Origin of the sequence: Streptomyces sp. NPDC059008 (assembly GCF_042749045.1) — a bacterium.
Classification (GTDB): Bacteria; Actinomycetota; Actinomycetes; order Streptomycetales; family Streptomycetaceae; genus Streptomyces.
On the sequence record NZ_JBHYJC010000007.1, the window covers coordinates 1 to 56,898 of the forward strand.

At 71.6% G+C, this 56,898-nt stretch carries 50 protein-coding genes and 1 riboswitch (1 of these 51 only partly in view); of the genes, 20 read left to right on the forward strand and 30 right to left on the reverse strand.

Translation table 11 applies throughout. The annotated features are described in order from the left end of the window. The coding region (locus tag ACFWZH_RS11605; RefSeq protein WP_384428211.1) for an Lrp/AsnC ligand binding domain-containing protein at positions 1-226 on the forward strand (226 nt) is incomplete at its 5' end. 107 nt (positions 227-333) lie between these two features. Here ACFWZH_RS11605 and ACFWZH_RS11610 read toward each other — a convergent pair. Then, positions 334-915, reverse strand: a complete 582-nt coding sequence (locus ACFWZH_RS11610; RefSeq protein WP_384428213.1) for an SMI1/KNR4 family protein — start codon at positions 913-915, stop codon at positions 334-336. A 183-nt stretch (positions 916-1,098) separates the two neighbouring features. Between ACFWZH_RS11610 and ACFWZH_RS11615 the strand changes: the two genes are divergently transcribed. The 3 genes from ACFWZH_RS11615 to ACFWZH_RS11625 all read left to right on the forward strand — a co-directional run bounded on the left by ACFWZH_RS11615 (position 1,099) and on the right by ACFWZH_RS11625 (position 4,898). Then, complete coding sequence (locus ACFWZH_RS11615) at positions 1,099-2,037, forward strand: LysR family transcriptional regulator (protein ID WP_384428215.1); 939 nt, start codon at positions 1,099-1,101, stop codon at positions 2,035-2,037. 208 nt (positions 2,038-2,245) lie between these two features. Beyond that, entirely contained in the window at positions 2,246-3,061 is an 816-nt protein-coding gene (locus ACFWZH_RS11620) for a carbon-nitrogen hydrolase family protein (RefSeq protein WP_384428217.1), read from the forward strand. A 136-nt stretch (positions 3,062-3,197) separates the two neighbouring features. After that, complete coding sequence (locus ACFWZH_RS11625) at positions 3,198-4,898, forward strand: flavin monoamine oxidase family protein (protein ID WP_384428219.1); 1,701 nt, start codon at positions 3,198-3,200, stop codon at positions 4,896-4,898. 59 nt (positions 4,899-4,957) lie between these two features. On the opposite strand, the gene ACFWZH_RS11630 is transcribed toward ACFWZH_RS11625, so the two are convergent. Together ACFWZH_RS11630 and ACFWZH_RS11635 are read right to left on the reverse strand one after the other, a co-directional pair. Further along, positions 4,958-5,887, reverse strand: coding sequence for an LLM class F420-dependent oxidoreductase (locus tag ACFWZH_RS11630; RefSeq protein ID WP_384428221.1), 930 nt, complete (start codon positions 5,885-5,887; stop codon positions 4,958-4,960). 155 nt (positions 5,888-6,042) lie between these two features. After that, complete coding sequence (locus ACFWZH_RS11635) at positions 6,043-6,762, reverse strand: DUF5995 family protein (RefSeq protein WP_384428223.1); 720 nt, start codon at positions 6,760-6,762, stop codon at positions 6,043-6,045. Positions 6,763-7,058: 296 nt separating this feature from the next. Between ACFWZH_RS11635 and ACFWZH_RS11640 the strand changes: the two genes are divergently transcribed. After that, the gene (locus ACFWZH_RS11640; protein WP_384428225.1) at positions 7,059-8,447 is read left to right on the forward strand and encodes a uracil-xanthine permease family protein; all 1,389 of its coding nucleotides are present in this window, start codon (positions 7,059-7,061) and stop codon (positions 8,445-8,447) included. 143 nt (positions 8,448-8,590) lie between these two features. Here the strand turns inward: ACFWZH_RS11640 and ACFWZH_RS11645 are convergent, their stop codons facing one another. After that, complete coding sequence (locus ACFWZH_RS11645; RefSeq protein ID WP_384428227.1) at positions 8,591-9,817, reverse strand: MFS transporter; 1,227 nt, start codon at positions 9,815-9,817, stop codon at positions 8,591-8,593. Between the two features lie 70 nt (positions 9,818-9,887). On the opposite strand from ACFWZH_RS11645, the gene ACFWZH_RS11650 reads away from it, so the two are divergent. Beyond that, complete coding sequence (locus ACFWZH_RS11650; RefSeq protein WP_384428229.1) at positions 9,888-11,126, forward strand: ROK family transcriptional regulator; 1,239 nt, start codon at positions 9,888-9,890, stop codon at positions 11,124-11,126. Positions 11,127-11,178: 52 nt separating this feature from the next. Here the strand turns inward: ACFWZH_RS11650 and ACFWZH_RS11655 are convergent, their stop codons facing one another. Further along, positions 11,179-11,943: an SDR family oxidoreductase gene (locus tag ACFWZH_RS11655; protein WP_384428231.1), complete on the reverse strand. Its 765-nt coding sequence runs from the start codon at positions 11,941-11,943 to the stop codon at positions 11,179-11,181. A gap of 195 nt (positions 11,944-12,138) precedes the next feature. After that, positions 12,139-12,269: riboswitch (FMN riboswitch) on the forward strand. 185 nt (positions 12,270-12,454) lie between these two features. Here ACFWZH_RS11655 and ribD point away from each other — a divergent pair. The 10 genes from ribD to ACFWZH_RS11705 all read left to right on the forward strand — a co-directional run bounded on the left by ribD (position 12,455) and on the right by ACFWZH_RS11705 (position 21,183). Then, on the forward strand, positions 12,455-13,549 hold the full coding sequence (gene ribD, locus ACFWZH_RS11660) for a bifunctional diaminohydroxyphosphoribosylaminopyrimidine deaminase/5-amino-6-(5-phosphoribosylamino)uracil reductase RibD (RefSeq protein ID WP_384428581.1): 1,095 nt from the start codon (positions 12,455-12,457) through the stop codon (positions 13,547-13,549). 1 nt (position 13,550) lies between these two features. Continuing rightward, positions 13,551-14,228, forward strand: a complete 678-nt coding sequence (locus ACFWZH_RS11665; protein WP_384428233.1) for a riboflavin synthase — start codon at positions 13,551-13,553, stop codon at positions 14,226-14,228. Beyond that, positions 14,225-14,878 (forward strand): nicotinamide riboside transporter PnuC, encoded by a 654-nt coding sequence (locus tag ACFWZH_RS11670; RefSeq protein WP_384428235.1) that lies wholly within the window; start codon positions 14,225-14,227, stop codon positions 14,876-14,878. The genes ACFWZH_RS11665 and ACFWZH_RS11670 overlap by 4 nt, the downstream gene beginning before the upstream one ends. Next, positions 14,875-16,206, forward strand: a complete 1,332-nt coding sequence (locus ACFWZH_RS11675; protein ID WP_384428237.1) for a bifunctional 3,4-dihydroxy-2-butanone-4-phosphate synthase/GTP cyclohydrolase II — start codon at positions 14,875-14,877, stop codon at positions 16,204-16,206. The genes ACFWZH_RS11670 and ACFWZH_RS11675 overlap by 4 nt, the downstream gene beginning before the upstream one ends. 75 nt (positions 16,207-16,281) lie before the next feature. Beyond that, positions 16,282-16,767 carry a 6,7-dimethyl-8-ribityllumazine synthase gene (gene ribH / locus ACFWZH_RS11680; protein ID WP_384428239.1) on the forward strand — a complete coding sequence of 162 codons (486 nt, stop codon included), beginning with the start codon at positions 16,282-16,284 and terminating at the stop codon, positions 16,765-16,767. Between the two features lie 34 nt (positions 16,768-16,801). Then, the gene (locus tag ACFWZH_RS11685) at positions 16,802-17,074 is read left to right on the forward strand and encodes a phosphoribosyl-ATP diphosphatase (protein WP_248867486.1); all 273 of its coding nucleotides are present in this window, start codon (positions 16,802-16,804) and stop codon (positions 17,072-17,074) included. Between the two features lie 54 nt (positions 17,075-17,128). Further along, a complete protein-coding gene (hisG, locus tag ACFWZH_RS11690) occupies positions 17,129-17,977 on the forward strand; it encodes an ATP phosphoribosyltransferase (protein ID WP_384428241.1) in 849 nt (282 codons plus the stop codon). A 57-nt stretch (positions 17,978-18,034) separates the two neighbouring features. Beyond that, complete coding sequence (locus ACFWZH_RS11695) at positions 18,035-18,499, forward strand: PH domain-containing protein (protein ID WP_384428243.1); 465 nt, start codon at positions 18,035-18,037, stop codon at positions 18,497-18,499. Between the two features lie 174 nt (positions 18,500-18,673). Continuing rightward, positions 18,674-20,041, forward strand: a complete 1,368-nt coding sequence (locus ACFWZH_RS11700; protein WP_384428244.1) for a hemolysin family protein — start codon at positions 18,674-18,676, stop codon at positions 20,039-20,041. After that, positions 20,038-21,183 (forward strand): hemolysin family protein, encoded by a 1,146-nt coding sequence (locus ACFWZH_RS11705; RefSeq protein WP_384428246.1) that lies wholly within the window; start codon positions 20,038-20,040, stop codon positions 21,181-21,183. Before ACFWZH_RS11700 ends, ACFWZH_RS11705 begins: the two co-directional genes overlap by 4 nt. 51 nt (positions 21,184-21,234) lie before the next feature. Here the strand turns inward: ACFWZH_RS11705 and ACFWZH_RS11710 are convergent, their stop codons facing one another. Both ACFWZH_RS11710 and ACFWZH_RS11715 read right to left on the reverse strand, forming a co-directional pair. After that, positions 21,235-23,121: an AAA family ATPase gene (locus ACFWZH_RS11710; protein WP_384428248.1), complete on the reverse strand. Its 1,887-nt coding sequence runs from the start codon at positions 23,119-23,121 to the stop codon at positions 21,235-21,237. 475 nt (positions 23,122-23,596) lie between these two features. Beyond that, on the reverse strand, positions 23,597-24,181 hold the full coding sequence (locus ACFWZH_RS11715) for a uridine kinase (protein ID WP_384428250.1): 585 nt from the start codon (positions 24,179-24,181) through the stop codon (positions 23,597-23,599). 239 nt (positions 24,182-24,420) lie between these two features. Here ACFWZH_RS11715 and ACFWZH_RS11720 point away from each other — a divergent pair, with 239 nt between their 5' ends. Then, positions 24,421-25,824 carry a peptidase C39 family protein gene (locus tag ACFWZH_RS11720; RefSeq protein ID WP_384428252.1) on the forward strand — a complete coding sequence of 468 codons (1,404 nt, stop codon included), beginning with the start codon at positions 24,421-24,423 and terminating at the stop codon, positions 25,822-25,824. Positions 25,825-25,881: 57 nt separating this feature from the next. On the opposite strand, the gene ACFWZH_RS11725 is transcribed toward ACFWZH_RS11720, so the two are convergent. The 13 genes from ACFWZH_RS11725 to ACFWZH_RS11785 are packed head-to-tail and all read right to left on the reverse strand — an operon-like array spanning position 25,882 to position 36,976. Continuing rightward, positions 25,882-26,031, reverse strand: a complete 150-nt coding sequence (locus ACFWZH_RS11725) for a hypothetical protein (RefSeq protein ID WP_384428253.1) — start codon at positions 26,029-26,031, stop codon at positions 25,882-25,884. Between the two features lie 21 nt (positions 26,032-26,052). After that, positions 26,053-27,168, reverse strand: coding sequence for an alcohol dehydrogenase catalytic domain-containing protein (locus ACFWZH_RS11730; protein ID WP_384428255.1), 1,116 nt, complete (start codon positions 27,166-27,168; stop codon positions 26,053-26,055). A 48-nt stretch (positions 27,169-27,216) separates the two neighbouring features. Further along, positions 27,217-28,230 carry an ROK family protein gene (locus ACFWZH_RS11735; protein WP_384428257.1) on the reverse strand — a complete coding sequence of 338 codons (1,014 nt, stop codon included), beginning with the start codon at positions 28,228-28,230 and terminating at the stop codon, positions 27,217-27,219. Continuing rightward, on the reverse strand, positions 28,227-28,922 hold the full coding sequence (locus tag ACFWZH_RS11740) for an HAD-IA family hydrolase (protein WP_384428259.1): 696 nt from the start codon (positions 28,920-28,922) through the stop codon (positions 28,227-28,229). Before ACFWZH_RS11740 ends, ACFWZH_RS11735 begins: the two co-directional genes overlap by 4 nt. Further along, the gene (locus tag ACFWZH_RS11745; protein WP_384428261.1) at positions 28,919-29,776 is read right to left on the reverse strand and encodes a TIGR03619 family F420-dependent LLM class oxidoreductase; all 858 of its coding nucleotides are present in this window, start codon (positions 29,774-29,776) and stop codon (positions 28,919-28,921) included. The genes ACFWZH_RS11740 and ACFWZH_RS11745 overlap by 4 nt, the downstream gene beginning before the upstream one ends. Next, positions 29,773-30,639 carry a VOC family protein gene (locus ACFWZH_RS11750; protein WP_384428263.1) on the reverse strand — a complete coding sequence of 289 codons (867 nt, stop codon included), beginning with the start codon at positions 30,637-30,639 and terminating at the stop codon, positions 29,773-29,775. Before ACFWZH_RS11750 ends, ACFWZH_RS11745 begins: the two co-directional genes overlap by 4 nt. Continuing rightward, entirely contained in the window at positions 30,636-30,827 is a 192-nt protein-coding gene (locus ACFWZH_RS11755) for a hypothetical protein (protein ID WP_384428265.1), read from the reverse strand. Before ACFWZH_RS11755 ends, ACFWZH_RS11750 begins: the two co-directional genes overlap by 4 nt. Continuing rightward, positions 30,824-31,723, reverse strand: a complete 900-nt coding sequence (locus ACFWZH_RS11760) for an NADP-dependent oxidoreductase (RefSeq protein ID WP_384428266.1) — start codon at positions 31,721-31,723, stop codon at positions 30,824-30,826. The genes ACFWZH_RS11755 and ACFWZH_RS11760 overlap by 4 nt, the downstream gene beginning before the upstream one ends. Beyond that, positions 31,720-32,535: an SDR family oxidoreductase gene (locus ACFWZH_RS11765; protein WP_384428268.1), complete on the reverse strand. Its 816-nt coding sequence runs from the start codon at positions 32,533-32,535 to the stop codon at positions 31,720-31,722. Before ACFWZH_RS11765 ends, ACFWZH_RS11760 begins: the two co-directional genes overlap by 4 nt. Continuing rightward, the gene (locus ACFWZH_RS11770; protein ID WP_384428270.1) at positions 32,528-33,520 is read right to left on the reverse strand and encodes a zinc-binding dehydrogenase; all 993 of its coding nucleotides are present in this window, start codon (positions 33,518-33,520) and stop codon (positions 32,528-32,530) included. The genes ACFWZH_RS11765 and ACFWZH_RS11770 overlap by 8 nt, the downstream gene beginning before the upstream one ends. Continuing rightward, positions 33,520-34,734 carry an MFS transporter gene (locus ACFWZH_RS11775; protein ID WP_384428272.1) on the reverse strand — a complete coding sequence of 405 codons (1,215 nt, stop codon included), beginning with the start codon at positions 34,732-34,734 and terminating at the stop codon, positions 33,520-33,522. The genes ACFWZH_RS11770 and ACFWZH_RS11775 overlap by 1 nt, the downstream gene beginning before the upstream one ends. Next, complete coding sequence (locus ACFWZH_RS11780; protein WP_384428274.1) at positions 34,731-35,795, reverse strand: 3-oxoacyl-ACP synthase III family protein; 1,065 nt, start codon at positions 35,793-35,795, stop codon at positions 34,731-34,733. Before ACFWZH_RS11780 ends, ACFWZH_RS11775 begins: the two co-directional genes overlap by 4 nt. Further along, entirely contained in the window at positions 35,792-36,976 is a 1,185-nt protein-coding gene (locus ACFWZH_RS11785; RefSeq protein ID WP_384428275.1) for a sedoheptulose 7-phosphate cyclase, read from the reverse strand. The genes ACFWZH_RS11780 and ACFWZH_RS11785 overlap by 4 nt, the downstream gene beginning before the upstream one ends. A gap of 311 nt (positions 36,977-37,287) precedes the next feature. On the opposite strand from ACFWZH_RS11785, the gene ACFWZH_RS11790 reads away from it, so the two are divergent. The 3 genes from ACFWZH_RS11790 (at position 37,288) to ACFWZH_RS11800 (ending at position 41,943) form a co-directional block, all read left to right on the forward strand. Then, a complete protein-coding gene (locus ACFWZH_RS11790) occupies positions 37,288-37,899 on the forward strand; it encodes a TetR/AcrR family transcriptional regulator (protein WP_384428277.1) in 612 nt (203 codons plus the stop codon). 413 nt (positions 37,900-38,312) lie between these two features. Next, positions 38,313-40,448: an ATP-binding protein gene (locus ACFWZH_RS11795; RefSeq protein WP_384428278.1), complete on the forward strand. Its 2,136-nt coding sequence runs from the start codon at positions 38,313-38,315 to the stop codon at positions 40,446-40,448. A 175-nt stretch (positions 40,449-40,623) separates the two neighbouring features. Further along, entirely contained in the window at positions 40,624-41,943 is a 1,320-nt protein-coding gene (locus tag ACFWZH_RS11800) for an SUKH-4 family immunity protein (protein WP_384428281.1), read from the forward strand. 201 nt (positions 41,944-42,144) lie between these two features. On the opposite strand, the gene ACFWZH_RS11805 is transcribed toward ACFWZH_RS11800, so the two are convergent. From ACFWZH_RS11805 to ACFWZH_RS11850, 10 genes are all read right to left on the reverse strand, one after another. Then, positions 42,145-44,370, reverse strand: a complete 2,226-nt coding sequence (locus tag ACFWZH_RS11805; RefSeq protein ID WP_384428283.1) for an SUKH-4 family immunity protein — start codon at positions 44,368-44,370, stop codon at positions 42,145-42,147. 58 nt (positions 44,371-44,428) lie between these two features. Continuing rightward, positions 44,429-44,698, reverse strand: coding sequence for a DUF6406 domain-containing protein (locus ACFWZH_RS11810; protein ID WP_384428285.1), 270 nt, complete (start codon positions 44,696-44,698; stop codon positions 44,429-44,431). After that, positions 44,695-52,407, reverse strand: coding sequence for a toxin glutamine deamidase domain-containing protein (locus ACFWZH_RS11815; protein WP_384428287.1), 7,713 nt, complete (start codon positions 52,405-52,407; stop codon positions 44,695-44,697). The genes ACFWZH_RS11810 and ACFWZH_RS11815 overlap by 4 nt, the downstream gene beginning before the upstream one ends. 387 nt (positions 52,408-52,794) lie before the next feature. Continuing rightward, positions 52,795-53,106 carry a hypothetical protein gene (locus tag ACFWZH_RS11820; protein ID WP_384428289.1) on the reverse strand — a complete coding sequence of 104 codons (312 nt, stop codon included), beginning with the start codon at positions 53,104-53,106 and terminating at the stop codon, positions 52,795-52,797. A 150-nt stretch (positions 53,107-53,256) separates the two neighbouring features. Beyond that, positions 53,257-53,724, reverse strand: a complete 468-nt coding sequence (locus tag ACFWZH_RS11825; protein ID WP_384428291.1) for a hypothetical protein — start codon at positions 53,722-53,724, stop codon at positions 53,257-53,259. 355 nt (positions 53,725-54,079) lie between these two features. Next, entirely contained in the window at positions 54,080-54,511 is a 432-nt protein-coding gene (locus ACFWZH_RS11830; RefSeq protein ID WP_384428293.1) for a hypothetical protein, read from the reverse strand. Positions 54,512-54,921: 410 nt separating this feature from the next. Beyond that, positions 54,922-55,530 carry a polyketide synthase gene (locus tag ACFWZH_RS11835; protein ID WP_384428295.1) on the reverse strand — a complete coding sequence of 203 codons (609 nt, stop codon included), beginning with the start codon at positions 55,528-55,530 and terminating at the stop codon, positions 54,922-54,924. A gap of 25 nt (positions 55,531-55,555) precedes the next feature. Then, positions 55,556-55,852 carry a beta-ketoacyl synthase N-terminal-like domain-containing protein gene (locus ACFWZH_RS11840; protein WP_384428297.1) on the reverse strand — a complete coding sequence of 99 codons (297 nt, stop codon included), beginning with the start codon at positions 55,850-55,852 and terminating at the stop codon, positions 55,556-55,558. A 124-nt stretch (positions 55,853-55,976) separates the two neighbouring features. Next, positions 55,977-56,273 (reverse strand): putative quinol monooxygenase, encoded by a 297-nt coding sequence (locus ACFWZH_RS11845; protein WP_384428299.1) that lies wholly within the window; start codon positions 56,271-56,273, stop codon positions 55,977-55,979. A gap of 29 nt (positions 56,274-56,302) precedes the next feature. Then, positions 56,303-56,898, reverse strand: partial view of an NAD-dependent epimerase/dehydratase family protein gene (locus ACFWZH_RS11850; RefSeq protein WP_384428301.1) — the 3' portion only. It continues 343 nt past the right edge of the window; the window shows 596 of its 939 coding nt (coding positions 344-939); its start codon lies off the right edge, out of view — the gene reads right to left on this strand; the stop codon is at positions 56,303-56,305.

A 56,898-nucleotide genomic window follows, 5' to 3' on the forward strand; every position in this document is an offset into this window, starting at 1 on the left:
CTCCCCCGTGTCTATCCACGGCGGCCTGTCGCGCTCCCCGTATGGGGCGTCCGCCTCCACCGTCACCGGTGAGGCGGACGCCATCGTCCAGGTCTTCGCCTCCGACATGCGCCACTTCGAGCGGGTGCTGGAACGGATCGCGGGCGAGCCGTTCGTGGAGCGGACGAAGTCGGTGCTGGTGCTGTCGCCGCTGCTGCGGCGCTACAGCTCGGGCGCGCCGGGCTGAACCGCGTCGCCGTACGCCACCGCCCGCCCGGCACGTGCGGCCGCCGCACCGGCTCCCTGACCGCCCTGCAGCACCGCTTGCACCGCCGCCCCGCCCCGCGCCCTCGCTCATGCCCCGTTGCCGCCCTCCGGCAGGCGGAGCCTGAGGAACGAGGTGTACTGGTCGTGCATCAGGTCGTGGAAGGAGTCGAAGCGCTTCGGGCCACTCCCCGACCACGAGGCGAGCCAGTATCCGGCCCACTCGCCGCGCTCGTCGACGTCCTCGGGGTCGAGGAGCATGATCGCGGCGTCTCCGTCGAGAGACAGCCGCAGACAACGGGCGAGGATCGCGCCCTCGGGCTCCTCGTCCTCGTCGGCGAACTCGGTGTCGCTGTAGGCGTCGATCCAGCCGGAGTCGTCGTCGGTGTCGGCCAGCCAGGCGAGCTCGGCGGCGCCCGCCAGCCGGTAGATGAAGGTCCCGGCGTCCCGCCACCCGTCGGTGGTCAGCAGGAACTCGCGGAGCGAGGGCGGCAGCGTCCGACCCAGACGGGCCTCGGCCGCCGCGACCTCGTCCGCACCGGCCGGGCCGAAACCGAGCCAGCCGTCGCGTACCACGTCGTCGTCCAAAGGGGCGTCCCGCTCGGGGTCGTGCCCGGCGATCCACTGCTCGCTCCAGCGTTTCAGGAACGGCCGCCACTGCTCGCGGTTCATGCGCTTCCCTCCCACGTCGACCGGCGTCGAACGTCACTGCGTCAACGACAGCACATGGGTCTGACATTCAGCTCCCGCGCCGCCCCGCACCGCCCGGCGCCCGGCGGGTCACTTCCACGACGACCGCGCCTCGCACCGCACTAAAGTCCGGTGGATTGACCCCCACCGCAAGGTATGGACTCCATGATTGCGCGAAACGCATCCGTCGATCTGAACCTGCTGACGGCACTGGACGCCCTGCTGGAGGAGGAGAGCGTGACCGCGGCCGCCGACCGGCTCGGGCTCTCCGGGCCCGCCATGAGCCGCACCCTCGGCCGGATCCGCCGTACGATCGGCGACCCCGTCCTCGTCCGCGCCGGGCGCACGATGGTGCCGACCCCGCGCGCCCTGGAGATCAGGGCCGAGGTACGCCGGCTGGTGGAGGCGGCACACGCCGTGCTCGTGCCGTCCGCGCCCGCCGACCCGGCCCAGCTCGCCCGGATCTTCACCATCAACGCCAACGACCTCCTCGTCACCGCCCTCGGCCCCCGCCTGGTCGCCCTCGCCGCCGAGGAGGCCCCGCAGGTCGTGCTGCGCTTCCTCGGGGAGAGCTACGTCGACCTGCCGCTGCTGCGCGACGGCGCCGCCGACCTGGAGGTGGGCGTCATCGACAGCCGCGAGCCGGAGATCCGTACGGAGGAGCTGTTCACCGATCGCGCGGTCGCCGTGGTGCGCGAGGGGCACCCGCTGACCACCGTCAAGCTCACCCCCCGCCGCTACGCCGACGCCCCGCACCTCAACGTCACCCGCCGCGGCCGGCTCACCGGCCCCGTCGACGCTGCACTCGCCGAACTCGGGCTGCGCCGCAAGGTGATCGCCACCGTGCCCACCTTCGCCGCCTCCCTGATGATGGTCCGCGACAGCGACGCGGTCGGCCTGACCGGCGAGCGCTCCGCGGCCTCGACGGCCCGCGGGCTGGGGCTGCGCGCCCTGCCCATCCCGCTCGACCTGCCGACGATGACCATGGAGATGGCCTGGCACCCGCGCCAGGAGGCCGACGCCGGGCACATCTGGCTGCGCGGTCTCGTGCGCCGCGCCGTCGCGCAGGCCATCAGCGCCGCACCCGCCCCGGCACGACGGTGACATCACCGCCCGGATGGCCCCGGCCGTCCCACGGCGCCCCGGGCCCGCCCGTCCGACCTGCGCGAACGCCGGGCGCAACGAATCGCCGGGGTCTCGCTTGAACGCGCAATGAATCGTCCGTCGGCACGCAACGGTGGCGCCTTGTCCGGAATCGTCGCCGCCCCGTACCGTCAATGCGTCCCGCCCGAACCGTCCGCCGAGGGGTCCCATGACGTCGCTGCACACCGCCCTGCTCCAGAGTTCGGGCCGGCCCGGCGATGTCGCGCACAATCTGCGGGTGCTCGGTGACGCGGCCCGCTCGGCGGCCGCGACCGGCGCCGGGCTGCTGGTCTGCCCCGAGCTGTTCCTGACCGGCTACGCGATCGGCGGCGACGTGCACCGCCTCGCCGAGCCCGCCGACGGCGACAGCGCCCGGGCCGTCGGCGAGATCGCCGCCGAGCACGGCATCGCGGTGCTCTACGGCTACCCCGAGCGCGCCGGCCACGACGACCCCGACAGCGCCGCGGTCTACAACTCCGCGCAGCTCATCGGCCCCGACGGCGCGCGCCTGGCGAACTACCGCAAGACCCACCTCTTCGGCTGCTTCGAGCGCGAGTGGTTCACCCCGGGCGAGCGGGCGGTCGTCCAGGCCGAGCTGTCCGGCGTCCGCATCGGCGTGCTGATCTGCTACGACGTGGAGTTCCCGGAGAACGTCCGGGCGCACGCGCTGGCCGGCACCGATCTGCTGCTGGTGCCCACCGCGCAGATGCACCCCTTCCAGTTCGTCGCCGAATCCGTCATCCCGGTCCGCGCCTTCGAAAGCCAGATGTACATCGCGTACGTCAACCGCGTCGGCCAGGAGGGCGAGTTCGAGTTCGTCGGCCTGAGCTGCCTGGCCGGCCCGGACGGGGTCGTACGCACCCGCGCCGGCCGCGGCGAGCAGCTGGTGCGGGCCGACGTGGACGCCGCCTTCCTCAAGGAGTCCCGGGCGGAGAACCCGTATCTGGACGACCGGCGGCCCGAGCTGTACGGCCCACTGACGTGACCTGACCCGCCCCCACCCCCGTCCCACCCCGTCCGCCGCAGGCCGGCCAGCGCCGCCCTGCCCGCTCGGCCCTGCCCGCGCCGGGCGTCCCGCCCTGCCTGCTCAACCCTGCCCTGCCTGCGAGGAGTCCGCCCCGATGACGTCCACGGTGCCCACCGCCGCCCACCACGCGGATGCCCAGCCGCCGATCACCATGTTCGGCCCGGACTTCCCGTACGCCTACGACGACTTCCTCGCCCACCCCGCGGGCCTGGGCCAGATCCCCGCGGTCGAGCACGGCAAGGAGGTCGCGGTCATCGGCGGCGGCCTCTCCGGCATCATCACCGCCTACGAGCTGATGAAGATGGGCCTCAAGCCCGTCGTCTACGAGGCCGACCAGATAGGCGGCCGGCTGCGCACCGTCGGCTTCGAGGGCACCGGGGCCGAGGGGGCGGGCCTGACCGCCGAGATGGGCGCCATGCGCTTCCCGCCGTCCTCGACGGCGCTGCAGTACTACATCGACCTGGTGGGTCTGCAGACCACGCCGTTCCCCAACCCGCTGGCGCCGGACACCCCCTCGACCGTCGTCGACCTCAAGGGCGAGTCGCACTACGCCGTCACGGTCGACGACCTCCCGCAGGTCTACCGCGACGTCATGAACGCCTGGAACGCCTGCCTGGAGGAGGGCGCCGACTTCTCCGACATGAACCAGGCGATGCGCGAGCGCGATGTGCCGCGCATCCGGGAGATCTGGGCGCAGCTCGTCGAGAAGCTCGACAACCAGACCTTCTACGGTTTCCTCTGCGAGTCGGAGGCGTTCAAGTCCTTCCGGCACCGCGAGATCTTCGGCCAGGTCGGTTTCGGCACCGGCGGCTGGGACACCGACTTCCCCAACTCCATCCTGGAGATCCTGCGGGTCGTCTACACCGAGGCCGACGACCACCACCGCGGCATCGTCGGCGGCAGCCAGCAGCTGCCGCTGCGCCTGTGGGAGCGCGAGCCGGCCAAGATCGTGCACTGGGCGCCCGGCACCTCGCTGTCGTCGCTGCACGACGGCACGCCGCGTCCCGCCGTGACCCGGCTGCACCGCACCGCCGGCAACGGCATCACGGTGACCGACGCCGACGGCGACATCCGCACCTACGAGGCCGCCGTCTTCACCGCGCAGTCCTGGATGCTGCTCAGCAAGATCGCGTGCGACGACTCGCTGTTCCCCATCGACCACTGGACGGCGATGGAACGCACCCACTACATGGAGTCGTCCAAGCTCTTCGTGCCCGTGGACCGGCCGTTCTGGCTGGACAAGGACGAGGAGACCGGGCGGGACGTGATGTCGATGACGCTCACCGACCGGATGACCCGCGGCACGTACCTCCTCGACGACGGGCCGGACAAGCCCGCCGTCATCTGCCTGTCGTACACCTGGTGCGACGACAGCCTGAAGTGGCTGCCGCTGGACGCGAACGAGCGGATGGAGGTCATGCTGAAGTCGCTGTCGGAGATCTATCCGAAGGTCGACATCCGCAAGCACATCATCGGCAACCCGGTCACCGTCTCCTGGGAGAACGAGCCCTACTTCATGGGCGCGTTCAAGGCCAACCTGCCCGGCCACTACCGCTACCAGCGGCGGCTGTTCACCCACTTCATGCAGGACCGCCTCCCCGAGGACAAGCGCGGCATCTTCCTCGCCGGTGACGACATCTCCTGGACGGCGGGCTGGGCCGAGGGCGCGGTGCAGACCGCGCTGAACGCCGTGTGGGGCGTGATGCACCACTTCGGTGGCAGCACCGACGCCACCAACCCCGGACCGGGCGACCTGTACGACGAGATCGCGCCGATCGAACTGCCGGAGGACTGAGGACAACCGGAGGTCCGAGGACGCGAGGGGCCCGGCACACCGCCGGGCCCCTTGCCTCCTCAGACCCCGGCCGCCCGCGCCGCCGCGTACACCTCCGCCGCGAGGTGCTTGAGCTCCTGCGCGTCCCGGGCGCCGCCCTGGAGGTCGATGAGGATCTCCTCCACGCCCACCGCGGCGTGTGCCACCAGATCCTCGGTGATCTGCTCGACGCTGCCCTGGAAGGGCTTGCGGTCCGGGCCCTCGTACGCCTTGGGGGTGTGCAGGGTGTTCACCCGCAGCACGCTGCGCACCGGCTCCCGGCGTTCCCGCTCGGCCGCGAGCTCGTGCACCCGCTGCCACTGCTCGGCCAGCTTCCGTGCGCCCATGCCGACGGGCATCCAGCCGTCCGCCCGGTCGACCAGCCGGCGCAGCGCGCGCGGGCTGTTGGCGGGCAGCAGGATCGGGATCGGCCGTTTCGGCTTGGGCCCGACGACCGACGGCGCGATGGTGGTCAGCGGCCCCTCGTACGCCACCGGGTCCGGGCCCCACACCGCGCGGCAGACGTCGATCAGCTCGTCGAGCACCTTGCCGCGCCGGTCGAACGGGGCGACGGCGGCGGCCGCGTACTCGTCCCGCGACCAGCCGGTGCCCAGGCCCGCGACCACCCGGCCGCCGCTCGCCGCGTCCAGCGACGCGAGGCCGCGGGCCAGCTGGAAGGGCACGTGGAGCGGGGCCACCAGCACGCTGGTGCCGAGCCGGGCCCGCTTGGTGGCGGCCGCCGCCAGCGTGAGCGTCACCAGCGGGTCGGCCACCGAGCGGTACTGGTCGGGCCAGGGCAGGCCCGGGATGCCGTACAGCCCCTGCGTGGCGGGCTCGGGGAACAGGATCCGCTCGAAGACCCACAGGCTCTCGTATCCGGTGTGCTCCGCCGCCCGCGCCACCTCGGGAACGTCGGCTCCGATGTCGTACTGCCGCATCTGCGGAAGGCCCAGACCGAGTCGGATGCCCATGCACGCACTCCTTCGTCTCAGGTGTTCCCCAGGGTCTGTCCCCGTGCCCTGCGGCCAACGTAGTGCCGGTCGAGGAGGGTTCAAGGGTGGAACACGTCGATGTGGCGGTCCGGGGAGGGCCGGGCGAGGAACGCGGACCGCGGACGCGGGGCGGGTCAGCCGGGCAGCGGGGTCAGCAGCATCCGCCCCACCAGCCCCACCCCGGCGTCCAGCCGCTCGGTGAACTCCGCCGCCACCTGGGGCAGTCCGCGGACGCCCCACAGCGCCCGGGCCGCGACCCAGGCGCCGTCCCTGGCCTTGTCCAGGCTCCACGACCCGATCAGATGCGTCAGCGGATCGGCGATGTCCAGCACGTCGGGGCCGGGCATCAGCCGCTCCCGGATCCGCTCCTCCAGGCTCGCCAGCACCCCGCCCACCCGGTCGAAGTCGCTCTCCAGCACCTGCGGTTCGCACTCCAGCGCCCGGCAGGTGTCCAGCACCGCGAGCGCCAGATCGTGGCCGATGTGGGCGTTGATACCGGCCAGCGCGAACTGCAGCGGGCGCACTCCCGGGTGGCGGCGCAGTTGGAGCAGCGGCCGCCAGCAGGCCGGCGGCCGCAGCCCGGCGGCCGCGGCGTCCACCGCGTCGAAGTAGCGCCGCGCGAAGCGGAGGTCCAGCTCCCCGGCGGCCCGGGGATCGTCGAACCCGCCGCGGCCCAGGCGCTGGGCCACCGCTTCGGTGACGGTCAGATAGACCCCGTTGAAGACGGCTACCCCGTCCTCGGGGGGCAGCGCGGCGTCCAGCTCCCGCATCCGCGCCAGCACCTTCGCCACGCCCGTGGCGGTCGCGGTCCTCGGCGGGCCGTGTTCGTCGCCGCATTCCTGAGTCGTCGTCATCCCTTCAGCGTGACACCGGCGTTACGGCTGCCGGCGCCGCCCGATCGCCGATGCCCGGAACGGGGTAACGACCGGCGCGCCCTCTTGTGACTCCGCGCTGCTCCGGTGGCCGGAAGGCCTCCTGCCACCGCCTGGCCCGGACGTACCACCAGGCCGTCGGGAGACCCGGCCGCCGAGGCGGGCGACGAAGGGCGGCGCGGCCGGGGCGGCCCGCGGTTTTGTTCGGCGGGAATCGTTCGGCTATGAATCACCTCGGCCCTGTGCTGTGCAGGGCGTCGCAACAGTGGAGTGTGAACATGGCGGGCTTCGGGTGGAAGCTGCACGGAGATGGCAAGCACCTGCAGCCCGGCGAGGTGGTCAGGCCCGGGGAGCGCCTGACCTGGGGGCGGACGATCGGGCTCGGCGCCCAGCACGTCGTCTCCATGATCGGCGCATGCTTCGTCGCCCCGGTGCTCATGGGCCTGGACCCCAGCCTCGCCCTCATGGCGTCCGGGGTGGCCACCGTGCTGTTCCTGGTGATGACCCGTGGCCGCATCCCCAGCTACCTGGGGTCGTCGCTGTCCTTCGTGGGCGTGTCCGCGGTGATCGCGGGCCAGGGCGGCGACGCCGGGACCCTGACCGGCGCGATGCTCGTCGTGGGCGCCTGCCTGGCCGGCTGCGGTCTCGCCATCCACGTCCTGGGCGCCCGGGTGATCCACGCCGTGCTCCCGCCCACGGTGACCGGCGCGGTCGTCATGCTCATCGGCTTCAACCTCGCCCCCGTCACCGCCTCCGCCTACTGGCCCCAGGACCAGTGGACGGCGCTGGCCACGATGCTCTTCACCGGTCTCGCGCTGGTCGTGCTGCGGGGTTTCTGGTCGCGCATCGCGATCTTCCTGGGCCTGGTCTTCGGCTACGCCCTCTCCTGGGTCCTGGACCGCACCGCGGGGAAGATCCACTCGGTCGACGGCTCGGGCAAGCTCACCGACCACTGGCGCATCGACTTCTCCGGGGTCGCCCAGGCCGACTGGATCGGCGTCCCCACCTTCCACGCGCCGAACTTCTCGGCCTCCGCGATCCTGGTCGCGCTGCCCGTCCTGGTGGCGCTGGTCGCGGAGAACGCCGGCCACGTCAAGGCCGTCGGCGAGATGACCGGCGACCCGCTGGACGACAAGATGGGGATGGCCATCGTCGCGGACGGCACCGCGACGGTGCTCTCGACCGCGGTCGGCGGCCCGGCCACCACGACGTACGCCGAGAACATCGGGGTGATGGCCGCGACCCGCGTCTACTCGACGGCGGCCTACACCGCGGCCGCGGCCTTCGCGGTGCTCTTCGGCCTGTGCCCGAAGTTCGGCGCGGTGGTGGCCGCGATCCCCGGCGGCGTGCTGGGCGGTATCACCGTCATCCTGTACGGCATGATCGGCCTGCTCGGCGCCCAGATCTGGGTGCGGAACAAGGTGGACTTCACCGTCCCGCTGAACCTCATCCCCGCCGCGGCCGGCATCGTCATCGCCATCGGCGGGGTGACGCTGAAGTTCACCGAGCACTTCGAACTGAGCGGCATCGCGCTGGGCACCCTCGTCGTGCTCACCGGCTACCACTCCCTGCGCTGGCTCTCCCGGGCGACGGCGGCCCCGAGGCAGGGCGCGCTCCTGGACGGCGGGACCACCGACTACGACGGCGGCACCGGCACGTCCGGCTGAGGCCACCGGCGGGGACTGGCCCACCCCGTGGTCGGGCGCCCGTGCGATCGCCGCGGAGCTGCTCCGGCCGGAGGCGGGCGCGCGGACGGCGGGCGCGGACGGCGGACGCGGCCTGAGCCCGCCGGGGATGGTCCCCCGCCGGCTCAGGACCGTTCCAGATCGCCCGTCACCGCGGGGGCGCCGCTCGCCGTACGTCCCGGGACCCGCAGCACCCGCGCGCCCACGACCAGGCCGAATGCCAGCGCGGTGACCAGCGCGAACGACACGGTCAGCGAGGTCGCCTGGGCGATCCCGCCGATGGCGGACGGGGCGATCAGCCCGGAGGTGTAGGTGATCGTGGCGACGCCCGCGATGGCCTGGCTGGGGGCCGGGCCGCTGCGGCCGGCGGCTGCGAAGGCCAGCGGCACCACGACCGCGATGCCCAGGCCCATGAGGCCGAAGCCGGCCATGGCCGTCGCCGGGTGCCGCGCGGTGACGATCAGGAGGCCGCCGGTCGCCGCCAGCGCACCGCCGGTGCGTACCGTGCGCACCGCGCCGAAGCGGGCCACCACCTTGTCGCCGGCCAGTCGCGCCACGGCCATGGTGCAGGCGAAGGCGGTGGTCGAGGCGGCGGCCAGGCCCGCGTCGGTGTCCAGCCGGTCGCGGAGGTAGACCGCCGACCAGTCCAGGGCGGCGCCCTCGGCGAAGACCGCGCAGAACCCTGTCGCCCCGATGACCAGCGCCGATTTCGGCGGCAGCGCGAAGCGCGGCGGCGGATGCTCCTCGGGGGCGCTGCGCAGGTCCAGTACGTCCCGGCAGGCGAACGCGCCGAGCAGGGTCAGGACGAGTGCGGCACCGGCCAGGTGCAGCCGGGCGTCCCATCCGGCGTGCGCGGCGACGGTGCCGGCCGCCGAGCCGAGCAGCGCGCCGGCGCTCCACATGCCGTGCAGCCCCGACATGATCGGCCGGCCGAGCCGGTCCTCGGTCTCCACGCCCAGCGCGTTCATCGCCACGTCCGACATCCCGGAGGCCGCCCCGTATGCCAGCAGGGCCGCGCCCAGGGTGTACAGGCCGGGGGAGAGGGCGGGCAGGACCAGGGACAGGGTCCACAGCGCGAGCAGGCCGCGCAGCGCGGCGCGGGCGCCGAAGCGGTGGCTGATCCGGCCGGCCAGCGACATCGCCAGGGATGCGCCGATCGCAGGGAAGGCGAGGGCCAGGCCGAGCTGGCCCGGGGAGATGCCGGTGTGGTCCTGGATCCAGGGGATGCGGGTGGCGAAGTTGCCGGTGACGGAGCCGTGGACGAGGAAGACCAGGGCGACGGCCCGGCGTGCGCGGCGCAGTCCGTCGCGGGGGAGGGGGGTGACGCCCTCGGGGACGCCGTTGCCAGCCATGGCCGGTAAACTATCAGGAAGCCTGCCTGATAATAAGGGTGTCGATCCGGCCGGATGAAAGGATCCCGTCATGCATCCACCGCGCGCGGCGGCCGCCGGCCGCACCGCCTCTCCGGCCACCGCCCGGCTGATCAACGATCGGCTGGCGCTGCAACTCCTGCAGTCCGAAGGACCGCTGACGGCAGGTCAGCTCAAGACGCTGACCGGTCTGTCCCGGCCGACGGTGGCGGATCTCGTCGAGCGCCTCCAGGCGGCCGGGCTGATCGCCGTCGTGGGGGAGAGCGGTGCGCAGCGGCGTGGGCCCAACGCCCGGCTCTACGGGATCGTCGCCGACCGGGCCCATCTCGTCGGCCTCGATCTGCGCACGCACAGCGTCACCGTCGCGGTCGCCGACCTGCTGGGCCGGGTACGTGCCGAGCACACCGCCCCCATCGGCTCGGACGACGCCGCCGACGCGGCCGTCGCCACCGCCCTCGCCGCGGTGGACAAGGCCCTGGCCGCGGCCGGGGCCGAGTCGCCGCACACCCTCGCCGTCGGCGCCCCCGGCCTGGTCGACCCCGCGACCGGGCGGCTCGGCGGCACCGACTGGATCTCGTCCTGGCACGCCGCCCTGGTCGGCGCGCTGCGCGCGCGGACGGCGGCACCGGTCCTGCTGGAGAACGAGGTCAACCTCGCCGCCGTCGCGGAGCGCCGCGATGGCGCGGCCCGCGACCGCGACACCTTCGTACTGCTCTGGCTGGGCCATGGCACCGGCGCCGCGGTCGTCCTGGACGGCACACTGCGGCGCGGCGCCTCGGGGGGCGCCGGCGAGATCGGCTTCCTGCCCGTCCCCGGCACCCAGGCGCTGCCCTCCGCGAGCGGCTGCGACGGCGGCTTCCACTCCCTGGCGGGCTCCGCCGCGATCTGCGCACTCGCGGCGGAGCACGGCATCCGGCCCCCGGCGGACGAGGAGGCCGACCGCGGCCTTCTCGCGGACGCGCCGCCCGCCGAGGCACTGGTCCGCGCCGCCGTGGCCGGCGGTGACGCCGGTGCCGGCTTCCTCGACGCGCTGGCCGCGCGGATCGCCCTCGGCGCGGCCGCCGTCTGTGCGGTGCTCGACCCCGGCTGCGTCGTGCTCGGCGGCGAGATCGGCCGGGCCGGCGGCGAGGCGCTCGCCGGCCGGGTCGCGGACCGGCTGGCCGGTCTCTCCCCGCTGCGCACCGACGTACGGGCGGGGACCGTCGGCGGGCGCGCGGTGCTGCTCGGCGCGGTGCTCGCCGCCCGCGACGCCGCCCAGAACGAGCTGTTCGGCCCGGCGGCGGGCGGTTAGGGCCGGTCCGACGGGTCGGGGTCGGACAGGCCCTACGGGACACCCCGGGCGGCTACCCCGCCCGCTCCGCCAGGAACTCGGCGTAGGTGCGCCGCCCGTCGGCGTGCTCCGGGGTGAGGTTCCCGCCGCGGCGCAGCGCGGCGGCGGCCGCGCCCGGCAGCCACACCGGCAGCAGCAGCCGGCGTCGCCCGCCCGCCGTCAGCGTGGCCCGGACGAGATCCCGGGCCGTGCGCACCTCGGGGCCGCCCATGTCCGCCACCCGCCCGGCCGGTGCGCCGGCCGCCAACGAGGCCAGCCGGTCGGCCACTTCGCGCACCTCGACCGGCTGCACCCGTACGCCCGGCGGCACCGGCAGCACCGGTGAGCGGGCGCCCGCCTTGACCAGCCGGAGCACCAGATCGTGGAACTGCGTCGTCCGCAGCACCGTCCAGCCGATGCCGGAGTCCGCGATCAGTCGCTCCACCGCGAGCTTGGTGCGGTAGTAGCGCAGCGGTACCCGGTCCACGCCGACGATCGAGATGTAGAGCAGATGCCCCACGCCCGCCCGCCGCGCCGCGTCGAGCAGCCGCCCGGCGGCCTCCGCGTCGCCGCCGGCCGGCGCCGTCGCGCAGTGCACGACCGTGTCCACGCCCGCCAGCGCCTCGGCCAGACCGGTGCCGTCGCGCAGATCGACCGCGTACGACCGCAGGCGGGGCCGCTCGGCGCCGGTGTGCGGGCGCCGGCTCAGCGAGCGGACGTCATGACCGTCGTCGAGCAGCCGGTCGATCAGGGGCCGCCCGAGCGTGCCCGTGCCGCCGGTCACCAGAATTGTCGCCATCAGGGATCAGTCCTCGGGGTGTGCGGGGATGCGTACGTACGGGGGACGGGCGCGTGCCGTCCCCGCTATGACGGACCAGCCCGACCGGCCGTGGCACCTGCGACGCGCCGGGAGCTGTGAGGCAGCCCACAGGGCTTCGCTCGCATGGGCGAGGATCGGCCGTGGCAGACTGAAGCTGTACTGACATAAGAGCAGCAGCGCACTCCGGGGTCGGTGTAATTCCGAACCGGCGGTTATAGTCCGCGACCCGTCCGCAGCCAGCGGCCGGTTGAGCAGGTGAAATTCCTGCACCGACGGTGAAAGTCCGGATGGGAGGCAGTGCGCGGCGGGCGAGCATCGGTACACCGCCGTCGGCGGCGCGTCCGGATCGTTTCCCGGGCGAGCCCTCTATTCCGGCCCCGGTGTCTCTGTTGCGCGTTTCCGCTTCTGTCGTCCTGACAGCCCCGGAGTCCGTGCCTGAAAGAGGCAGGAGGACCCGGTGGCCACCGCAGCCCCCGTCGAGACCGCGGCGATGCGCCGAGCCATCGAGCTCGCCGCGCGCGGCCTCGGGCACACCAGCCCCAACCCCGTCGTGGGCTGTGTCGTCCTGGACTCCGCGGGCCGTACGGCCGGCGAGGGCTGGCACCAGCGGGCCGGCGGTCCGCACGCCGAGGTCCACGCCCTGCGCGCCGCCGGTGAGCGGGCCCGTGGCGGCACCGCACTGGTCACCCTCGAACCCTGCAACCACACCGGTCGCACCGGCCCCTGCGCCCAGGCGCTGATCGACGCCGGTATCGCCCGGGTCGTCTACGCCGTCTCCGACCCCAACCCGGCCGCCACCGGCGGCGCCGTCACCCTGGCCGAGGCCGGCGTCGACGTCGAGGGCGGGCTGCTCGCCGACGAGGCCGCGGCCGGCAACGAGGCCTGGCTGACCGCTGTGCTGCGCCACCGCCCCTTCGTGCTGTGGAAGTACGCCGCCACCCTCGACGGCCGGATCGCCGCCGCCGACGGCACCAGCCGCTGGATCTCCTCGCCCCAGTCGCGCGCCGACGTGCACCGGCTGCGGGCCGCCGCGGACGCCGTGATCGTCGGCTCCGGCACCGCCCGCGCCGACGATCCGCAGCTCGGCGCCCGGATCAGCGGGCTGTCCGACGACGAGATCAGCCAGCCGCTGCGGGTCGTCGTCGACTCCGGCGCCACCGCCGTCAAGGCCGGCGCCCGCGTCCTGGACGGCACCGCGCCCACCCTGATCGCGGTCGCCGAGGACGCCGACGCCGCCCACCTCGAAGGCCTCGCCCCGCTCGTCCGGCTGCCGCGCGCCGCCGACGGGCGCGGGCTGTCCATCCCCGCGCTGCTCAAGGCCCTGTACGCGCGCGATGTCCGCTCCGTACTGCTCGAAGGCGGGCCCACGCTCGCCGGGGCCTTCCTCGCCGCCCAGGCCGTCGACAAGGTCGTCGGCTATCTCGCGCCGGTGCTGCTCGGCGCCGGACCGGCCGCCGTCGGCGACGCGGGAATCACCACCATCGCCCAGGCGCTGCGTCTCGATGTGACCGACACCGAACGGCTCGGCCCCGATCTGCGCATCACCGCCACGCCCATCCGCCACGCCCTCCATGAGGAGAACTGAAGTGTTCACCGGAATCGTCGAAGAACTGGGTGAGGTCGTCGCCATCGAGGACCTCGGCGACAGCTCCCGCTTCCGACTGCGCGGCCCCGTCGTCACCGAAGACGCCAAGCACGGCGACTCGATCGCCGTCAACGGCGTCTGTCTGACCGTCGTGGACACCGCCGACGGTGAATTCACCGCCGATGTGATGGCCGAGACCCTCAGCCGCTCCAGCCTCGGCGCGCTCAGCGCCGGCTCGCGGGTGAACCTGGAGCGCCCGATGGCGCTCGGCGGCCGGCTGGGCGGGCACCTCGTCCAGGGGCATGTGGACGGCACCGGCACCATCGTCGAGCGGACCTCTTCTCGAAGCGTGGGGGCACCCCCAGCGGTAGCTGGGGGACACTGGGAGATCGTCAAGATCGCGCTGCCGGCCGCACTGGCCCGCTACGTCGTCGAGAAGGGCTCCATCACCGTCGACGGTGTCAGCCTCACCGTCGTCGACGCCGGCGACGACTACTTCACCATCAGCCTCATCCCCACCACCCTCGCCCTGACCACCCTGGGCATCAAGAAGGCCGGCGACCCGGTCAACCTGGAGGTCGACGTCCTGGCGAAGTACGTCGAGCGGCTGCTCGGCCGGGGCTCCGGCGGCCTCGCGGACCTGCAGGACGTCGAGGAGATCAAGGAGATGGACCGGTGAGCGTCCTCGACCCGCTGAACGGCGTGGCCTTCACCGCCTTCGGCCAGCACGTCATCTGGTCGGACATGATCGGCAACACCATCGGTCTGGCCGCCCTGGCCCTCGGCTGGCGGCGCTCGATATGGACCTGGCCCGCCCAGTTCCTCTCCGGCCTCGTCCTCGTCGCCGCCTATGCCTCCGCCCACCTCAGCGGCGGCGTCGGCAAGCAACTCCTCGTCATCGGCGTGGCCTTGTGGGGCTGGCGGCAGTGGCAGCGCGGCCGGCGGCAGGCGCAGGACGGCTCCATCGCCGTACGTTTCGCGAGCTGGCGCGAGCGGTCCGTGCTGCTGGCCGGCACGGCCCTGGGCACCGCGGCCGTCGGCACGCTCTTCACCCTGATCCCGCAGCTGTCCTGGAACCCCTGGCCGGACGCCTACATCTTCGTCGGCACGCTCGCCGCGATGGTCGCCCAGGCCCGTGGGCTGGTGGAGTTCTGGTTCGCCTGGCTGCTGGTCGACCTGGTGGGCGTCCCGCTCGCCTTCAGCAGCGGCCTGGCCTTCTCCGGCCTCGTCTACGTCGTCTATCTCGCCCTCGTCGTGTGGGGCATGCGCGACTGGTGGCTGCGCTCGCGCGTCGCCGACCGCACCGTCCTGGAAGGAGCAGCGGCATGACCGCACTGCAGAGCTGGTACGACGCCGAAGCCGACGGCTCACTCGCGCTCGATCCCGTCGAGCAGGCCATCGCCGACATCGCCGCCGGCCGCCCGGTCGTCGTCGTGGACGACGAGAACCGCGAGAACGAGGGCGACCTCGTCATCGCCGCGGAGAAGGCCACCCCCGAGATCGTCGCCTTCATGATGAGCGAGTGCCGCGGACTGATCTGCGCCCCCATGGAGGGCCCGGAGCTGGACCGGCTGGAACTCCCGCAGATGGTCGAGCACAACACCGAGTCGATGCGGACCGCCTTCACCGTCTCCGTCGACGCCACCGCCGCGCACGGCGTGTCCACCGGCATCTCCGCCGCCGACCGCGCCACCACCCTGCGGCTGCTCGCCTCCGGGGAGTCGGAGGCCGGCGACTTCGTGCGGCCCGGCCACATCTTCCCGCTGCGCGCCCGGCCCGGCGGCGTACTCGTCCGCAACGGCCACACCGAGGCCGGTGTCGACCTCGCCCGGCTGGCCGGACTGCGCCCGGCCGCCGCCATCGTGGAGATCGCCGGCGAGGACGGCACCATGCTGCGGCTGCCCGAGCTGGTGCCGTTCGCCCGCAAGCACGGCCTGTCGATCATCTCCATCGAGGACCTGATCGCCTACCGGCGGTCGTCCGAGCCGACCGTCCGCCGCGAGGCCGCCACCCGGCTGCCCACCGCGCACGGCGAGTTCACCGCGTACGGATACCGCTCCACGGCCGACGGGGTGGAGCACATCGCGCTGGTCGCGGGCGAGCTCGGCGACGGCGAGGACGTCTTGGTCAGGGTCCACTCCGAGTGCCTGACCGGCGACGTCTTCCACTCCCTGCGCTGCGACTGCGGCCCCCAGCTGGAGGCCTCGCTGCAGAAGATCGCCGAGGCCGGCCGCGGTGTGGTGATCTACCTCCGCGGCCACGAGGGGCGCGGCATCGGGCTGCTGTCCAAGCTGCGCGCCTACGAACTCCAGGAGCGCGGCCGCGACACCCTGGACGCCAACCTCGAACTGGGGCTGCCCGCCGACTCCCGCGACTACGCCGCGGGGGCGCAGATGCTCCAGGACCTCGGCGTGCGCTCGCTGCGGCTGATGACCAACAACCCCGACAAGACCGCGGCCCTGGTGCGGCACGGCCTGAAGGTCACCGGCCGCGAGCCGATGGCCGTCCAGGCCGGCGAGCACAACCTGCGGTATCTGCGCACCAAGCGGGACCGGATGGGCCACGACCTGCCCTGGCTTCCCGGCGCAGGCGCCACCGCCACCGGCGCGGCCGACGCCACGCCCCCCGCCGACGCGACGACCTGCGACAACCAGTAGCCCCCGCCCCCGGCGGCTACGTCCCCGACACCCACGTCACCACCATCGACCACCATCACCCGTACGAGGAGAACCGTGAGCGGCAAGGGCGCACCCGAACTGACCGTGAAGAACTGTGGCGACCTGCGGGTGGCCGTCATCGCGGCGCAATGGCACGAACAGGTGATGGACGGCCTCGTCGACGGTGCGCTGCGCGCCCTGAACGAGCTGGGCATCAGCGAGCCGACGCTGCTGCGGGTGCCCGGCGCCTTCGAGCTGCCGGTCGTCGCCAAGGTCCTCGCGGGCCGCGGCTATGACGCGGTGGTCGCCCTCGGCGTGGTCATCAAGGGCGGCACCCCGCACTTCGACTACGTCTGCCAGGGCGTCACCCAGGGCCTGACCCAGGTCTCCGTCGACACCGGCGTCCCCGTCGGCTTCGGCGTGCTGACCTGCGACACCGAGCAGCAGGCACTGGACCGCGCGGGCCTGGAGGGCTCCGCCGAGGACAAGGGGCACGAAGCGGTCACCGCCGCGGTGGCCACCGCCGCGACGCTGCGCACCGTGTCAGAGCCCTGGCGCTGAGGGGCGGGGCCGACCGCGTAGGGTGGTGACCATCATGTCCAAGAAGACGTTCGAGGAGCTGTTCTCCGAGCTCCAGCAGAAGGCCGCCACCGGCGACCCCGCCACCTCCCGTACCGCCGAGCTGGTGCAGGCCGGTGTCCATACGATCGGCAAGAAGGTCGTCGAGGAGGCCGCCGAAGTCTGGATGGCCGCCGAGTACGAATCCCATGAGGCGGCCGCCGAGGAGATCTCCCAGCTCCTCTACCACCTCCAGGTCATGATGGTCGCCAAGGGCATCTCCCTCGACGACGTCTACGCCCACCTCTGATACCCCTTCCCGGCACCCGCCCAACTCCCTTCAGCTGCAAAGGAACTCTCGCTCATGCTGCGCATCGCTGTCCCCAACAAGGGTTCACTGTCCGAGCCTGCGTCGGCGATGCTCCATGAGGCCGGCTACCGCCAGCGCAAGGACCGCAGGGAACTGGTCCTGGTCGACGCCGAGAACGAGGTCGAGTTCTTCTTCCTGCGCCCGCGCGACATCGCGGTCTACGTCGGCTCCGGCAAGCTCGACATCGGCATCACCGGCCGTGACCTGCTGCTGGACTCCGGAGCCGACGCCGAGGAGATCCTCCAGCTCGGCTTCGCGGGCTCGACGTTCCGCTACGCCACCCGCCCGGGTACCGCCAAGGACGTCAGCGAGTTCGGCGGCATGACGATCGCCACCTCCTTCGCCGGCCTGGTCACCCAGCACCTCGCCGACAACGGCGTGGACGCCTCCGTCGTCCACCTCGACGGCGCGGTGGAGACCGCCATCCAGCTCGGGGTCGCCCAGATCATCGCGGACGTGGTGGAGACCGGCACCACCCTGCGCAACGCCGGTCTGGAGATCATCGGCGAGCCGATCCTGAAGTCCGAGGCCGTGGTCATCCGTGGCAAGGACGCGCCCGACGACGACCCGAAGGTCCGCCAGTTCCTCCGCCGCATGCAGGGCGTCCTGGTGGCCCGCCGCTACGTGATGATGGACTACGACATCCGCGTCGAGCACGTCGAGAAGGCCGTCGCCCTCACGCCCGGTCTGGAGTCGCCGACCGTCTCCCCGCTGCACCACGAAGGCTGGGTCGCGGTCCGCTCGATGGTCCCCTCCAAGGACGCCCAGCGGATCATGGACGAGCTCTACGACCTCGGCGCCCGCGCCATCCTGACCACCGGCATCCACGCCTGCCGGCTGTGACCCGCCCGGCCTGACCACCCGTACGCACCGACCCGCCCCCGACGGAAGACCGACGACGTGTCCGCGGCACCTCAGCCTTCTCTGCCCAGCCTCCCGGTGACCTTCCGGCCGACCCGTACCCGGATCGTCCTGTACACCGTCGCCCTCGCCCAGTTCGTGGCCCTCGCGGCCATCGCGCTGGCGCTGCCGAAGCTGAGCGGCGGCGAGCGGTTCAGCTTCGTGGCCACCGGAGCGCTGGTGGGGGCCGTCCTCCTGCTGCTCAGCCGCCCCAAGGTGGTCGCGCGGCAGGAGGGCGTCACGGTCGTCAACCTCACCACCAAGCGCGAGCTGGCCTGGGCGCAGGTCGTGCGCGTCAACCTCCGGTTGGGCGACCCGTGGGTCCACCTCGACCTCGCCGACGGCACCAGCCTGCCCGCGATGGGAATCCAGCCCGGCATCGCCAGGGACCAGGCCATCCGGGACGCCCGGGCGCTGCGCGACCTCACCGAGAAGCATGGTGCGCTCGACCACACGGCCGGGTGAGCCTGCCCTAATCCGGGTCCCGCTGTTTACTCTGTTCCCCGGGGTGCACACTGCACCCTGCCCCCCAGTGGGCCCGATGCGACCCGAGGAGTGACTCCCTCCGGCAATGGACGGATCGTCCTGTAGTACCTGCGCCGCCCCTCCCCAACCCCCGCATACCACGGAGGCGGCGGCATGACCGGCCCCCTGCTGCTGCTCGCGGCGGCCCTCGTCCTGATCCTGGCCAACGGATTCTTCGTCGCCGCCGAGTTCGGCCTCGTCACCGTCGAGAAGGCGGACGCCGAACGCGCCGCGGCCGACGGCGACCCCCGCGCCCACACCGTCGTCTCCGCACTGCGGGAACTCTCCTTCCAGCTGTCCGGCACCCAACTCGGCATCACGATCACCTCCTTGGTGGTCGGCATGCTCGCCGAGCCCGCGCTCGCCGACCTGCTGTCCGGCCCGCTGCTCGGGCTCGGTCTGCCCAAGGGCGCGGTCCCCGGCGTCGCCGTCGTCATCGGCATGCTGCTGGCCTCCGCCGTCCAGATGGTCGTCGGCGAGCTGGTGCCCAAGAACTGGGCGGTCTCCAAGCCGCTGCAGGTCGCCCGCTTCGTGGCCGGACCCCAGCGGGCCTTCTCCCGCTTCTTCCGTCCGGTGATCACGCTGCTGAACACCGTCGCCAACCACCTGGTACGCGCCCTCGGCGTGGAGCCCACCGACGAGCTGGCCTCCGCCCGCACCCCCGGCGAACTGGTCTCGCTGGCCCGGCACTCCGCCCGCGCCGGCGCCATCGAGCAGGACACCGCGGACCTCTTCGTGCGCACCCTCTCGCTGGGCGACCTGACCGCGGAGAACGTCATGACGCCGCGCGTACGGGTCAGCGCCCTGCAGGCGACCGCGACCGCCGAGGACGTGGTCAACCTCACCCGCGCCACCGGCCTGTCCCGCTTCCCCGTCTACCACACCCGCCTCGACGAGGTCGTCGGCATGGTGCACCTCAAGGACGCGCTGGCCGTCCCGGCACACGACCGGCTGCGCACGCCGGCGGGCCGGATCGCGGTGCCGCCGCTGCTGGTCCCCGAGACGCTGCCGGTGCAGCCGCTGCTGGAGCGGCTGCGCAGCGAACAGCCGATAGCGGTGGTCGTCGACGAGTACGGCGGCACGGCCGGCGTGGTCACGCTGGAGGACATCATCGAGGAGCTGGTCGGCGAGGTCCGCGACGAGCACGACGGGGTGGACCTGCCCGAACTGGGGCAGGCCCCGCCCGAGGAGGGCCGCCCCACCTGGGACGCCGACGGCGGCTGCCGGGTGGACACCCTGCGGCGGATCGGCCTGGAGGCCCCGGAAGGACCGTACGAGACGGTGGCAGGACTCGTGGCACACATACTCGGCCGGATCCCGGCCCCCGGCGACACCGCGGAGCTGGACGGCTGGCGGCTGCGGGTGCGGCTGGTGTCGCACCACCGCGCCGAGCGGATAAGACTGGTGCAGACCGCCGCGGCCGTGCCCGCCGCGCCCGCCGTCCGTGAGCCCGCCGCGGCCGGTGCGGAGGTGGCCCGATGACGCTGGCCCAGCTGCTCTTCGCGGTGCTGCTCGTGCTCGCCAACGGGTTCTTCGTCGGCGCCGAGTTCGCCCTGGTCTCGGTCCGCCGCTCGCAGATCGAACCGCTGGCCACGGAAGGCTCCAAACGGGCCCGGCAGGTGCTGCACGGGCTGGAGAACCTCCCGCAGATGATGGCCGCCGCCCAGTTCGGCATCACCGTCTGCTCCCTCACCCTCGGCGCGGTCGCCGAACCGACCGTCGCCCACCTCCTGGAGCCGCTCTTCGAGGCGGTCCACCTCCCCGCCGCGCTGATCCACCCGCTCGGCTATGTCATCGCCCTGGCGCTGGTGGTCTTCCTCCACCTCGTCATCGGCGAGATGGTGCCCAAGAATCTGGCGATGGCGGCGCCCGAGAAGACGGCCCTGTGGTTCAGCCCCGGGCTGGTCGCCTTCGCCCGGCTGTGCCGCCCGGTGACGGCCGCCCTCGGCGCCTGCGCCCACGGTGTGCTGCGGCTCTTCCGCGTCGAGCCGAAGGACGAGGTCGAGGCGGTCTTCACCAGCGAGCAGCTGACCCATCTCGTCGAGGACTCCGGCCAGGCGGGCCTGCTCGAACCGGCCGAACAGGAGCGTCTCTCCGACGCCCTGGAGCTGGGCAGCCGCCCCGTCACCGACGTCCTCCTCGACCGGGCCGGCCTGGTCACGGTCGATCCGACGGTGACGCCCCGCCAGGTGGAGGAGCTGACCGTACGCACCGGCTACTCCCGCTTCCCGGTCTGCGCGCCCGGCGGCGCGTACATGGGCTATTTGCACGTCAAGGACGTCCTCGACCTGGAGGAACGCGACCGCGCGGTGCCCCAGCGGATCTGGCACCCGATGACCACCCTGCGTGCCGAACTGCCCCTCGACGACGCCCTGACGGCGATGCGCCGCGCCGCCTCCCATCTGGCGGCGGTCGCCGACCCGGCCGGCCGGGTCCTCGGCCTGGTCGCCCTGGAGGACGTGCTGGAGATGCTGGTCGGTGAGGTCCGCGACCCCTCGCACCGCCAGGCCCCCGCGTCCCGGGGACGAGGTGATGCGGCGGGCACGCGCGAGGCGCGGGGCCGCGTCACCGAGCCCCGCGAGGAGGCCGCGCTGCCGACGGAGGACCGGGCGCTGGCCGGCTGAGCCGGCGAGCCGCGGCGCCGTCGCGGTGGCAGCCTGCCGCCGCGACGGCGTTCACCGGCCCGGTGTGTCCGGTCCCCGCCCCGACAGGACCTCTCCGTACGCCTGCATCAGATCCGGCAGCCGCAGGGTCGCCAGGTCGTCCCGGGTGGGCGTGCCGCGCCATGTGGACAGCCGCAGATCGCGGTAGGCGCAGCTCTTCTCGTAGAGGGTGCGCAGGAAGCGGCCGTTGCCCAGCTCGTCGATCCAGCCCTGGTCGACGACGTGGCCGCTGATGCTGCACAGCTCGTCGCGGGCCTCCTCGTCCCAGCGGTCGCCGTTCTCGGCGGCCAGCACCTCGCCGATGGCGGTCAGCTCCAGCGGCCGGTAGCTGGGGAAGTCGACCCGGCTGGTGAAACGGGAGGACAGCCCCGGGTTGGCGGCCAGCAGCCGGTCCATGCCCTCCGGGTAGCCCGCCAGGATCACCACGAGCCGGTCGCGGTTGTCCTCGGCGCGCTTGAGCAGCACCTGCAGCGCCTCGTCGCCGTACGCGTCACCCTTGCTGTAGCCGGAGTTGGACAGGCTGTACGCCTCGTCGACGAACAGCACCCCGCCCAGCGCCGAGTCGATCAGCTCATTGGCCTTGACGGCCGTCTGACCGAGGAACTCGCCGACCAGATCGGCCCGTTGGGCCTCCACGAGGTGGTCGCCGCCGAGCAGCCCCAGCGCGTAGAAGACCCGCCCGAGTATCCGGGCCACGGTGGTCTTGCCGGTACCGGACGGACCGGAGAAGACGAAGTGCCGCTTGGGCGGCTGCACCGGCAGCCCCTGGCTCGCGCGCAGCCGCGCCATCCGCAACTGGGCCGACAGCGCCCGTACATGCCGCTTGACCGGCTCCATGCCGACCATCCGCTCCAGCTCGGCCAGCGCCTTCTCCAGGAGCACCGGGTCGGCGGGCCCGGCGGGCAGACGCTCGGCGCCGCGCGGGCCGGGTGCCGCCGCCTTGACCCGGGCGGCCGCGTCGTTGCCGGCCGGCGCGCCACCGACCAGCTCGTCGTCCGGTCCCTCCGGCTCGCCGGTCGCCAGCAGCTCCCGGCCGTCGACCGGATCGAGCGGCGCCAGCGGGTCCAGATCGCCGGCGGCCTCCTGCCCGAGCCCGGACGCGGAGACCGTCGCGAGGTCCGTGCCCTCGTCCAGGCCGTCCACCTCGGCGATCGCGGCGAGCCGCGCCGCGGTGTCCATGAAGGCCGGGTCGACGCGGTGCACCGCCCGGTAGAGGGGGAGCGCCGCCGCGCTGCGGCCGGTGCCCTCGTGGGCCCGGGCGAGCCAGTAGCGCAGCTCCTTGCGCTGCGGCTGCTCGCTGCGGCAGCGCATCAGCGCGGCGGACAGCAGCGGCTCGGCCTGCCCGTACATCTCCAGCCGCACCCGCGCCATCCCGCCGAACAGACCGGCTTCGATGCCCAGCACCGGATCGCCCAGCAGCGGCTCGGTGTGCCGTACGAGCTGGTCCCAGTCCTTGACGAGATAGGCCCGGCAGGCGTGCAGAAAGCGCACCTGGGGATCGGTGTCCACCGGCGGGCAGCCGGCCAGCGCCTGGTCCAGCTCGGCGACGTGGCGGCCGTCGAGCCAGTGCGAGGCGTGAGCCAGCAGCAGATCGCGCGGGGTCTCCAGCACCGGCTGCACCCACCAGCCCAGCCAGTACCAGGAGTTGAGGGTGCGTCGGTGGCGGCCGCGCATCTCCCCGAACCGGTCTCGGTGCCGATGCATCCTCAGCAGCGCGATGGAGGTGTCGGCGCGCAGCGCGTGCAGGCCGAGCCAGGCGTCGGCCATCGCGGGATCGAGCCGTACCGCGGCCCGGAACTCCTCCTCCGCCTGCGGGTATGCGCCCACGGTGTAGGCGTCGACCGCGCGCAGCCAGGCGAGCTCGGCCGGGGCGGGCGAACCCTGAGTTCCGAATTCCATCCGTCCCCCCACAAAACGTCCCCCGTGTGTGCCGCCGGGCGAGTGCCCACCGCCGACGCCCGAACCGGCGTGCGGACACCGGGAGTTGACCGCCCTGGCACACTTCGGTCCCGTGGCCTGCGGTGGCACGGACTCGCATCGTACCTGCGGGATCGGTGCAGTCCGTAGAGGGCGGTACGGGGCAGGAGCGGACGACTTGACGCGACTTGACGGCGCGAAGAATGCGGTGACCCAGGGTGAGGGAGAGGGGCGACGCATCGTCGGCGAGAGGTGATTCAAGGCAGAACGAAGCCCCCGATCACGGGGGAACAACCGGGGGCTTCGCATCTGCGGGCGGTCCGTAGAACCGCACATTGAGAACGTAAGTCCTGTACGCCCCCCAGGTCAAGCCGAGTTGGGGCAGTCGGCGGGACCCTGTCGGCGTGTCCCGGCGCGTCGGGCAAGGTCTGCTACGGAGCGTGAACTGCGGGGCCGATCACCGCGTCGCAGAAGGCCCCACACGTACCTCGTACCCCAACTCACCCTGGTGCACCAGAAAATCGGCGTAGGGGCGCGAAGGGTCCGCCGCGAAGTGCGCGCGCTCCGCCGGAATCCAGCCACTCCAGAACGCGGAGAGGTCCGGTCCGTCCCGGAGCCGGCCCCTTTCCCATGAGTGCTCGCTCGCCAGTTCCATCCACAGCAGGCAGGCCAGATGCGGCCGCAGCGCCCGCCGGCCCGCGCCGACGCCCTCGATCAGCACCACCGGCGCGGGCGCCAGCGCGCGCTCCTCGGCGAACTCCCCGCGCACCCAGTCGTACACCCCGTACCGCGCCGTCTCGCCCCGGGACAGCGGGTCCAGCAGCTGCGTCCGGAACCGCTCGCTCCAGGCGAACAGCTCCTCATGGGTGGCGAGGTCGTCGGTGTGCACCACCGGCGCATCGTCCAGCGCCGCCGCCAGCCGTCCGGCGAAGGTGCTCTTGCCCGACCCCGCGTGCCCGTCCACCGCGATCAGCCGCACCGGCCCGCAGGAGGGCGGCAGCGCGCGCAGTCGGGTGGCGAGCGGGGCCAGGTCGCGTTCCATCGCGCCAGAGTACGCCGCGGGCCCGCACCGCCCGCATGTCAGTGGTCCACACCAATATTCCTGGCGCGACGCGCACCGCACCCGCTTCCGAAGCCCGTCCGGAACGGCAATAGTTGAGCCACTGCCGGTCCTTCCCCGCTCGCCACTCCGTTCGAGCAGGAAGGACCCCGTTGCCCGCCCGCCGTCCCGGCCCGACCCCTCGCACCCGATCGCACGCATCCGACTGGGGGACCTCCACCATGACCAGCTCCGCGCCCCGGCGCACCGTCCTGGCCGCCGCGCTCGCCGCCGCGGCGGGCATCGCCGCCCCCCTGGCGCAGGCCGCCGACGAACCGCACAAGGCCGCCGGGGGCACGGCGGAACCGCCCGCCACCACCCCGGGCACCGAGGAGAGCCGACCGAAGAGCCTCGTGGACTATCGCGCCTGGACCACCGCAGCCGACTGGAACGACGGCACCGGCAAGGGCACCCGCGTCGAGCACGGCACCCGCTCCGGCGTCCGCATCGCCCGTCCCGCCGGCACCGCCGACTACAAGGACCCGCACACCGGCAGGACCGCCGCGTGGGAGTACGCCACCTGGACCTCCCCGGTCCACACCCTCGCCGTCCCGGCCACCGAGGTCGTCGCGTCCTGGAACGCCCACACCCCGCCCGGCACCTGGATCACCGTCGAACTGCGCGGCACGTACTCGGACGGCGGCCACACGCCCTGGTACGTCATGGGCCGCTGGACCGCCGGCGACACCGACGCCGACATCCGCCGCACCTCCGTCGACGACCAGAAGGACGGCAAGAGCAGCATCTCCACCGACACCTTCGCCGTCGACGACCCCGCAGGCGGCCTCCGCCTGGCCTCCTACCGGCTCCGTCTCACCCTCCACCGCCCGCCCGGCTCCACCCTCACCCCCACCGTCTGGCGGCTGGGCGCGATGGGCTCGGACCTGCCCGACCGCTTCGAGGTGCCGGCGTCCGAGCCCGCCCAGGTGGGCCGCGAGCTGGCCGTACCCCGCTACTCCCAGGAGATCCACAAGGGCCAGTACCCGGAGTACGACAACGGCGGCGAGGCCTGGTGCAGCCCCACCTCCTCCCAGATGATCATCGAGTACTGGGGCCGCAAGCCCACCCAGCAGCAACTCTCCTGGGTCAACCCCGCCTACGCCGACCCCCAGGTCTGCCACGCCGCCCGCTACACCTTCGACTACCAGTACGACGGCTGCGGCAACTGGCCCTTCAGCGCCGCCTACGCCGCCACCTACCGGGACCTCCAGAGCGTGGTCACCCGCCTGTCCTCCCTCACCGACGCCGAGCGCCTCATTCACGTCGGCATCCCCGTCATCACCTCCCAGTCCTTCCTCAAGACCGAACTCGACGGCGCCGGCTACGGCACCGCCGGCCACCTGATGACCGTCATCGGCTTCACCAAGGACGGCGACATCATCGCCAACGACCCGAACTCACCCGACAACAAGGCGGTCCGGCACGTCTACAAGCGCCGCCAGTTCGAGAACGTGTGGCTGAGGACGAAGCGCAAGAACGCCGAAGGCAAGGTCGTCGGCGCCACGGGAGGCGTGTGCTACCTCTTCTTCCCGGCGAAGCCGTCAGCGGCTCAGCGGCGGGCGCTGGCGGGGCTGGGGATCCGCTGAGGAACGGGCATCACCCCGAAGGAGGCCTCGACGACCTGACGGCAGCGCTTGCTGCCGTCAGGGTGAGGGGCCGTACTGGTCCGCCGTGATCTCGTTCGAGGCCCGGTCGCCGGAGCGTCTGCCGGCGCTGGTGGTGCTGCTCAGAGCTTCCAGGAGTTGGGCTGCTTCGCAAGCCTTGGCGAGGTGCCGGAGCTGGTGGTCGGGCACGTGCGCGGGCTGCTGGGGTGGCTACGGCAGTCGGCCGCCGTGGTGTGCGGGGCCGTTCCCCAGGTCGATGACCAGGCGGATGACGAGTTCGCCGTCGACGGTGCGGGTGCGGTCGCCGATGATCCGGTTGAGGTGGCGTACGCCGGGCTCCAGGGCCATGACGTGGGTGAGGAGCGGGTCGACGGTGCTGTCGGTGCGCAGGGCTTCGGCGGCGACGAGGAGCTGGGGGTTGGTGACGCCGCGGTTGCCGCTGAGGGTGAGGCTCAGGCCCGGGCGGGTGAAGGTGGTGGTGGCGGGGGGCCAGGGGCCGCCGGTGTTGGCGCGGCGGACGCCGTCGAGGTCGACGCCGGGCAGCAGGGGGGTGGTGGCGCGGGGCGGGACGCCGCCGAGGGGGTGGATGGCGACCAGGCGCTCGCCGAGGGCGGTCAGGGCGGCTTCGACGGCGGGGACGGTTCCGCTGCGATGGGTGGTGACGAGGAGCGCGACGGTGCCGGTGACATGTCGGTCGAGGGGATCGGTGGCAAGGACGCTCACCGTGTGAGGGAAGTGGGCCTGGGTCCATTTGAGGCCGGCTTCTGTGCGGTGGACCACGACGACCCGGACTGTGGGGAAGAGGAAGCGGGGCGCGAGAAGGGCGGCGAGATTGCCGGTCAGGCCGTCGCCGTGGACGACGAGGGTGTCGGGAGCCGAGGTGGCCAAGCAGGAGAGGGCGTAGCGGACGACCGCGTACGGTTCGACGAGGGTGGCGCGGGCGGCGGGGAGGTCTTCGGGGAGATGGGAGACCAGGCCGCCGCGGACGGCCGAGGCGCCGATGAGGACGCGTTGCTGGAAGAGGCCCGGCACGTTGTGGCCGAGGAGGAAGGACGGGTCGCCGGGGTGGGTGGGGTTGACGAGCACCCGTTCGCCGGGGGCGAAGCCGTCGGTGCCGGGTCCGGCGGCTACGACCCGGGCGGCGCCCTCGTGCCCGACGACGGGTGAGGGGTCGTCGCGGTCGCCGCGCAGGATCTGGATGTCGGTGCCGCAGAGGCTCACGTGCTCGGGCGCGAGCAGGAGTTCGCCCTCGCCGGGGTCCGGGGTGGGGGCCTCTTCGATGCGGCAGGTGGTGCCGTGGCGGACGATCGCGAGGTGGGTGGCCATGGCCGGCAGGGGGTCCTTCCCGGGTGGTGACGGTTGAAGGGGCTGGTCTCAGTGTTTGGTGACGATCAGTGCGCCGTGGGAGAGCGCGACGGCGCCCGCCATCGGGTCCACCTCGCCGGGGCGGCACAGCCGCAGACCGTGTCCGGCCCGGTCGAGGCCGGTGTCGCGGTCGGCATAGCTGCGTACCTCGCTCACCTGGCGGACCAGTTCGGCGCGGTAGGGGTCGCCGAGGCCTTCCGCGTAGCCGCCGCCGATGCCGATGAGGTCGATACGGGGATCGAGGCAGCGCAAGGTGCGCACGATTTCGGCGACGGGTTCCACGACGGTGGTGAGCAGGCGGCGGGCGGCAGGGTCTTCGGACCGTAACCGGACGGGGAGGGCGTCGCGGATGCCCTCGGGGCGTTCGATGCCGAGCGCGGCCGCGACGTGCGGCAGGGCGGGTCCGGCGGCCAGGGCTGCGACGTGGCCGGTGCCGCCGCAGGGGCAGCTCAGTGCGCGGACGGCGGCGGGTGCGGTGGAAGCGGCCGGGAGGTGGCCGACCTCGCCCTGCATGCCGTGGGCGTCGACCGGGACGGAGCGTTCGGTGAGGTCGGCGGTGCGCAGGGCGATGCCGCTGCTCACCGTGAGGTACACGACGCGGCGGTGGTGGGGACGGGCGAACCGCTCGACGAAGCTTGCAAGGCCGGCGGTGACGTCGTTGAACAGGTGCCAGTTGACGTCCGGGCGGCGGGCGGTGAGCAGGGCGCGGAGCGGGACGGGCCGGTCCGGGCCACCGCCCCAGAGCGGGCCCGAGCCGTGCAGCACGCCATGCTCCTCGTCCATGGCGGCACCGCAGGACATCGCCACCCGCGCGTCCGCCGGCACCGCGTCGGCCAGGGTCTCGATCAGCTGATCGAGGAGCGCTGCCGGATCCTCGCCGGGCCGGTTGAGGATGCTGGGCGCGGGGAGCCGTACGGTCTCCCCGGACCCGGTCCGGATCCGCAACCAGGTCCCTCCGAGGTCGACGGCGACCTCGGTACGTACCCGGTCGTCGCGGTCCTCTGGCACGGCCCGTGTGCTCACCGCCGTATCCCCTCTGCCGGTTCGCCGTGTGCCCGGGGCTGCCGGATCTCCAGGCGGATACGGCAGTCCTGGACGTGGGCCGTGACGGCGGTCAGGTCGTCGACGCGGTACGGGGCCGGTTCGGCGACGGGGGCGGCGACGGCGACGGGGGTGCCGCCTGAGCGGCGGGCGGCGAGCAGACCGGGGGCGGAGTCCTCGAAGAGGAGGCAGTCGGCGATGTCCACGTCGAGGAGGCGGGCAGCGGCACGAAAGCCCTCGGGGTCGGGTTTGCCGGCCCGGACGTCTTCGGCGCAGACGCAGACGGCGGGCAGGGGCAGTCCGGCGGCGGTGAGGCGGCGTTCGGTCATGGTGCGGGAGGCGGAGGTGACCACGGCCCAGGTGTGCGCGGGCAGGGAGGTGAGCAGCCGACGGGCACCCGGGATCTCGGTGACGGTGTCGGCGGTGGCCTCCTCGCGTGCCCGGATCCAGGCGACTTCGGCGGTGACGTCGGAGGAACCGGCTGCGGGGAGGAGCCCGGCGACGATGTCGTGCGCGGTGCGGCCGGGCAGCGCGGCGAGCACGGTGGCGGGGTCGAGACGGTGGCGGGCGGCGAACTCCCGCCAGACGCGGTCGATGGAGTCGGCGGAGTCGACCAGGGTGCCGTCCATGTCGAAGAGGAGAGCACGGGCCGTCACGGCACGCAGGGAGGTCATCCGATCTCCAGGGTGTGTGCGGCGAGCCGGATCAGTTCGAGGTCTTCCTTCCAGTGCCTGCGCAGACGCTGGTCGCCGGGGTCGGTGTCGAGGATCACGTGGTCGGCACCGAGTTCGCGGAGGAAGGCGATGTCGGAGCGGATCTGGTCGGGTGTGCCGTAGCCGAGGGGCCGGGAGTCGGGGTCGGCGGGGGTGGTGGTGGGGAGGAAGAAGATCCTCGGGGCGAACTCCTTGCCTTCCGCGAGGGCCCCGGCGGCCAGGGCGCACAGCTGCCGGCTGGGGTGGAGCGGGTGCCAGGCGGTACCGATGCGGTTGACGCGTTCCAGGGCGCGCGGTCCGTTGCCGCCGATCCACAGCGGCGGATGCGGGTCCTGTACGGGCCGGGGTGCGGTGTGCACCCGGTGGCCGCGGTGGGTGACGGTGTCGGAGGTCCACGCCGCGACCAGGACGTCCAGGGTGTGGTCGGTGAGGGCGCCGCGCCTGCGGAAGTCCACGCCCAGGACGTCGAAGGCGCGCGGGGCCCAGCCGACGCCGAAGCCGACGACGAGGCGGCCGCCGCTGAGCTGGTCGATGGTGGCGGTGGCCCGGGCGAGCGCGATCGGGTGGCGGTGGGAGGCGATGAGGACGCCCGCGCCGAGACGGACGGTCTCGGTCTGCCCGGCCAGCCAGGAGAGGGTGGCGAGGCTCTCGTGGAACGGGGCCGGTGAGCGCCGGTGGGCGTCGTCTGTGAGGGCGAGGTGGTCGGAGACCAGGACGGTGTCGAAGCCCAGCCGCTCGGCCTCGCGGGTCCAGGTGAGCATGCCCTCAGGTGTCATCTGGGGACCGAAGTTGGGCAGGTTGATACCGAATTTCACGTGGTCACCGGCCCAGGGAGGGTGAGCCCGAAGGGGGCGTGGTGGGCTGTGGGGGCGGGTTGCGCTGTGGCGTGGAGTTCGAGCAGGTTGCCGCCGAGGCGGTCGAGGGGGCGCGGCGGTTCCTGGTCGGGGACACCATGTTCGAAGAGTTCGAGGTTCAGGGCGTCGTCGACGACGACCATGGCCATCGCCGAGGTGCCCTCGACGTCGAGGTCGAACTGGCGTCGCATGAAGGCCCGATCGACGGCGATCTCGGTGCGCAGGACGACCCGTGCCCGGTGGTGGGTGACCAGGTGGTCGACAGTGGCGTCGAGGCTCTGGACGCTGTAGCCGGTGTGGTCCAGGCCGAGCAGGGTCGGCAGGGGCGCGTCGTCGGCCGGCCGCTGGCCGTGGTGGAGCCGTTCGGCGGTGGTGTCGACGTATCCGGGGGTGTCGGGCCACTCTTGCAGTTCGAAGAGGGTGCCCCAGGGGGAGCGAAAGTAGATCCAGCGGTTTCCGCGGATCGGGCCCTCGGGGACGGTGACGATGTCGCCGAGGACGTCGACCCCGGGAAGCTCTTCCAGGTGGGCGACGGCTGCCTCGATGTCGCCGACGCGGAGGCAGAGGTGGTTGGTGCCGATGTCGACCAGGCGGGGCGGGGTGTCGGCGGTGCCGGCGGGCGCGGTGGGAACGAGTCGCACCTCGATGCCGTGTGAGAACGAGACGACGCCGGCCCCGCCGTCCCTGTCCACGGTCGAGGGCCCGGCCAGTTCCGCGAGGAAGGCGGTGGCCTCCGCGACGTCGGGCACCGCCACCGTGATCCGGTGGGCCGGCGGGCGGGTGCCCGGGGCGAGGGTCGGGGAGGTGTCCGGAGCCGTGCTCATGCGGGGGTTCCTTCGGGGTGCGGGGTCGGATCGACGACCCGGGTGGTGTGGGGGCTGGTGACCGGAACCGGGTACGGGCCGGTGGCCGGGTACGAGTACCGGCCGGTGGCCCAGGCCGTGGCCGGGGTCGGGACCGTGCGCGACTCCGTGACCGGGTGCGCAGCCGACATCGGGTGCGGGTGCGTCACGCCAGGAGCAGGACCTTCCCTCGCAGGCCGCCCGCGCCGAAGTCGTGGTGGGCGCGGGCGGCGTCGGCGAGCGGGTAGCGGCGGCCGGCCGGTACCGTGAGGCGGCCGGCGGTGATCAGGTCGCTCAGGGTCTGGAGCTGGTCGCCGTTCTCGTCGACGTAGCTCTTGCGGGGAGTGATGCCGCGCTCGGGCGCGGGCTGGGGGTTGTCGTCGATGGCGACGAACTGGCCGCCGTCGGCGACCGCGCGGATCGCGGCGGCCACGCCCGCGGTGTCGACGACAGCCGTGTGGGTGGCGTCGGGGAGATCCTCGGGCCGGGTGTGGACGGTGCCGACGCCGAGGGCCCGCAGGGGTTCGGTGTCGCCGGTCCGGGCCAGGGCGTCGACCGGGTGTCCGTCGGCGAGCAACAGCTGGACGGCGATCCGGCCGACCGCGCCGGCCGCGCCGGTGACGAGCACCGGCGCGCCGGGCGGCAGCGTGAGCTTGGCCAGGGTCTGGACGGCGGTGAGTCCGGCGAGCGGGAGCGCGGCGGCCTCCTCCAGCGGCACTCCGGCCGGGGCACGGGCGAAGAGGCGTGCGTCGGCGGTGACCTGTTCGGCATAGGTGCCGTAGCGGTGGACCGGCTGGGCGATCATGCCGATGACCTGCTCGCCCACGGCGAACCGGGTGACCTCGCTGCCGGTCTCGGTGACGACGCCGGAGACGTCCCAGCCGGGGACGGCCGGGTAGGTCAGGTTCATGGTGAGGAAGCCGGAACGGGTCTTGAGGTCGACCGGGTTCACGGCGGCCGCGGTGACGGTGACACGGATGTCCTGCGGTCCGAGGGGCAGTTCGGGCACCTCGGCGAGGGCCAGGACCTCCGGGTCGCCGGTGCGGTGGAAGGTGACGGCTTTCATGTCGGTGGGTTCTCCCTCGGAGGAACGGTGGTGAAGGCGTGGCGGGCGTTGGCCTCCGCCGCGGTCAGGGCGAGTCCGCCGTCGGCGAGGACCGAGGCGCCGGTGAGGTAGCCGGAGCCGGGCCCGGCGAGATAGGCGATGAGCGAGGCGATCTCCTCGGCTCCGGCCGGGCGTCCGAGCGGAATGTCGGGCCGGGAGATCTCCCGGTAGGTGTCCTCGTCGTGGACGCCGTTCATGGCGGTGGCCGTCTCGCCGGGGGCGACGGAGTTGACCCGGATGCCGAACCGGCCGAACTCCAGGGCGAGAACCTTGGTGATCATGCCCAGGGCGGCCTTGCTGGCGCAGTAGAGCGCGCCGCCGCTGATGGGCACGGTCTCGTGGACGGAGGTGACGTTCACGATGCTGCCCCGGATGCCGCCTCGGATCATGTGGTGGCCCACCGCGGAGGCGAGCGCCATGGGGGCGAGGGCGTTGATCGCGAACACCTCGTCGGCCCGCTTCAGTTCAAGGGCGTCGGCGGCGGTGCGGTCGTTGATGCCGGCGTTGTTGACCAGGCAGTCGATACGCCCGGCCCGCTCGACGGCGGCCATGCAGCTGTCGACGGCGGCCTCCGGGTCGCGCAGATCGGCCCGGACCGGGATGCACTCGGCGCCGGTGGTGCGCTGTAGCTCCCCGGCGACCTGGCGGATCCGGTCCTCGCCGGTGGCGTAGCCGAGAAGCAGTCGGTGGCCGGCGCGGGCGAGCGCCCGGGCGGCGGCCCGGCCGATGCCGCTGCTGGCGCCGGTGATCAGTGTGGTGTGGAGGTCAGGCAACGCTCAGCACCACCTTGGGCCGGATCCGGCCGTGCTGGAGCACGTCGAAGGCGCGGGCGACCTCGGCGAGCGGTATCACCTGGTCGACGAGATCGGCGGCGAGTTCGTCGACGAGTGCGACGGCGCGGGCGTAGTGGTCGACGCCGTGCCGGACGCCGGCAATCCGGAGGCCGTTGAGAGTGATCCGGCCGGGGTCGACGGTCTCGGTCCGTGCGGGGACGCCGACCAGGAGGCACAGGCCGCCGGGTCGCAGACGGTCCAGCGCGGCGGTGAGGGTGCCGGGGGCCCCGGAGCACTCCAGGACGAGGTCGTAGCCGGTGGGGGCGTCGGCGGTGCGAGTGACCCGGTCGCGGTAGCTGCCGGGCGGGAGGTGGCCGACGCTGCCGGGTTCGGCGATGTCGACGGTCACCGGGTAGCGGGCGAGAACGGCGGCGGCGAGGCTGCCCATGGTGCCCGCGCCGACGACCAGGACCTGGTCACCGGGCCGGAGGTCGGCCGCGCGGACCGCCTCCAGGACCGTGACCAGGGGTTCGACCAGGACATGTGCCGGGCGCGGGTGCTCCGTGCCGGGACCGAAGGGGACCAGGGCATGGCGGGGCATCACCAGGTACTCGGCGGCGGCACCGGTCCAGCCGTACAGGCCGACCTCGCGCAGTTCGGTGCAGAGGTTGCGGTGGCCGGAGGCGCAGGACCGGCAGGACTGGCAGGGGATCATGGTGGAGCCGGTGACCACCTCGCCGTGGCGCAGTCCGGTGACGCCGGGGCCGTACTCCTCGACGGTGCCGGCCCATTCGTGGCCGAACCGGTGCGGGAAGGCGGCCCGCCCGTCGGCGAGGTAGGGGGAGGTGCCGTGGAGCAGCTCCAGGTCGCTGCCGCACAGGCCGACGTAGGCGATCCTGACCAGGACCTCACCGGGTCCGGCGACCGGTCGGGCGGTCTCCACCAGGGTCGCGGTGTGCGGTTTGTCGATGACGGCGGCCCGCATCAACGGCCCTCACCTGCCGTCCGGGCAAGGGTGCGGCGGGTGCCCACGGCAAGGGCGAGGACGGCTGCCAGGGCCAGGGCGGCGCCGACCGCGGGCAGCGAGGCCAGCGATGCGCCGAGGGAGAGGGTGGCCGAGCCGATCCAGGCGCCGGCGGCGTTGGCGAGCTGGAAGCCCGCGATGTTGACCGTGGCGGCGAGGTTGGGCGCCTCACTCGCCGCGGTGATCAACTTGGAGGCCAGCGGCGGGATGATCGAGAAGCCCGCGGCGCCAAGGACGAAGAGCCAGGGCGCGGTGAACCAGGTGCTCGAGCCGAAGAGCGCGAGCAGGCCGAGGGCGACGGTGAGTGCGCCGAGCGCGACGAACAGGGTGCGGTCGATGGAGCGGTCGGCGAAGTGTCCGCCGAGCTGGTTCCCGGCCACCGAGCCGATACCGAAGACGAACAGGAGCAGCGTGACGTGGCCGGACGAGAAGCCGGTGTAGTCGCGGAGGTAGGGCGCGATGTAGGTGAAGACGACGAACAGGGCGGCCTGGCTGAGCGCGGTCAGGGTGAGCGCAGCCCACACCGAGGGCCGGGTGAAGACGGTGAGTTCGGCGGAGATGGACCCGGCCGGGCGAGCGGGAGCGCGCCGGGTGACGGCCACGAGCCCGACGGTGACCAGGGTCTGGAAGACGGCGACGACCACGAAGGAGGTACGCCAGCCGAACTCGCCGCCGATCAGGGTGCCGAGCGGCACGCCGAGCACGGTGGCCAGGTTCAGGCCGAGCGAGACCCGGGCGATCACCCGGCCCTGGAACTCCGGCGGCACCAGCGAGGTGGCGAGGACCAGGCAGAGGGCGAAGAAGGTGGCGTGCGGCAGCGCGGTGACGATCCGGAAGACGACCAGGAGCGCGAAGCTGTGCGCCAGAGCTGTGCCGAGGGTGCCGATGACGAAGACCGCCATGGAGCCGATGATCAGGGCGGTGCGCGGCACCCGGGTGGTGACGATGGTGAGCAGTGGACCGCCGATCATCACGGTGACCGCGTAGACGGTCACCAGGAGGCCGGCGGTGGCGTCGGGTACCTTGACGTCGCCCGCGATGTCCGGCAGGACACCGGCGACGAGGTATTCGACGGTGCCGACGCCGAAGACGGCGAGCAGCATCCAGAACACGGCGGCGTTGGCGCCCGCGCCTGGTTTGGGCGTTGCGGTCTCGGTCCTGGTGGTGGCGGTCAACGGACGCCCCCCTTCATCTCGTTCGTCTCGGTGGTGTGTGCGTGCGCGCCGGTGTACTCCACGACCGCGCAGCCCCAGGTGAATCCGGCGCCTATGCCGGTGAGCAGCAGTCGGTCGCCCGGGGTGAGGGCGCCGGAGTGGCGCAGCAGGTCGAGGCCGACGACCGGGTCGGCAGCGCCGGTGTGCCCGATCTCCCAGCCGCGTTCGGCAAGCGTCTGGCCGGCGTCGATCTTCAGCGGGGCGAAGCACTGTTTGCGCAGCAGGACCCGGCCGAAGTGCGGCAACAGCCAGTGGGCGATGTCGGAGTGTGCGGTGCCGGCGTCGGCGAGTGCGGTCTCGGCGCAGCGTGACAGTGCGGCGGTGTTCCGGGTCCAGAACTCCTCGATGCTGCGGGTCTCGGTGAATGCGTCGACCCGCTGGCACAGGTCGATGGGGGTGCTGGAGCCGTAGTACGGCATCGCCATCGAATCGTTGCCGCGGTGCATCCGCTCGAGCAGCGGGTCGCTGACCAAGGAGGTGGACAGGACCCGGAAGGGGCCGCCGTCGTGGCCGAGGACCAGGGCACCCGCGCCGTCGCCGTAGACCAGTCCGCTGTCGGAGGCCCAGCGGTCGAAGAGCGGCAGCTGCCAGGCGTCTGAGGCGGTGACCATGCCCTTGCCGGAGCCCGCACACCAGCGGCCGACGAGTTCCATGCCGACGATGGCGCCCGCACAGGCGGTGCGTATCTCGATCGGTATGCATTCCTCTATGTCGAGCTCGCTCTGCAGATAAGCGCCGCAGTTCCAGGCCTCCAGGCCGTCGTGCAGCACCACCGCGTGGACCAGGACATCGATGTCAGCGGGGTCGGTCCCGGCGTCCGCGAGCGCGGCGCGTCCGGCGTCCGCCGCCATCTCGGGGGCGGTCTCGCCGCGTTCGGGTCGGGCTACGGTGGCCGACACCTGTCCGGTCTTCTGGTGTTCGACCTGGCTGTACCGTCCAGTGGCCACCATCTCTGCGGCGAACTCACGCTCTTCGGGCAGATAGGAGCCCAAGCCCTCGATGTAGAGGCTGTCCCACTTCACGCTGCCTCACCGGCCCCTACGAGTCCGGCGGCCGGTCCGAAGTCCTGCCCGATCCGTCTCCGTTCGGTGTCGAGTTCCTTGAGCGCGGTGTTCAGTTCCTCGGGGGTGACGTCGTTGACGAAGCGGTGGTGTCCGATGCCGACCGGCAGCGGCAGCCGCTGCTGTCCGTCGCGGTGGCGCACTGTGTCGGCGAGTGCGCCGTCCAGGATTCCCGGGCGGGCCAGGACCTCGGTCCACAGCGGCAGTCGCAGCCGGTCCATCAGTGCCAGTACGCGCTGGGCCTGATGCTCGGTGACATCGCCGCGCATCCTTCCCATCACGGTGGTGAGCGCCATGTCGACGGCGACCGCCTCACCGTGCAGCAGCTCCGGCAGCGCCTCCATCTCCATGGTGGGGCTGAAGGTGTGCCCGTAGTCGACGCACCGTTCCAGGCACTGTTCCCACAGATTGGGCTGGAGTTCTTCCAGCATCAGATGGATGGCCTCGGAGACGACCCGGCGGGCCGCCGTCTCCAGTGCGGGAGTGCTTCCCCGGAAGCGGTCCTCGATCAGCAGCGGCCCGAAGTCTTCCAGAAGACCGAAGAGTTCCGCCGATTTGATCAGCGCCATCTTGAGGATCTCCGCCAGCCCGTTGGAGAGGTGACGCGCATCGAGGGTGCTGAGGAAGGAGCGGTCCACGAAGGTCGCCACGGCCGGCGCGTAGGTGCCGAGCCGGTTCTTGCCCTGCTGGTAGTTGACCCCGGTCTTCACGCCGACCCCGGCGTCGACCAGGCCCACCAGCGTGGTGGGTATGCGTATGTAGGGTGTGCCGCGCCGGTACAGGCTGGCGGCGAGTCCGACGACGTCGAGGAGGACGCCGCCGCCGATGGCGATCACCGGTTCGCGCCTGCGGTCGATGCCGAAGTCGTTCATGGCGTCGACCACGTCCGTCACCAGGCTCCACCGCTTGACGCTCTCGTCCGCGCGTAAGGGAAGGAGGGTGACCGCGATGCCGTGGTGGTCGAAGTAGCGGGTGATGCGTTCCCCGTGGAGTTTTTGAACAGTGGAGTCGATCACGACGAGACGCCGGTCGCCGGGTCGCAGCGGAGCGTCCGCGCAGCCGGAGAGCAGCAGGGTGCTCTCGGGATCGAACAGTCCGGACGCCTCGACGACGTGGTACCGAACCTGTTTGATGGCCTCCACGGTCCAGGACGGGGAGGCGGAATGACGACGCGTTAAGCCATCGGTGTATGCGGCACTGTTGTGCACCTGGTCCCCCTGTGTGCAGACAATGTGTCACGGCCGGCGACCACCCTGTCGCCGCGCCGCGTGGCGCATGAAGATGCGGCGAGGGACCACGCCTGTAGGCGTACCGGTTCCTCTCACCCGCCCGGCGACACTACTATCATTCCTTTATTGATCGCTACATGAATACGGATCACACCGGTGTGAAGCTGTGTCCCGGCCCGCGCCCCGACAGAGCACCCTCACTGACGACGACGTGGGAGCACCCGATGACAGGCGTACGCGGCCAGGGCCGTAAGTTCGACCTCGAACACATTCTGGACAAGGCCATGGTCGCCTTCTGGCGGCACGGTTACGACGGCACCTCGGTGGCCACCCTCACCCGGGAGATGGGGATCAACACCCCCAGCCTCTACGCAGCCTTCGGCAGCAAGGAGGGCCTCTTCTTCGCCGCCGTCGAGCACTACAACAACGGCAGCGGCAGCTTCCTGCAGCGCGCCTTCGACGAGGAGGACCGCTCCCCCGCCCTGATCTATCGCCTGCTGCACGAGGCGGTCGACGCCTACACCCACACCGACAGTCCCGGCGGCTGCCTGGTCATAGGCTCCGCCACCCGGGTCTCGGACGCCGCCCAGCAAGTCGCCGACCACCTCCGCGATCTCCGCAACGCCAACATCGACCGCCTGGAGGCACGCATCAGAGCCGACATCGCCGCGGGCACCCTCCCGGCCGGCACCGACGCACGCGCGGTCGCCGAGTTCACCGGGGTGATCGTTCAGGGCATGTCCCACCGGGCCCGGGACGGCGCGACGGCCGAGGCGTTGCGGACGGTCGCGGGAACGGCGTGGGAGTCGATCCGCGGACTGCTGGGCGAGACGTAAGGTCGGCCCGGGAAAGCCCGATGCCGGTGCCACCGGCCGGCGGCGGGAAGGAGCCGAAGTGCGGCTTCGGCTCCCTCCGACCGTGAGCACGGCGAAAGGCGCTGCAGCCAGGGGTGCACGGCGTACGGCTCGTCGAGTGTGAGGCGTCAGGGCGTGAGGGCGTCCGGGCGTTCAGAGCGTTCAGGGCGTCGGCTTCGGGGATCAGGTGGTCCGGCATGGCGACGGGAAGTGGCCGGGCGTCGGTGAGGCGGAGGTAGGTGCGGGCGATGGTGTCCCAGGTGTCGGTATGGGGCCGGGCGGCGGACATCATCGTCGCCGGGGAGAGTCGTCCGGCCGCGGGATCGCACCTAGGATGAACGGCGTACGGTCAACACGACTTGACGGTGCCGGACGGACAGGACAACGGGGAGAAAATGACCAGCCCGACCCAGGCCCCAGAACAGACCAAGGCCCATGAGCCGCACCCCTACATCGGGGGGCGCGATGCCGTGCTGCGCGCGCTCACCGGGTGGCGGATGGAGCGGCCGGGCGTGCCCAGGGTCGTCATCCTGACCGGAAGTCCCGGCACCGGGTGTTCGCGGCTGCTCACGGGGTTCCTGATGCTCTGCGACCCGGAGTATCGCAAGGGGCTCGATCTGGACGCGCTCGATCCGGCGACCGTGCCTCCGGACCTGCCCGCACCCGCGGTGCCGAGCGTCGTCGGGCTGACGGCAGCGCAGACCCTGTGGCTGCTCGCCGATCACTACGAGTTGTCCGCGACCCGCACCGCCGACATCTTCCCCGAACTCGGTCGACTCCCGCTGTCCGGGCGGCCGGTGACGATCGTGGTGCCGGATGTGGATCGGGCCGGACCGGTGCGGGGGACGGGTGAGCCCGCGCACGTGGTGCGGGACGTGCTGAAGCCCCTCGCCGCCGTCGAGTCCCTACGCCTTCTCGCCGACGTACCCCGGGAGTTCGCCGCCGAGCTCGCCGAGGGCCTGCCGCCCGGCGTGGCCCAGATCATCGACCTCGACGCACCCGAGTGGGCCGACCCCGAAGGGCTTGTGCTGCAGGCCGAGGCGCTGCTCGACCCCGAATTCGGCGCCCCGGAGCTGCCGTTCACCACCGAGCCCGACGCTCGACGCGCGCTCGCCGAGGCGATCGCCCGGCACGCGGGAGACGGCGCGGGCAGCCGCCTGACCGTGTACCTCGCCGTGCGGTCGATCCTGATGCACCCGGAGGGCTTCGACCCGACGGATGCCAGCCAACTGCCCGGCAGCGTCGGCGAAGTGCTCGATCTGCACGCCCAGCGACTCGACACCCACCCCCGCATCCTGCGGCAGATCCTCGCGCCCCTCGCCCTTGCCGAGGGCGACGGCCTGCCCGTGCACCTGCTGACCCCGCTCGCCTCCGCCGTCGCCGAGCGGGACATGAGCGAGGACATGGCGCGGGGCATGCTGCTCGTCGCCCCCTTCATCCGCCGCATCGAGCGGGCCGGCGAAGGCATCCCCGAGGACGAGCAGACGCTCCTTGGATTGCCGCACCCGGGTGTCGCCGAGGCCGTTCGGGCCGGCATTCCGAATGTTCCGGGCGCTCAGGCGCGTATCGCCATGGAGTTGCTGGACGCCGTACCCGACCAGGACTGGGCGAAGGCAGGGGCGTACGTTCGCGATCGCATCGCGGGACACACCCTGGAGGCCGGTCTGCTCCCGCGGCTCCTCACCGACCCCGGCCTGTTCACCCACGCCGAGCCGGTGCGGCTGCGCGCCGCGGTGGAGGCCGTACCCCCGGAGCAGCTGGAAGCACCGGCACGTACCTATCTGCGTACGGCCCCGCTGCTCACCCGCACCCAGGCACCCGCCGTCCTTCGAGCGGCGCTCCTGGAGACCGCGTTCGTCGAAGACGGACTGCCGGAGTACGCGGCGGTGTTGCGCCGCATCGTGCCCGAGCTTCCCTGGCACACCCTGTGGAGCGCCCCGGTCGCCGGGGTCGACGCCGTGACCGTCGGCACGCTGCCCCCGTCCGCGGCCGCTTCGGACAGCGCCGCGGAGGAGCCTGTGGAGTCGGCCCCGCTCGCCGTCGCCGTGAGCGCGGTGCCTCAAGGCACCCCGGGTTCGAGCCCGTTGAAGGCCGACGATCCCAAGGCCCCCGCCGTGCTGGTGCAGGACCTCGCCACCGGATCCGTCATCGATGCCGACCCGGCCCAGATCCTGCGCCTCTCGGATGACGAGCGTGCCGCGGGGGCGCTCGGGTTCAGCCGCGGCGCCGACTACGTACGTGTCTGGCGTCGCGGCGAGCAGCAGGGCGACGAGAAGATCGTCACGGCCCTGATCTCCGCCACGCCCTTCACGGGAACCGATCTCTCCCCCGACGGCATCCTTCTTGTTGCCACGGAAAGCGGTGTGAAGGCGCTGCAGATCCGCCCGGCGCAGCCCCGTGCCACGGCCGCTCGGCGCTCCGTACCCGACCCCCGGGTAGCCGAGCCCGAGGCCGTAGCGGCCCCCGAGCCCGAGCCGGAAGCCGCACAGGCTCCACAAGCTCCCGGGCCCGATGCCCGCCCGACCGCCTGACACCCGCCCATCGCAGATTGTTAGGCTCAAAGGCCCGAAGCCCCGAAGCCTGTCGAAGGTGCCCGCACCAGACCGCCTGCACCCAGGCCCACTCGGACGAGGGCCGCGGAGCGCGCCCGGCACCGACCCCGGCCGCACCGGCCCCGTCCGCCCGAAGACTCGAAGGGAAGTTCCCGTGATCAGCCAGGAGCAGGCGCTCGCGACCGCCGAGGGGTGGCTCAACCCCGAGGGACAACAGCGCCGTGAGGTGCGGATGCAGGAGTTCGATCTGGGCTGGGTGGTGTGGGCCGCGGCCCCGCCGATCGAGCGTGACCCGGTCACGGGCAAGCGCCGGCCGCCGGCCACGATCGGCCACGCCTGCGGTGTGGTCGACCGCCGTACCGGCGAGCTGACCACCTGGCCGTCCGTACCGGTCGAGGAGGTCGTGCGGATGTATCAGCACAAGCACGGCGGCGGCCAGGAGACCGCGCCGCCCGCGCAGCCGCCGGTCACCGGCCCCGGCAACACCACGGTCATCACCTACCTCGACCCGCGCACCGGCGAGGAGACGAGCCTCTTCAAGAACTCCGCCCCCGGTCTGCCGCACTCCGAGTTCCAGGCCATGGCGGAGCTCCAGAGCCTCGACGTCCCCGCGCAGAACGTGGTCGCGATCCACACCGACCTCAGCTCCAGCCCGCTCCCCGGCGGGTACCCGGGCCGGCTGATCGGCCGTGTCTACCCCAACGCCCGGTTCTCCTGCACGCAGGAGTACGGCCTGCGGGGCGAGGAGCGCGCCGAGGCGATCGCCGGGCTGCTCCAGCACGTCGAGATGATGCACCAGATCGCGGGACAGCAGCCGCCGCCCCGGCCTCACCGCGTGCCGGTGTCGACCGACGTCGAGCCGGCCGAGCCGCTCCGCGATGTCGCCCTGGGCCGCGAGCTGGCGGAGGCCTTCGGCGCCGACGACGTACGTCGCTACGACGCCGACGACATGGCGGGCACCCCGCTCCCCGAGGCCACCAAGGCCACGCTGACATGGGCCGGGCTTCCGACCGACATCCCGTTCTTCTTCACGGCCGACAACCCGGAGGCGGAGCTTCCGGCCGGCCTGTTCGGCAATGCCGCCGCGCATCTGCGCGAGGTCGGCTCCCAGGCGAGCGCCGACTCCCTCGCGTTCCTGGAGGGTCACGTCAGGATCGGCACCGACGGGGTCGCTCTGCTCACCGTCCAGTGCACGGGGTCCGATCTGGGGGGTGAGCCGGTCGGCCAGCTCTGGGCCGTCACTCCGGAAAGCGGAGCGGGCCGCCGCGTCAACGCCTCGGTGTCCGCCTTCGCCCGCTCCCTCGCGCTCCTGCACACCACGCGCGAGGAGATGATCGCGCTCGACCCGATCATGGCGGGCAGGGCCGTCGCCGACTTCCAGGATCAGCTCGTCGCCATCGACGCATCGGCCCTGGACGACCCGAGCAACTGGTGGTCGGTGATCGTCGAGCAGATGTGGCACGGGTTGTTCTGATCGACCCCCTCGTCTTGGAGGCGCGGCGCACCGCTGACAACGCGCCGCGCCTCTCCGCGTACGTACGCATTCCGTACGCGCCCGCGGAGCTGTGTGGAGTGGGGAGACGGGGCGGGAGACGGACGAGGCGGCGGCACGGGAGGGGTTAACTACCGAGAGGGGCTGCGGCGTCTTGTCGCGGGCCTCTCCGACGGACCGGTGTCACTCGTTGTGGAGGACGTACGACCACGCGGGCTGCTCGCCGCCCCTTTCGTCGACTTCGGCCAGTTGCCCCAGGACCCAGTAAGTGATCTGTCCTCGCTCGGAGTTGCCTGGAGGAAGGAGGGCACGGGTGCGGAGCCCGGTGACCCACAGCGCGACCATGGTGAGGAAGCTCTCCAGGCTGCGTGCAGCGGGAAGCCCGGCCAGATACTCCTCGTCGGGCCCGGTCGGGACGCGCAGGATGTGTCCGGTGGGCCCGTCGACGACGATTTCGCCACCCATCCACTTGCCGATCTGGAAGAAAGGCCCGCGTTCCGCCACGGGTTCGACATCACCCGGCCAGCTCACCTCGTCGAAGAGGTCGATTTCCCAATTCCCGTACGGTAGTAGCGCCATGGCGCCCTCGTTCATGTCCGGCAGGCCGAACTCGGTGCACAGCTCCCGAGTCGGCTGATGGGTCAACTCATCGGGAAGTTCCTCGGGTTCGGCCTCGTAGATGTCGTCTTCGCCGAAAAGCGCGATCAGGTCTCTGTGGTTCGGGGGCGTGGCATCAATGGGGCGGCTCGGGCCCGCGTCCGCGTAATCCCAGGACAGGGGCTTTTGCCGGGAGCCGAAGGTGTCCGAGGGGACCACGCCGTCCGCTGACTGGATGGCGATCAGCCCCAGGTCGCCCCCGAACACGACGACATTGCCCACGGTCAGTGAGGTGCAGGGAAGCAGGAACGCGCTTTTGCTTCGAGGAGGGGACGACGAGTCGAACAACTCGCGGAGGTATGTGGGATGCCTGGAACTCTCGCCGGCCTGTGAGGCCGATGGGGTGGGTGTCGTAGTCGCCGGGGGAAAGGCCAGGTCCGTGCGGTGTTCCTGCGGAATCTCGTCCTGCTCCCAGGGACCTGCGACGAGCTCACCCGACTCCAAGTCCCGGACGGAGACATATGGTTGCGGCGATCCGTCTACCGTACGCTGCTGCAATCCGGCAATGGCGGGCCGTCCCTGCCGGCGCACTTCCGCCAGCCTGACGAACCTGCCTGCTTCGAGGAAACGGGCATGGTACCCACCCGGCGGCCGCCAGTGGGCCCACTTCGTACGCCAGGGAAGTGAGACACCGGACGAAGCCACGGACGACGCGAATTCGAGATCGTCGCGCGACCAAGCCATCAAATGCAGCCAGGAAGCCCACTCACCCTGACTGTGCGGTACAACTCCCCACCCCCACAAATGAATTGCATCGGCGGCCGGACTGTTTCCGGGGATGACGAAGCTGCGGCTTCGCGCCGAGTCCATCAGTGCGGTCTGCGGGAGATGGGCCACCGTACGTCCATCGCGCAGGAGTTCTTCGTACGTCCCCGCCTGCACGGCGTGCATGGCGAGCCCAGTGGCCGCGTACAGGCCGACGGCACCGTGCTTGGCCCACCCCTCGGGGTGGCGAAAACCCGGAGCCGAGCGCATCAGCCAGGCAACCATATGCCCGTTGACGCGGGAGAGTTCGGCGGATTCGATCTCCCGACGCAAGGTCTCGGCCAGGCACTCGTCGACAAAGGAAACCCCGAGAGGCCCGAGTCGAAGAATTCCGGACCCTTCCCTCGCGAATTCAGCGAGTGCGTCTTCGGATGCCGCTTCACCGGTCAGCGCGGTGACGAGTTGGGCCCAGACGGGGACGGGTACGAAGCGGGGCTCGGCCAGGGCCAACGCCCGTACGGCAACGGACTCTGTCACCGCCGGCAGAGACTCGACGGCCGCCACGGACAGCCGAAACACCGCCCTGGGATCGACACGGGTCGGCAGCAACTCGGGAACCACATGGACCACCACGGCCAACTTGCCACGCGCCAGCCACGGAAGGGTCCGGGTCACCAACCGCTCCGGCTCGTACGACCGCCGTGTCGGCCCGGCGCGATGGGCGTTGACGACCAGCAGCAACCGCTCCTCGGGCCACGAGCCGAGCGCGAAACGCCAGTCGTCCCGCTTGTCCGCGGACAGATCGACTCCGAGCGCCGTGAGGGCCTGCTGCATGACCTGCTCGGCGGTGAGACCGGTGGCGTCGACGACGACACTGCCGGGCACGTGCTCGTGTGTCTCCCGCATGACGGCCGAGGCGTCATGGCCGTCCGGAGCGACAAGAAAGGCCACCTGGCCGCCGAGCCCACCCTCACGCCACCATGCGCCGACGCGACCGGCGACCTCTTCCTCGGGGATTCCGGGGGTTTCGGTGGTTGGCTCGGGCATGGTCCTCCTCAGGTGCGCGATGACACCTCGACCCTACGCGGGGTGGGCGGTGGCGGAATCAGGCCGGGGTGGCCGCGACGCGGCGCAGCACCACGGTCCAGTCGTCCTCGCTCGGCCAACCCGTCAATTCGGCGAGCTGCCACGTCTCGTCGCCCACGGGGAAGGTCTCACCAATGCGGAGGATATGCGTCTGCTCCTCGGTGGCGAAGGTCACGAGCCGAACCCTGACCGCGGCGTCGGACTCCCGGTAGATGTCGTTCACTGAGAAGCTGGCCTTCTCGAGATTCTTCTGAATTCCCTGCCAGAGGTGAATCGTGTCAGCACTCACTTCTCATCCTCCAAAGACGCGTACTGGTTGCTGCAGTATTTCATGAAGTCCTTGGCGGTCAGCGGCTCGGGATGGTCCTTGTTGTGCGGGTTGCGCAACTGAATCAGGCCCTTGTCGTCGACCGAGACGATTTCGTAGGCGTGGGAACTCCGGAGGCCCTTCTCCATCTTGTTCTCCACACCCTTCCCCTTGGGGATGGTGCCGACAACGACCGGCCTGCCGCTTTCGGTGAGCTCCCGCAGGTGGGCCACGAGTTGCTTTTCCGGGCTGCGGCCCTGCATATCGAACTGCGTCGGGACATCGTGGTTCTCCGCCGTACGTCCCGTCATCTGGGCGAGCAGCTCGGCGCGGTCGCCCGAAGTGGAGCCATGGGTGATACGGGAGTAGCCCGTCAGCAGGTTGCCGTCGAAGTCCCTGTAGCGGGGGAACTGCAACAAGTGCTCGCGCTGCTTGTCGTCCCAGAACTGGTCCAGGCCCGCGATGGCCTTCTCCATGATCGCCGGCCAGGCCACATCCACGTCGTGGGCGTTGGCGTAGGGGGTGAGCATGGGGAAGTCGCTGTACACGGGCACATCGGGAGTGACCCGCATGGTCAGGATGCGCCCGGTCGGAGCGTGGTTGCCGTACTTGTTGCGCGCGACCTCGTGGAAGCGGACCTCGTAGTTGCCGTCCTCCGTCTCGCGAATCATGTCCTGGAGGAGATCCGGGTACCGGCTCGCGATGGCTCCCATGGTGGCGATGATGCCGCAGTCACCGATTTCACCCTGCTTCGTCTGCTCACGCGTCGGAGGCCCGTCGAACAGCGGCACGCGCGTCCCGTCGCGACGGTCCAGCGGAGTGCCGTAACGGTCGGGCTGGTGCTCCGGCAGCTTCTCGTGGTTGCCGAACTGCGGATGGTCCACCTCGGTGGTGACCTCGGTGGGCTCGGCCGGGCCTGACTGGGTCAGGGACTGCCAGACCCGCTTGAACCGGCCTCGCTTCTCCGGCTGGTTGTCCGAGGCGGGCGAGCCCTCGCGGGGCTCGTCGGCGGATGGGTTCGCGGCGCCGGCCTGCTCGGCCGCCCCCGTGGCGGCGGTGGTGGTGGTGCGCGGGGTCCCTCCCGCGCCCGCGAGTGGGGTCTGCGTCTGCGAACCGTCGCGGTTCGAGCGCTGCGAGTCCGCCGGCGCGGATGTTCCGTTTACCGCAGTCCTGTTGTCCGCAGTTCCGTTGTCCGCAGTCCTGGTGCCCGCAGTCCTGGTGCCCGCATTCCTGCTGTCCACAGGGGAGTTGGTGCTCGCGGGGTCTGCCGAAGGTGTACGCCCGCTATCGGTCGGGTTGCTGGTCGGCGTTCCGACGGAGTCTGCCGGGGGACGGCGGTCTGTGCCTGCGGGGTCGTTGGGGGGACGGCGGTCTGTGCCTGCGGGGTCGTTGGGGGGACGGCGGTCTGTGCCTGCGGGGTCGTTGGGGGGACGGCGGTCCGTGCCTGCCGGGTCCGATGGGGGTGTGCGGTGGGGGTCCGTGGGATGGGACGGGCCCGACTGAGGAGCCTGGGTGGGCGGTGTGTTCTGGTCGTGCGTGGGGGCCGGCGGTGTGTTCAGGGCCGGATTCGCCAGCGTCTGTGTCAATTGATCGACGAAGTTCAGGTGCTGCTGGATCTCCTGGTCCATGAGTTGGCGGTTGGGCGTCTTGTAGCCGTCCAGTTCCTTCTTGATCTCGGCGTCGGTCTTGCCCTGTTCCCGCCGGTCGGCGCGCTCCTGCTCCAGCAACTCCTTGCGCTGAGGGTCGACCCGGTACGTCGTGCTGTAGTACACGGGCACACCGTCCATCGCGTCGGAGTCGCGAATGGTCTTGGAGCAGTCCGCATGCCCGGACATGTCCTTGCGCAGACCGCAAGGCTCCCGCTCGGTGTACAGACCGGCGACCTTGTACTTGGGCTTCCCCTCGGCTTCCCTGCTGTTGTTGAGCTGGTCGACCCACTCCAGGATGTGGCCTTCCGAGTGCCGTGGACGCACGGCGTCCGAGGCGGCCGGGACCGAGGAGTCGATGATGTAGTGGCTCTCGCCGCGCTCGTCGACGACCTCCACCACCGCGTAGTTCTTGTCGGAGAAGTCCGGGGAGTTGCGCTCCGTCTCGTCCAACAGGTCCCTGAGGTCCTGCGGGGCGTTCTCCTTGGGGCGAGCCGAGGCTTCCCGTCGGGTGGATGCCACGGACTCGTGATGGTCGTGCGCCGGGTCGATCTTCTGACGCTTCTTGGGCGGGGCGTCGGCGTACGGATCGTTGTTGGGCGCGGGTTCCGGGCTCGCGCCCACCGCGTTGTTCGCGTGGAAGGAGTGGCTCATCCGGCCCAAGGTCGCGAGCGCGGCGTACCGGTCACCGTCGTTCATCTGCGACCACGCCGGGTCGAGATGACGGCGCAGATCGCTGTCCGTGAAGTTGGTCGCCGGCATCGAGACGTTGTCCCGGTGCGCCAGCAGCGTCTCCTTGTGTGCCTTCTTCGCCTCCGCCAAGGCGTTCTTGGCGTCGTTCAGTCGCTGCTCGGCATCCGCCCGCTCCGCCGGATCGGCCTTCTTCAGCGCCCTCTTGGCGCTGTCGGTCTCCTTCTTGGCGTCGTCAAGGGCCTGCTTGGCGTCGCGGATGTGCTGTGCGGACTCTGCATGCTGCTGCCGTCGATCCAGGGACTCCCGCAGCAGATTGTGCAAGGGGGAGGGGGCGGTGGGCGGGTTGCCCTGGAGCTCGGCCCAGGCCCGCATCTGCTGCTGGACCGGCGTCAGATCAATCCGCCGTACCGCGTGCTCCCGCCGGAGATCCTGCTGTGATTGATCCGGAGGGAGGTTGGCATGCTGCTGATCCGGGGCCTCCGGCTTGGGAAGGCTCTGGTTGCGCCGCTCGCGAGTGGCTTCCGCGCCGGGGTCGTTGGACCCGGGGGTCGCACCAGCCGGGCGCTGGCGCGAGGTGTGGTCCGTACCGGCGGGTGTGGTCTGGCCCTGGTTTTGCGCGGTGGGCTGGTGGGTGGTGTCGATGGGTCGACGGTTGGCGTCCAACGGGATCGCGAAGACGCCGTTGTTGCCGCTGTGGAGCGGGGTGGTGCTGCTCTGGCCCGTCTGCGGGTCGGCGTAGACGATCTGGCCGTTGTGGTTGACCACGTTCCAGGCGTGGGCACGGCCGTCGGCGTTCTGGGTGATGATCACGGCCTGTGAGCCGTGGCCCTCGTTGAGGAGGGCGGTCTCCAGGTTGTTGTACGCGTCGCGGCCGTCGCCGAAGTCGTCGAACTCGGTGCCCAGGGCGTTCTCGATACGGTCGCGGCCATTGGGCTCGGGCGTGTCGGCGGGGGTGCCGTCCTCATTCGGGCTGCGGCGGGCGGCGACCGTGGGGTTGCCCGCGTACGACTCGACGAACGCCAGTGCTCCGTCGGGGCAGTTGACGTCGCGACCGGACTCGTCGGGATTCTGGCCGCGCAGATCGTCGACCCAGGTGCCCTCGCGCGGGTCAGGGGCCTGCTGGAACGAGCCGTCCTCGTTGCGCGGGAAGCGCTCCTGCTGCGCACGGTTGTTGGCGTCGGTGGGGTCGTCGTAGCCATCCGGCGGACCGGAGGGGCGGGTGGCGGTGGACGGGAAGACCGGTTCCCTCGACTCCGCTTGCTGGTCGGTGTCGTGAGGGTCCTGGTCTTCCTGGGTGTCCTGGGTGTCGTGGGTGTCCTGGGTGTCCTGGGTGTCCTGGGTGTCGTGGGTGTCCTGGGAATCCTCAGGGGCTTGAGATTCCTGGCTGTCCTGCGTGTCCTGCGTGTCCTGTGTGTCCTGCGCGTGGTCGGGCTGCGGGCTGTCCTGGTCCGTCGCGTCCGAGTCCTGGGTCGCTTCCGAGTCCGGGGCCGTGGTGGAGTCCGTGTCCGGGGCGGTCTCGGATGCCTGGTCTGGGGCGGACTCCTGGGTGGTGTTCGTGTCCGGAGAGGTGTCCTCGTTCTGCGGTGATGTCGTCTCCGGGGTCGACGTCGTCTCCGGGGTCGACGTCGTCTCCGGGGTCGGCGTCGTTTCGGGGGTTGGCGTCGTCTCCGGAGTTGTGGAGGATTCCGGGGTCGTCGACGGCGGTGCCGTGTCGGTGCTGCCGTCGTTCGTGTGCTGTTCGGCGGTCGAGCCGTCGTTGTCGGAGGGCGCCTCGTCAGTGGAGGGCTCAGTGGACGGTTCAGTGGACGGCTCAGTGGACGGCGAGGTGTTGGACGGTCCGTCCGACTGATCGTCGGGAGTCGACTGATCCGTCGACGAGTCGGGACCCGGGCTGTTGTTGGTGTCCGGAGTGTTCTGGGGGGACGGTTGAGGCGTCGCCGGGGTCAGGAAGTACGGAGTGATCGGATTCCGATTGGCGTCCAGCGGGGTGTAGAAGACCTCTTGGGCGCCCAGGTGAATCGGATTCTCGCTGACGACGCCTGTTTGCGCGTCGACGAACAGCACCTGGCCGTTGTGGTTGACCGCGGCGAAGGCGTGGCCGCCACCGCCGGGCCAGTTGACGCCGATCACTGCTGCCGAGCCGTGCCCGGCCTGCGACAGCTCGTAGGCGATACGCGCATACGGGTTGGGATGGTCCATGCCCGCGTACGTGCTGGGTGCGCCGGCCCAACGCGCCTGGTTGTCGACCGAGTCGCGCTCCGCGGAGAAGGTGTTCAGGCTGCCGTCCGCGTTGAGGTCCAAGGTGCGCGGGGCGGACACCGTCGGGCGGCCGAACCATGTCTCGAGGAACGAGCGGGTGCAGTCCGCGCAGTTGTTGGACCGGCCGGGCACCCCCACGCCGCCGTCGTTCTGCAGACCCGCCCAGTTTCCCTGCCGCGGGTCCGCGTACACCTGCGGGGTGCCGTCGGGGTTCCTCGGGTGGGCGTTCTCGAGGTCCTGCTGATGGGCGGGGTCGGGTGTGGTCAGGCCTTCGAACGGGATGTTCAGGTCGTTGCGGATGTCCGAGAGGCTGTCTGCCTGGGGCGGAGACGGGGGCGCCGTGGGTTGCTCGGGCGCGCTGTCGTCAGCCGGGGGCTGGTTCTGATCGGGCGTCTGGTCGTTGGCGTCCGGCTGCTGATTGTCCGGCTGCTGATTGTCCGGCTGTTGGTTGTCCGGCTGTTGGTTGTCCGGCTGTTGGTTGTCCGGCTGTTGGTTGTCCGGCTGTTGGTTGTTCGGTGCCGGCATCCCCTGGTCGTTCGGCGTGGGACTGGGGGACTCGGCCGGTGACTGCTGGTCCGTCGGACGGTCCGTCGGACGGTTCGTCGGCTGCTCGCCGCGGGGCGGCGTGGTCGGACGCCCAGGCGTCTCGGTCCGCGGAGTTTCGGTACGCGGAGTCTCGGTACGCGGCGTGTCAGTGCGTGGTGGTGTGGTGGTGCGGCCGGGCGTTTCGGTACGCGGTGTGTCGGTGCGCGGCTGCGTGGTCGGGCGGCTCGGTGTCTCGCTACGCGGCGTCGTGGTGCGCGGTGTCGATGCGGGACGGTTCTGCTGGGTGTCCCGCGAGGGCGTCGTCGGCCTGGTGCTCGGCTGTTCCGTACGCGGCGTCGTGGCGCCGGGCGTGGTGGCCCGCGGTGTCGTCCTGGGGTTGCCTGCCGCCGGCGCCTGCGTCGGGATGGGGCCGGCTGCCGGTGGTGGCATGGCACCCGGGTTCGACGTCGATGGCGTCGCGGACGACGGGGCCGGCTGCTGCGGGATGCCCGCCTCACCGTGCTGCGTACCGGGGGCCGGGGGCGCCGCCGTGGCGCCGTTGCCCATGAGGCCCATGTCTTCGTCGTCCGGGTTTTGCCGGGTCGGTGTCGACGGTGTCGGCGCGTGGCCCTGACCAGGGCTGGGGCTTGCGGTGGGCGTGTGGCCGGGCATGGCGCCGCTCGGCATGGAGCCGCGGCCGCTGCCCTGGTTCTGGTTGTCGTTGTTGTTGCCGTCGTTGTTGCCGTCGTGGGGGTCGCCCGGCATGGGGCCCTGGGCCGGTGCGGGCATGGTGGTGGCCGAGTCGCGGTCGACCTGGTGCACGCCCGGTTCGGGGCGGGAGTTGTCGGGAGCCGGGGCCGGTGCGGCCTCGGGGCGGTCCGTCTCCGGCGGCGGGGATGGCATGGGCGCGGGCTCGGCGTTGCGCGGGTCCGGGATCGACGCGCCCTGCTCCGGGGTGTGGACGTCGGCGCCTTCCGGGCGGCTCGGGCGAGCGCTGTCCGGAGTGGTGTCCGGTGCCGGGGAGCCATCGACATCCGGCGTGGTGCCCGGTCCCTCGTTGGGCGAGGAGGGGGAGGGTACGGACGGCTCGTTGCCCGGTGCCGTGATCGGCGGGGCGTCCGGAGTGCTGTCCGGACGGGCGGACTCGGGGGTGGTGTCGGGGGCCGGTCCGCCCTGGACGTCCGGCCTCGTCGTGGTGGACGGCGTGGACGAGTCCGGAGACGAGTCGGGGGTGGACGAGTCGTCTCCCGGAGAACGACCGATGCTGTCGTTGTAGGCCTGGGTACCCACGTCGAAGGGGCTGGGCGAGTCGGAGCCACGGCTCGGTGAGGACGAGGGCGACGAGGGGTTCGACGAGGGGTTCGACGAGTCCGGGCTGCCGGTGCTGTCCGTGCCGCTGTTGGACGGCGTACTCGAGGAAGAGGAGGGCGAGCTCGAAGCCGACGGGCCATCGGACGACGAGGACGGGTTCGACGACGAGGACGGGCTCGACGAAGAGCTGTCCGAACCGCCCGACGAAGAGCTGTCCGAACCGCTCGACGGAGTCGAGGACGACGGACCGCCGATATCCGGCGCCCTGCGCCCGGAGTCGCCGCTACTCGAACTCGGCGAACTGCTCGAACTCGGCGACGAACTACTGGAACTCGGGGAGTTGCTCGACGAGCTGCTGTCGTTCGATGAAGAGCTGGAAGAGCTGGAAGAGCTGGAAGAGCTGGACGAGTTGGACGAGCTCGGCGAGTTCGACGAATCGGAGGAGCTGGGGGAGTTGTTGGACGAACTGCTGTCGTTGGAGGAACTGCTGTCGTTGGACGAGCTGCTGTCGTTGGACGACGAGTTGTTGTTCGACGACGAATCGTTGGAGTTCGACGAGCTGTCGTTGCCGGAGTCCGACGAGCCGTCGCCGCCGTCGTTTCCGCTGTTGGTCAGCCCGTCGCGGGCGCCACGCCCCGCGCGGGAGCCGGCGCCGTCGCGCAGCGACTCGCCGAAGGTGGAACCGGAATTCTTCAGGGCCTCCTTGCCCTCTTCGTAACCCTTCTTGGCGGTGCGGCCCAGGTCGTAGCCCGACTGCTTGCCGAAGTTCTGCTCGACGGTCTGGGCGACCAGGTCGGAGACCATGGCTTCCAGAGCGGAGACAAAGGGTTCCTTGGCGGTCTCCAACACCGCCTGCAAGATCTGTTGGGCTATCTCCTTGAGGAGTTTGCGCAGGATCATCCGCGTGGCGGCGACCGCGCCCATCGCGCCGAGTTCGGACAGGCCCAGGGTGAACGGAGCGGCGGCCTGGGCCGCGGCGATCTCGATCGCCAGGATGATCAACTGGGCGATCACCGCCACTTTGAGCCCGATGATGAGCATCGCCGCGGCGTCCATGCATATGGCGATCAGCTCGGCGCCCTGGCGGGCGTCGTCGAAGTAGCCCGAGCCGCCGGCGAACTTGTCCCAGGTCTTGTTGAAGCCCTCGATGGAGTCACCGGCGTTCTCGGCGAGGACGTTGCCGGCGGCGCTCATGCCACGGGCCTGGAGGGCCTCCACATCAGCGGCGAACTGGCGCCAGGTATTGGCGCACTCCATCATTTTGTCTTCGTTGCCTGTGGGCCATTCGAAGCCACACATCTCGAGAACCCACTCAAGTGCGTTCGGCAGCATCAAAGCCACGACGAAGTCCCCCGTTGTCGCCCATGTAGTTCGTGTTGCCCCGGCCCTGTGGGCCGAGTGATCCCATCCGCCTCACCGCCGGCGGAAGGGTCCCCTGCTTCTCTGCTGCTGTCGGAGGCGCCATTCGGAGCCTCGTGAGTGCTCAACCGGCTTGCGTCGGCGCAGAGCCATGCCCATGCCAGAGCCTACCCAACGGTCTTTCTGATCCCTGAACTCTGGTGTGTCACAGTGCTGTAGCAGACACCCGGTCCAAAGCCGTCCAGCCGTCCAGTCGTCCAGCCGTCCCGCCGTCAGGCGGCCGCCCTAGCCATTGCGTCGGCGCAGACTCCGGTACAGATCGATCGCGGAGTCCGGCGGAAAGTTGGGTACATAAGTGACGGCTCCGTCGCTTTTGGAGATCACCATGTGACTGCCACCCAACGGCGCCTGAGTGCCGGGCGGCGGTGGGGGCATGACGGCGTGGACGAGGAAGCCGATGTCGAACTCCGTCACGTACAACGGCGCCGGGTTTCCTTCCAGGTCCAGTACTTCGAATCGGGCGCGAGCGGCAGCCAATGCCTCATCGGCAGTGGTGGGGACGGGCTGTACCGGTTCCGGCGCGTCGGGATGCGACACGGACTCTCTCCTGTCAGTGAAGGGGCGGCTGTGGGCCAGGCGGGGTCATGCGGTAGGACTTGCGCTTGGTGCGGGGCAGTCGGCAGTCGGTAGTCGACAGTTCGGAAGTCGGACGCCGGTCGCCGCACGCCCCCCGTGGTGCGGGCCGTGTCACCCGACGGACTTCAGAATGTGCACCTCGCCGCCGAACTGGTTCTCCGGCTTCTGCTCCTTGACCAGAGCGTCGTTGAAGTCCTCGTTCTCCTCGTGGTTCTTCGCCATCCGCTCCAGCGCCTTGCCGATTTCGTTGAGCTTGGTGGCAAGGTGCTCCATCGAGTCCGTCATGCCGTCGCGCAGGCCTTCGTAGACCACGCCGAACTTCTCACCGAGCTCGTCGTCCCCCCACGGCGGGGTGCCTTCCTTGTCGCTGAAGGTGGTCAGGCCCTTCCAGGCGTCCTGGGCGACACTCGCGAACGTCGTCTCCTTCGGCGCTGCGCCTCCGCCGCCTCCACCGTCACCCTGCGCGGCCAGGCCGTTCTTCAGCTTGGTGGTCGCCTGGTAGAAATCCCTGCCGATGTCGGAGAAGTTCTTCCCCTCGGCCTTCAGCGTCGCCGGATCGCTCTTGAAGCCGTCGCCCATGACTGATTCGCCCCCGTTCACCAACCGGCGTCATCGCGATGCCGGTTCACGTCCGTTCCCTATCTGTGCCAGCGTACCCAGAGGCACTGACAAGCCCTCAACCCCTGGGTTTCACGGTGCTGTCCCGAGAGCACCCGGCCGATCACCCTCCGAGACGAAGTGATCACCGTGTTCGGGGCAGCCGATGTCGAACCCGCGCACCGAAACGGCGTCTGGGTGCCGTCGGGCCCGGGGCCACCGAAGAAGGGGCGGGCCATTTCGAGGGCCTCCCCCTCGTCCACCGGTAGGCGGTGCGCCGGCGAGAGGGCTCGAGCCTCCGTGGGCACGGGCCCTTGGCCCGTATCCGGCCCCGGGCTCAACCCCGGTGTCCGGCCCGCCCCCGCTTCTTCGGCCCCGTGACCAGGTTGGTCGACGGGCCGTCGCGCTCGGCGCGCTCCTTCTGCTCTTCCTCGTCCCGCTTGCGCTGCCACTGCTCGCGCTGCTCGCGCTCAGCCTCGCGGTCCTCCATGGTCTGCGACTCGGCGGCGCGTCGGATCTCCGTCATGCGGTCGCCCAGCGCGTCCATGTAGCGCTCGTTCTTGATGGCGTCGGTCATTCCCATACGTCCCGACAGGATGCCCTGGGCCATCTCCTGGAGCGGCCCGTTCACATTGGGGTTGTGGGCCAGAGTGCGCAGCGCCATGTGGAGGCTGTGAGCCTGCTCTGGTTCCTGCGCGACGTCCATCAACTCGGAGTCGTCGATCTCCCGCTCGCCCGGTCCCGGTCCGCTTCCCCGCCTGTTGGTCATGAGAACCCCCTTCGAGCCCAGAGGGCCCTTCTCGCACACCGAACGCGGCTTTCGCACTCGCTTCAGCCTGCTACTACTGTCGATGAGCTTAACCAGCCGATCGTTCGGACCGTCAACCACCTCCACACAGTGTGCGGTCCGTCGGTTCGTCGACCGGCATCAGAGGTGGGGTGAGGCGGGGGTGCCCCGAGCCGCAGGCTGCCGACCCCGTCGAGGATCTTCTCCCAGGACGCGACATGGCGGCTCGCGGTGATGAGGTCGCGCAGGCACCGGTCGAGGGGGGTGCGCTCGGTGGTCGGCCGGGACGCCCGGCCAGGGCAGCGCGGAATGCCGGGCGGTGAGGATCTCGCTGGTGGCGGTCGGCGCGGACCTACCGATGCCCAGCGGCACACCCGCCCCTCCGGCGACGGCTAGGGGCGGGTCTCGGTGTTCACCCGCAGACGCAGCTCGTCGAGCGGGATGCGCTCACCGGGCGCGGAGTGGTTCAGGCCGGGAACGAGTTCGCGTGCGCCGACGCACAGGACGGCCTTGACGATCCCGGCGATCCCGGCGATCACGGCCGAGTCCTCCAGATGACCGATGTTCGTCTTCACCGACCCGACCAGGAGCGGGGCGTCCTTCGTACGGGCCGCGCCCAACGTCGCACCGAGCGCCGCGGCTTCGACCGGGTCGCCGACCCGCGTGCCCGACCCGTGCAGTGCGACGCACCGGACCTGGCCCGGCCCGACGCCAGCGTCGGCACAGGCCGCGAGGAGCACCCCCTCCTGCGACGCACGTCCCGGCGTCGGCAGCGTCTCGGTCGCACCGTCGTCGTTCAGGGCACTGCCGCGGACGACGGCATGGATGCGGTCGCCGTCCCGGACGGCGGCTTCCAGGAGCTTGAGGACGACGAACCTGCCGCCCGCGCCCCGGACGTAGGCGTTCGCGCGGGCGTCGAAGGTGAAGCAGCGTCCGTCCGCCGACAGCGCCCCGGCCCGCTCCAGGGCCACGGTGCTCTCCGGCGCGAGGATCAGGTTCACACCACCGGCCGGAGCCAGGTCGGACTCACCGTTCCGCAGGCTCGCGCGCCGCCAGGTGCACGGCGGCCAGCGACGACGACTGCCCGGTGTCCACCACCAGACCCGGCCCGTTCAAGCCCAGCGCGTAGGAGACCCGGTCGAGGAAACCGCCGCGCGCCGGACCCCGGCCGCGCCGATCGATGATCGCGTCACCGCCGCCGCGCAGCAGCCGCCGGAACGCGTCCGGCCCGTGCGCCTGTGCGGGACCGGCAGCCGATCCCGACGACCGCGACGGCGACCGCGACCGCGACCGCGACCGCGACGGCGCGGGAAGGGAGAGCACGCATGCCATGGCCGGCGCAGTCGATCGTTGAAGCAGCCCGGTGTTCTTGCCGGATCGGTGGGTCACGCGGACGGGGTGCGGAGCCGTTGCGAGGACGGTCCACACCCCATTGCCCTGTCATCCGCTACTGCGCGCTGCTCACCGGACTGCTCGGGTGCACCTCGCGTTCGATGCGCGGCATGATCTCCTGGAGGTAGATCTTCTGGATGGCGTCGCCGGAGCCGTGGGCCTCCCAGTGCGTGCGGCTCGCCCAGCGCTCGACGAGGACGAAGCGGCCCTGGTCGTCCTCCGACTGGTACGCCTCCCAGTTGACGCAGCCGTCCTCGGCGAGACACAGGGGGCGCATCCGGGCCAGGGCGTCGGCCACCGGCGCGATGTCATCGGGCTCGGGGACGTGGACGACGACGATGAGGTCGAACATCACTGCTCCTTGGCGTGAGGGGAGCCGGCTCAGCCGGCGAGGGCGTTACGGGCGACCGTGGGAAGCCACTGGGCGATCGGGGTGAAGTGGTGGCCGAGGGCCGCCGCCCGGTCGCTCGACATACCGAAGTCGGCCGGGCAGGAGAACGGGGACAGGTCGGGGTCGCCGGAGGGGTCCTCCTTCTCGATCACGTCGGCCGTGAGTCCGGTCGCGCTCTCCACCGCGGCGCAGACGTCGTAGACATCGGCGGTGTCCGGAGAGGCGACGTTGACCGCTCCGGTGGCGTCGCAGAGGGCCGCCCAGGCGAGGAAGCCGGCGGCCTCGTCGGCCCGTACCAGCGAGGTCCGACCGGGCGCCGTGTGGGCGACGACGGGCCGCCCGGCCCTGATGCGGTCGAGGTGGAACTGCAGACGGCCGGTGAAGTCGCCTTCCGCGGCCAGGACATGGGCGACCCGGGCCAGCAGCACCGGCGTCTTCGCGCGGCGGGTCAGCGCGGCCTCGGCCTGGCGCTTTCCCTCGCCGTAGTGGGCGTCCAGGTAGCCGGGTGCGTTCCAGGGCAGGTCGGTGTCGAAGTCGTAGTCCGCCGGGTCGAGTTCCTCCTCGCGGGCCCGGGCACTGAGCGGCG

Excerpts from the sequence above, each read along its gene's own strand:
- ACFWZH_RS11610 (WP_384428213.1), bottom strand. The coding sequence starts at position 915 with ATGAACCGCGAGCAGTGGCGGCCGTTCCTGAAACGCTGGAGCGAGCAG.
- ACFWZH_RS11615 (WP_384428215.1), top strand. The coding sequence starts at position 1,099 with ATGATTGCGCGAAACGCATCCGTCGATCTGAACCTGCTGACGGCACTG.
- ACFWZH_RS11620 (WP_384428217.1), top strand. The coding sequence starts at position 2,246 with ATGACGTCGCTGCACACCGCCCTGCTCCAGAGTTCGGGCCGGCCCGGC.
- ACFWZH_RS11625 (WP_384428219.1), top strand. The coding sequence starts at position 3,198 with ATGACGTCCACGGTGCCCACCGCCGCCCACCACGCGGATGCCCAGCCG.
- ACFWZH_RS11630 (WP_384428221.1), bottom strand. The coding sequence starts at position 5,887 with ATGGGCATCCGACTCGGTCTGGGCCTTCCGCAGATGCGGCAGTACGAC.
- ACFWZH_RS11635 (WP_384428223.1), bottom strand. The coding sequence starts at position 6,762 with ATGACGACGACTCAGGAATGCGGCGACGAACACGGCCCGCCGAGGACC.
- ACFWZH_RS11640 (WP_384428225.1), top strand. The coding sequence starts at position 7,059 with ATGGCGGGCTTCGGGTGGAAGCTGCACGGAGATGGCAAGCACCTGCAG.
- ACFWZH_RS11645 (WP_384428227.1), bottom strand. The coding sequence starts at position 9,817 with ATGGCTGGCAACGGCGTCCCCGAGGGCGTCACCCCCCTCCCCCGCGAC.
- ACFWZH_RS11650 (WP_384428229.1), top strand. The coding sequence starts at position 9,888 with ATGCATCCACCGCGCGCGGCGGCCGCCGGCCGCACCGCCTCTCCGGCC.
- ACFWZH_RS11655 (WP_384428231.1), bottom strand. The coding sequence starts at position 11,943 with ATGGCGACAATTCTGGTGACCGGCGGCACGGGCACGCTCGGGCGGCCC.
- ribD (WP_384428581.1), top strand. The coding sequence starts at position 12,455 with ATGCGCCGAGCCATCGAGCTCGCCGCGCGCGGCCTCGGGCACACCAGC.
- ACFWZH_RS11675 (WP_384428237.1), top strand. The coding sequence starts at position 14,875 with ATGACCGCACTGCAGAGCTGGTACGACGCCGAAGCCGACGGCTCACTC.
- ACFWZH_RS11685 (WP_248867486.1), top strand. The coding sequence starts at position 16,802 with ATGTCCAAGAAGACGTTCGAGGAGCTGTTCTCCGAGCTCCAGCAGAAG.
- hisG (WP_384428241.1), top strand. The coding sequence starts at position 17,129 with ATGCTGCGCATCGCTGTCCCCAACAAGGGTTCACTGTCCGAGCCTGCG.
- ACFWZH_RS11700 (WP_384428244.1), top strand. The coding sequence starts at position 18,674 with ATGACCGGCCCCCTGCTGCTGCTCGCGGCGGCCCTCGTCCTGATCCTG.
- ACFWZH_RS11705 (WP_384428246.1), top strand. The coding sequence starts at position 20,038 with ATGACGCTGGCCCAGCTGCTCTTCGCGGTGCTGCTCGTGCTCGCCAAC.
- ACFWZH_RS11710 (WP_384428248.1), bottom strand. The coding sequence starts at position 23,121 with ATGGAATTCGGAACTCAGGGTTCGCCCGCCCCGGCCGAGCTCGCCTGG.
- ACFWZH_RS11715 (WP_384428250.1), bottom strand. The coding sequence starts at position 24,181 with ATGGAACGCGACCTGGCCCCGCTCGCCACCCGACTGCGCGCGCTGCCG.
- ACFWZH_RS11720 (WP_384428252.1), top strand. The coding sequence starts at position 24,421 with ATGACCAGCTCCGCGCCCCGGCGCACCGTCCTGGCCGCCGCGCTCGCC.
- ACFWZH_RS11730 (WP_384428255.1), bottom strand. The coding sequence starts at position 27,168 with ATGGCCACCCACCTCGCGATCGTCCGCCACGGCACCACCTGCCGCATC.
- ACFWZH_RS11740 (WP_384428259.1), bottom strand. The coding sequence starts at position 28,922 with ATGACCTCCCTGCGTGCCGTGACGGCCCGTGCTCTCCTCTTCGACATG.
- ACFWZH_RS11750 (WP_384428263.1), bottom strand. The coding sequence starts at position 30,639 with ATGAGCACGGCTCCGGACACCTCCCCGACCCTCGCCCCGGGCACCCGC.
- ACFWZH_RS11760 (WP_384428266.1), bottom strand. The coding sequence starts at position 31,723 with ATGAAAGCCGTCACCTTCCACCGCACCGGCGACCCGGAGGTCCTGGCC.
- ACFWZH_RS11770 (WP_384428270.1), bottom strand. The coding sequence starts at position 33,520 with ATGCGGGCCGCCGTCATCGACAAACCGCACACCGCGACCCTGGTGGAG.
- ACFWZH_RS11790 (WP_384428277.1), top strand. The coding sequence starts at position 37,288 with ATGACAGGCGTACGCGGCCAGGGCCGTAAGTTCGACCTCGAACACATT.
- ACFWZH_RS11795 (WP_384428278.1), top strand. The coding sequence starts at position 38,313 with ATGACCAGCCCGACCCAGGCCCCAGAACAGACCAAGGCCCATGAGCCG.
- ACFWZH_RS11805 (WP_384428283.1), bottom strand. The coding sequence starts at position 44,370 with ATGCCCGAGCCAACCACCGAAACCCCCGGAATCCCCGAGGAAGAGGTC.
- ACFWZH_RS11815 (WP_384428287.1), bottom strand. The coding sequence starts at position 52,407 with ATGGAGTGCGCCAATACCTGGCGCCAGTTCGCCGCTGATGTGGAGGCC.
- ACFWZH_RS11825 (WP_384428291.1), bottom strand. The coding sequence starts at position 53,724 with ATGGGCGACGGCTTCAAGAGCGATCCGGCGACGCTGAAGGCCGAGGGG.
- ACFWZH_RS11830 (WP_384428293.1), bottom strand. The coding sequence starts at position 54,511 with ATGACCAACAGGCGGGGAAGCGGACCGGGACCGGGCGAGCGGGAGATC.
- ACFWZH_RS11845 (WP_384428299.1), bottom strand. The coding sequence starts at position 56,273 with ATGTTCGACCTCATCGTCGTCGTCCACGTCCCCGAGCCCGATGACATC.